Annotated in this window: 55 protein-coding genes, 2 tRNA genes and 2 pseudogenes (1 of these 59 cut by a window edge); 35 read left to right on the forward strand and 24 right to left on the reverse strand. The window is 57.3% G+C overall.

From position 1 onward, the window contains the following. A protein-coding gene (locus HDF12_RS02925; protein ID WP_179581116.1) for a Tat pathway signal sequence domain protein crosses the window boundary here: on the forward strand, positions 1-1295 show its 3' portion. Its footprint begins 127 nt before the window's first position; 1295 of the gene's 1422 nt are visible here — the last part of the coding sequence; its start codon lies off the left edge, out of view; its stop codon occupies positions 1293-1295. 440 nt (positions 1296-1735) lie between these two features. Continuing rightward, positions 1736-2059 carry a hypothetical protein gene (locus HDF12_RS02930; RefSeq protein WP_179581118.1) on the forward strand — a complete coding sequence of 108 codons (324 nt, stop codon included), beginning with the start codon at positions 1736-1738 and terminating at the stop codon, positions 2057-2059. A gap of 111 nt (positions 2060-2170) precedes the next feature. On the opposite strand, the gene HDF12_RS02935 is transcribed toward HDF12_RS02930, so the two are convergent. After that, complete coding sequence (locus HDF12_RS02935; RefSeq protein WP_179581120.1) at positions 2171-2908, reverse strand: hypothetical protein; 738 nt, start codon at positions 2906-2908, stop codon at positions 2171-2173. Between the two features lie 102 nt (positions 2909-3010). Next, on the reverse strand, positions 3011-3496 hold the full coding sequence (locus HDF12_RS02940) for a DUF1810 domain-containing protein (protein ID WP_179581122.1): 486 nt from the start codon (positions 3494-3496) through the stop codon (positions 3011-3013). A 77-nt stretch (positions 3497-3573) separates the two neighbouring features. Here HDF12_RS02940 and HDF12_RS02945 point away from each other — a divergent pair, with 77 nt between their 5' ends. Beyond that, entirely contained in the window at positions 3574-3939 is a 366-nt protein-coding gene (locus HDF12_RS02945; protein WP_179581124.1) for a VOC family protein, read from the forward strand. 10 nt (positions 3940-3949) lie between these two features. Here the strand turns inward: HDF12_RS02945 and HDF12_RS02950 are convergent, their stop codons facing one another. From HDF12_RS02950 to HDF12_RS02965, 4 genes are all read right to left on the reverse strand, one after another. Beyond that, positions 3950-4489 (reverse strand): DinB family protein, encoded by a 540-nt coding sequence (locus HDF12_RS02950; protein ID WP_179581126.1) that lies wholly within the window; start codon positions 4487-4489, stop codon positions 3950-3952. Between the two features lie 372 nt (positions 4490-4861). Further along, entirely contained in the window at positions 4862-5347 is a 486-nt protein-coding gene (locus tag HDF12_RS02955; protein ID WP_179581128.1) for a hypothetical protein, read from the reverse strand. Next, positions 5347-6342: a heme-binding domain-containing protein gene (locus HDF12_RS02960; protein WP_179581130.1), complete on the reverse strand. Its 996-nt coding sequence runs from the start codon at positions 6340-6342 to the stop codon at positions 5347-5349. The genes HDF12_RS02955 and HDF12_RS02960 overlap by 1 nt, the downstream gene beginning before the upstream one ends. 139 nt (positions 6343-6481) lie before the next feature. After that, positions 6482-7024, reverse strand: a complete 543-nt coding sequence (locus HDF12_RS02965; RefSeq protein WP_257025321.1) for a DinB family protein — start codon at positions 7022-7024, stop codon at positions 6482-6484. 255 nt (positions 7025-7279) lie between these two features. Between HDF12_RS02965 and ychF the strand changes: the two genes are divergently transcribed. From ychF to HDF12_RS02995, 6 genes are all read left to right on the forward strand, one after another. After that, positions 7280-8377 carry a redox-regulated ATPase YchF gene (gene ychF, locus HDF12_RS02970; protein ID WP_179581132.1) on the forward strand — a complete coding sequence of 366 codons (1098 nt, stop codon included), beginning with the start codon at positions 7280-7282 and terminating at the stop codon, positions 8375-8377. A gap of 233 nt (positions 8378-8610) precedes the next feature. Further along, on the forward strand, positions 8611-9867 hold the full coding sequence (gene tyrS, locus HDF12_RS02975; protein ID WP_179581134.1) for a tyrosine--tRNA ligase: 1257 nt from the start codon (positions 8611-8613) through the stop codon (positions 9865-9867). Between the two features lie 129 nt (positions 9868-9996). Continuing rightward, positions 9997-10821: a hypothetical protein gene (locus tag HDF12_RS02980; protein WP_179581136.1), complete on the forward strand. Its 825-nt coding sequence runs from the start codon at positions 9997-9999 to the stop codon at positions 10819-10821. 38 nt (positions 10822-10859) lie between these two features. Then, positions 10860-13553, forward strand: a complete 2694-nt coding sequence (locus HDF12_RS02985; protein ID WP_179581138.1) for a ribonuclease R family protein — start codon at positions 10860-10862, stop codon at positions 13551-13553. A gap of 538 nt (positions 13554-14091) precedes the next feature. Beyond that, positions 14092-14364: an oxidative damage protection protein gene (locus HDF12_RS02990; RefSeq protein WP_179581140.1), complete on the forward strand. Its 273-nt coding sequence runs from the start codon at positions 14092-14094 to the stop codon at positions 14362-14364. A gap of 100 nt (positions 14365-14464) precedes the next feature. Further along, positions 14465-14541, forward strand: a tRNA-Pro gene (locus HDF12_RS02995). A 318-nt stretch (positions 14542-14859) separates the two neighbouring features. Here the strand turns inward: HDF12_RS02995 and HDF12_RS03000 are convergent. Continuing rightward, positions 14860-15843: an oxidoreductase gene (locus HDF12_RS03000; protein ID WP_179583295.1), complete on the reverse strand. Its 984-nt coding sequence runs from the start codon at positions 15841-15843 to the stop codon at positions 14860-14862. Positions 15844-16004: 161 nt separating this feature from the next. Between HDF12_RS03000 and HDF12_RS03005 the strand changes: the two genes are divergently transcribed. From HDF12_RS03005 to HDF12_RS03030, 6 genes are all read left to right on the forward strand, one after another. Continuing rightward, a complete protein-coding gene (locus HDF12_RS03005; RefSeq protein WP_179581142.1) occupies positions 16005-16946 on the forward strand; it encodes a catalase family peroxidase in 942 nt (313 codons plus the stop codon). A gap of 194 nt (positions 16947-17140) precedes the next feature. Then, entirely contained in the window at positions 17141-17641 is a 501-nt protein-coding gene (locus tag HDF12_RS03010) for a YceD family protein (protein ID WP_353073087.1), read from the forward strand. 69 nt (positions 17642-17710) lie between these two features. Further along, on the forward strand, positions 17711-17896 hold the full coding sequence (rpmF, locus tag HDF12_RS03015; protein ID WP_179581146.1) for a 50S ribosomal protein L32: 186 nt from the start codon (positions 17711-17713) through the stop codon (positions 17894-17896). A 33-nt stretch (positions 17897-17929) separates the two neighbouring features. Beyond that, positions 17930-18934, forward strand: coding sequence for a phosphate acyltransferase PlsX (gene plsX, locus HDF12_RS03020; RefSeq protein ID WP_179581148.1), 1005 nt, complete (start codon positions 17930-17932; stop codon positions 18932-18934). A gap of 908 nt (positions 18935-19842) precedes the next feature. After that, positions 19843-21258 (forward strand): MBOAT family O-acyltransferase, encoded by a 1416-nt coding sequence (locus HDF12_RS03025; protein WP_179581150.1) that lies wholly within the window; start codon positions 19843-19845, stop codon positions 21256-21258. Next, entirely contained in the window at positions 21233-22435 is a 1203-nt protein-coding gene (locus HDF12_RS03030; RefSeq protein WP_179581152.1) for a hypothetical protein, read from the forward strand. Before HDF12_RS03025 ends, HDF12_RS03030 begins: the two co-directional genes overlap by 26 nt. On the opposite strand, the gene HDF12_RS03035 is transcribed toward HDF12_RS03030, so the two are convergent. After that, complete coding sequence (locus tag HDF12_RS03035) at positions 22432-23067, reverse strand: thiamine phosphate synthase (protein ID WP_179581153.1); 636 nt, start codon at positions 23065-23067, stop codon at positions 22432-22434. The two genes, HDF12_RS03030 and HDF12_RS03035, sit on opposite strands and share 4 nt — an antisense overlap. Before the next feature lie 165 nt (positions 23068-23232). Between HDF12_RS03035 and sthA the strand changes: the two genes are divergently transcribed. Then, entirely contained in the window at positions 23233-24633 is a 1401-nt protein-coding gene (sthA, locus tag HDF12_RS03040; protein ID WP_179581154.1) for a Si-specific NAD(P)(+) transhydrogenase, read from the forward strand. A gap of 34 nt (positions 24634-24667) precedes the next feature. Further along, positions 24668-25564: an ROK family protein gene (locus HDF12_RS03045; protein WP_179581155.1), complete on the forward strand. Its 897-nt coding sequence runs from the start codon at positions 24668-24670 to the stop codon at positions 25562-25564. Positions 25565-26219: 655 nt separating this feature from the next. On the opposite strand, the gene mutM is transcribed toward HDF12_RS03045, so the two are convergent. Then, a complete protein-coding gene (mutM, locus tag HDF12_RS03050) occupies positions 26220-27053 on the reverse strand; it encodes a bifunctional DNA-formamidopyrimidine glycosylase/DNA-(apurinic or apyrimidinic site) lyase (RefSeq protein WP_179581156.1) in 834 nt (277 codons plus the stop codon). A 192-nt stretch (positions 27054-27245) separates the two neighbouring features. Here mutM and HDF12_RS03055 point away from each other — a divergent pair, with 192 nt between their 5' ends. Further along, on the forward strand, positions 27246-28058 hold the full coding sequence (locus HDF12_RS03055) for a methyltransferase, TIGR04325 family (RefSeq protein WP_179581157.1): 813 nt from the start codon (positions 27246-27248) through the stop codon (positions 28056-28058). Positions 28059-28145: 87 nt separating this feature from the next. Continuing rightward, entirely contained in the window at positions 28146-29168 is a 1023-nt protein-coding gene (locus HDF12_RS03060; protein ID WP_179581158.1) for a cytochrome D1 domain-containing protein, read from the forward strand. Here the strand turns inward: HDF12_RS03060 and HDF12_RS03065 are convergent, their stop codons facing one another. Next, a complete protein-coding gene (locus HDF12_RS03065; protein ID WP_257025323.1) occupies positions 29169-31310 on the reverse strand; it encodes a fused MFS/spermidine synthase in 2142 nt (713 codons plus the stop codon). Positions 31311-31495: 185 nt separating this feature from the next. On the opposite strand from HDF12_RS03065, the gene HDF12_RS03070 reads away from it, so the two are divergent. The 4 genes from HDF12_RS03070 to HDF12_RS03085 all read left to right on the forward strand — a co-directional run bounded on the left by HDF12_RS03070 (position 31496) and on the right by HDF12_RS03085 (position 35090). After that, positions 31496-32590 carry a VWA domain-containing protein gene (locus HDF12_RS03070; protein ID WP_179581159.1) on the forward strand — a complete coding sequence of 365 codons (1095 nt, stop codon included), beginning with the start codon at positions 31496-31498 and terminating at the stop codon, positions 32588-32590. A gap of 197 nt (positions 32591-32787) precedes the next feature. Further along, positions 32788-34098 (forward strand): adenylosuccinate synthase, encoded by a 1311-nt coding sequence (locus HDF12_RS03075; protein ID WP_179581160.1) that lies wholly within the window; start codon positions 32788-32790, stop codon positions 34096-34098. Between the two features lie 15 nt (positions 34099-34113). Then, the gene (locus HDF12_RS03080; protein ID WP_179581161.1) at positions 34114-34401 is read left to right on the forward strand and encodes a putative quinol monooxygenase; all 288 of its coding nucleotides are present in this window, start codon (positions 34114-34116) and stop codon (positions 34399-34401) included. Positions 34402-34514: 113 nt separating this feature from the next. Beyond that, entirely contained in the window at positions 34515-35090 is a 576-nt protein-coding gene (locus tag HDF12_RS03085) for a nuclear transport factor 2 family protein (protein WP_179581162.1), read from the forward strand. A 108-nt stretch (positions 35091-35198) separates the two neighbouring features. On the opposite strand, the gene HDF12_RS03090 is transcribed toward HDF12_RS03085, so the two are convergent. Both HDF12_RS03090 and HDF12_RS03095 read right to left on the reverse strand, forming a co-directional pair. Continuing rightward, on the reverse strand, positions 35199-35522 hold the full coding sequence (locus HDF12_RS03090) for a hypothetical protein (RefSeq protein WP_179581163.1): 324 nt from the start codon (positions 35520-35522) through the stop codon (positions 35199-35201). A 74-nt stretch (positions 35523-35596) separates the two neighbouring features. Further along, positions 35597-36172 (reverse strand): HIT family protein, encoded by a 576-nt coding sequence (locus tag HDF12_RS03095; protein ID WP_179581164.1) that lies wholly within the window; start codon positions 36170-36172, stop codon positions 35597-35599. A gap of 434 nt (positions 36173-36606) precedes the next feature. On the opposite strand from HDF12_RS03095, the gene HDF12_RS03100 reads away from it, so the two are divergent. Further along, positions 36607-38616: a 30S ribosomal protein S1 gene (locus HDF12_RS03100; RefSeq protein ID WP_179581165.1), complete on the forward strand. Its 2010-nt coding sequence runs from the start codon at positions 36607-36609 to the stop codon at positions 38614-38616. Positions 38617-38707: 91 nt separating this feature from the next. Here HDF12_RS03100 and HDF12_RS03105 read toward each other — a convergent pair whose 3' ends face one another. The 5 genes from HDF12_RS03105 to infC all read right to left on the reverse strand — a co-directional run bounded on the left by HDF12_RS03105 (position 38708) and on the right by infC (position 41486). Continuing rightward, positions 38708-39619: a hypothetical protein gene (locus HDF12_RS03105; protein WP_179581166.1), complete on the reverse strand. Its 912-nt coding sequence runs from the start codon at positions 39617-39619 to the stop codon at positions 38708-38710. A 101-nt stretch (positions 39620-39720) separates the two neighbouring features. After that, the gene (locus HDF12_RS03110; RefSeq protein ID WP_179581167.1) at positions 39721-39897 is read right to left on the reverse strand and encodes a hypothetical protein; all 177 of its coding nucleotides are present in this window, start codon (positions 39895-39897) and stop codon (positions 39721-39723) included. 64 nt (positions 39898-39961) lie between these two features. Beyond that, a complete protein-coding gene (locus HDF12_RS03115; protein ID WP_179581168.1) occupies positions 39962-40138 on the reverse strand; it encodes a hypothetical protein in 177 nt (58 codons plus the stop codon). A 64-nt stretch (positions 40139-40202) separates the two neighbouring features. Beyond that, positions 40203-40379, reverse strand: a complete 177-nt coding sequence (locus tag HDF12_RS03120; RefSeq protein WP_179581169.1) for a hypothetical protein — start codon at positions 40377-40379, stop codon at positions 40203-40205. A 459-nt stretch (positions 40380-40838) separates the two neighbouring features. After that, positions 40839-41486: a translation initiation factor IF-3 gene (gene infC / locus HDF12_RS03125; RefSeq protein ID WP_306458011.1), complete on the reverse strand. Its 648-nt coding sequence runs from the start codon at positions 41484-41486 to the stop codon at positions 40839-40841. A gap of 241 nt (positions 41487-41727) precedes the next feature. Here infC and HDF12_RS03130 point away from each other — a divergent pair, with 241 nt between their 5' ends. Continuing rightward, positions 41728-42321 (forward strand): response regulator, encoded by a 594-nt coding sequence (locus tag HDF12_RS03130; protein ID WP_179581170.1) that lies wholly within the window; start codon positions 41728-41730, stop codon positions 42319-42321. 20 nt (positions 42322-42341) lie between these two features. Here the strand turns inward: HDF12_RS03130 and HDF12_RS03135 are convergent, their stop codons facing one another. Continuing rightward, entirely contained in the window at positions 42342-42599 is a 258-nt protein-coding gene (locus HDF12_RS03135; RefSeq protein ID WP_179581171.1) for a hypothetical protein, read from the reverse strand. Between the two features lie 233 nt (positions 42600-42832). On the opposite strand from HDF12_RS03135, the gene HDF12_RS03140 reads away from it, so the two are divergent. The 4 genes from HDF12_RS03140 (at position 42833) to HDF12_RS03155 (ending at position 45001) form a co-directional block, all read left to right on the forward strand. Then, a tRNA-Leu gene (locus HDF12_RS03140) sits at positions 42833-42919 on the forward strand. A gap of 122 nt (positions 42920-43041) precedes the next feature. Beyond that, complete coding sequence (trpC, locus tag HDF12_RS03145; RefSeq protein ID WP_179581172.1) at positions 43042-43845, forward strand: indole-3-glycerol phosphate synthase TrpC; 804 nt, start codon at positions 43042-43044, stop codon at positions 43843-43845. A 33-nt stretch (positions 43846-43878) separates the two neighbouring features. Beyond that, positions 43879-44562 (forward strand): phosphoribosylanthranilate isomerase, encoded by a 684-nt coding sequence (locus HDF12_RS03150; RefSeq protein ID WP_179581173.1) that lies wholly within the window; start codon positions 43879-43881, stop codon positions 44560-44562. 31 nt (positions 44563-44593) lie between these two features. Next, positions 44594-45001 carry a nuclear transport factor 2 family protein gene (locus tag HDF12_RS03155; RefSeq protein ID WP_179581174.1) on the forward strand — a complete coding sequence of 136 codons (408 nt, stop codon included), beginning with the start codon at positions 44594-44596 and terminating at the stop codon, positions 44999-45001. Between the two features lie 49 nt (positions 45002-45050). Here HDF12_RS03155 and HDF12_RS03160 read toward each other — a convergent pair whose 3' ends face one another. The 3 genes and pseudogenes from HDF12_RS03160 to HDF12_RS22755 form a co-directional block, all read right to left on the reverse strand. Continuing rightward, positions 45051-45206, reverse strand: a complete 156-nt coding sequence (locus HDF12_RS03160) for a hypothetical protein (protein WP_179581175.1) — start codon at positions 45204-45206, stop codon at positions 45051-45053. 192 nt (positions 45207-45398) lie between these two features. Further along, a complete protein-coding gene (locus HDF12_RS22750) occupies positions 45399-46268 on the reverse strand; it encodes a prolyl oligopeptidase family serine peptidase (RefSeq protein ID WP_373563906.1) in 870 nt (289 codons plus the stop codon). A gap of 27 nt (positions 46269-46295) precedes the next feature. Further along, positions 46296-47505: pseudogene (locus HDF12_RS22755) on the reverse strand (prolyl oligopeptidase family protein); the annotation flags it as partial. Positions 47506-47870: 365 nt separating this feature from the next. On the opposite strand from HDF12_RS22755, the gene HDF12_RS03170 reads away from it, so the two are divergent. From HDF12_RS03170 to HDF12_RS22760, 3 genes and pseudogenes are all read left to right on the forward strand, one after another. Next, the gene (locus HDF12_RS03170; RefSeq protein ID WP_179581176.1) at positions 47871-48881 is read left to right on the forward strand and encodes a VWA domain-containing protein; all 1011 of its coding nucleotides are present in this window, start codon (positions 47871-47873) and stop codon (positions 48879-48881) included. Positions 48882-49012: 131 nt separating this feature from the next. After that, complete coding sequence (locus tag HDF12_RS03175; protein WP_179581177.1) at positions 49013-50857, forward strand: bifunctional diguanylate cyclase/phosphodiesterase; 1845 nt, start codon at positions 49013-49015, stop codon at positions 50855-50857. A gap of 744 nt (positions 50858-51601) precedes the next feature. Beyond that, positions 51602-51868: pseudogene (locus tag HDF12_RS22760) on the forward strand (CPBP family intramembrane glutamic endopeptidase); the annotation flags it as partial. A gap of 330 nt (positions 51869-52198) precedes the next feature. Here the strand turns inward: HDF12_RS22760 and HDF12_RS03185 are convergent. Together HDF12_RS03185 and HDF12_RS03190 are read right to left on the reverse strand one after the other, a co-directional pair. Beyond that, the gene (locus tag HDF12_RS03185; RefSeq protein WP_179581178.1) at positions 52199-52591 is read right to left on the reverse strand and encodes a LysM peptidoglycan-binding domain-containing protein; all 393 of its coding nucleotides are present in this window, start codon (positions 52589-52591) and stop codon (positions 52199-52201) included. A gap of 123 nt (positions 52592-52714) precedes the next feature. Further along, on the reverse strand, positions 52715-53122 hold the full coding sequence (locus HDF12_RS03190) for a YidB family protein (RefSeq protein ID WP_179581179.1): 408 nt from the start codon (positions 53120-53122) through the stop codon (positions 52715-52717). Positions 53123-53435: 313 nt separating this feature from the next. Between HDF12_RS03190 and HDF12_RS03195 the strand changes: the two genes are divergently transcribed. The 3 genes from HDF12_RS03195 to msrB all read left to right on the forward strand — a co-directional run bounded on the left by HDF12_RS03195 (position 53436) and on the right by msrB (position 54975). Next, entirely contained in the window at positions 53436-54017 is a 582-nt protein-coding gene (locus tag HDF12_RS03195) for a hypothetical protein (RefSeq protein ID WP_179581180.1), read from the forward strand. A 90-nt stretch (positions 54018-54107) separates the two neighbouring features. Further along, complete coding sequence (locus tag HDF12_RS03200; RefSeq protein WP_179581181.1) at positions 54108-54512, forward strand: RidA family protein; 405 nt, start codon at positions 54108-54110, stop codon at positions 54510-54512. A 52-nt stretch (positions 54513-54564) separates the two neighbouring features. Further along, the gene (msrB, locus tag HDF12_RS03205) at positions 54565-54975 is read left to right on the forward strand and encodes a peptide-methionine (R)-S-oxide reductase MsrB (protein ID WP_179581182.1); all 411 of its coding nucleotides are present in this window, start codon (positions 54565-54567) and stop codon (positions 54973-54975) included. A 91-nt stretch (positions 54976-55066) separates the two neighbouring features. Here the strand turns inward: msrB and rpmB are convergent, their stop codons facing one another. After that, positions 55067-55255 carry a 50S ribosomal protein L28 gene (gene rpmB, locus HDF12_RS03210; protein WP_179581183.1) on the reverse strand — a complete coding sequence of 63 codons (189 nt, stop codon included), beginning with the start codon at positions 55253-55255 and terminating at the stop codon, positions 55067-55069. Positions 55256-55294 lie beyond the last annotated feature (39 nt).

Raw genomic sequence — 55294 nt, forward strand, 5'->3', positions numbered from 1 at the left:
TCACCGCTGCGAAAGATTTCGCCGACTCCATCGAACGCGCCTTCACCTTCCAGAACCTCATGATGGACGCCTACGCCTCCGGCTCGACCATTCGTCTGTCCCAGAGCTACAGCGACGCCGCCCTCCAGGCCACCGGCTTTACCTACGACAACGCCGTCGCCATCCACGCCTATCTCTCCCGCGGCCTACCCGACGACCTCTCCCGCGCAAAGATCCTCGGTCTCGGCCTCCTCCACGCCCAGGCCACCAACTTTCCCGTCGCCGACGGACGTTTCGCGCAGGCTTACTTCGTCAACGCACCCGACTCGAGCGGCGCCTTCATCACCCCCGCCGCCTTCCCATTCTTCTTTTACGGCAGCTCCGTGGGCGATCAGGCCTGGGCCGGAATGGCTCTCGCCCAACTCTATCGCCGCACAGGCGAGAAGCAATACCTCACTGGTGCTCTCCTGGTTGCAAATTGGATTGTCACGAACACCTTCAACACTCAGGGGCCAGGCGGCTACTCCTACGGCGCCATCATCAACCAATTCAATCAATCTCAACCCTCACCTAACGGAAAGTCGACCGAGGGCAATCTCGACACCTACGCCTTCTTCACCATGCTCAGCACACTCACCGCTGGCGGACACGCGAACAATGGCATGTCGTGGGCAGCGCTCGCTCAACACGCCTTCCAGTTCGTCTTCGCCATGTTCAACCCACAAGGCCCGTTCTTCTATACCGGGACTCTGCCCGACCAGATCACCATCAACCCTTCACCTATCCCCGAAGACTGCCAGACCTGGTCTTACTTGGCCTTTCTCGACGCCCGCTCTCGCGGCACCATCGACTGGGCACTCGCCAATCTTCAAACCACCGACACCGCCTCCTCACCCAACTCCAGCCTCACCGGAACTCAAACCGTTCACGGCATGACCTTCTCCTCCGCGAGTCTCGTCACCACCGCCAACGATCCGAATGCAGTCTGGCTCGAAGGCACCGCGCACACCTCCGCCGCACTCACCGCAAGGGCGCTCCGCGGAGGCGAACCAATCTTCTCTCTCCTCTCCGACATCTCCCGTGCCATTCAACTCCTTAAGGACATCGAGCACGCCCAGCAGATCCTCGGCGTCGGCCAGACCGCAGGCGGAAAAGTCATTCCCAGCGGACTCGGCGTCGTCGCCTCATCCAGCGTCCTCGACACCGGCTTCGGCTTCACCTACGGACCATCGCTGCACATCGGCGCCACTGGTTGGTATCTCATCGCCAGTCTCGCCGCCAACCCCTTCCAACTCGGCTATCGCGTCATCGGATAACCTCACAACTCAACAAAGTGCCCCACTCACGCGACCTGATCGTGAGAGTGGGGCCTTACCTCGTCAGGTTCGTAAAAGTCGAGATCGTCCAAACCTTTATGTTCTACACCAGATAATATTTCTTGCATTTTGAATTCGTAACTGGCAAAGTAACAAAGCGTAGGAGCAGCCCGATGAACACCAAATCGCACAACACGATGCGTAGGTCGCCAGAGACGAACTATCTCCGTGGTGATCGCCGGGCCATGCTCCTCACCTGTCAGTAGCCGCTGCTGGACGATCCTACGCAACCCGCACGCACCAATAGATGATGATGCGCCAGGAGGAGAGCTTTGTCTCCACGCACGTCTACGAATTTCTCTGCCGCGAAGCGACCACGCACCCGCGAAGCTGCGCCCAAAACAATCCAGCCGAGCGCTGGTTAGAAAGAAAGGCCCACCATGGGCAAGCCGTACATCAAGGGCGGAACTCCGATTGGCTCGGACTCGCTCTGCAGGACCTGCTCCTACGCGCACATTATGACCGGTTACCGAGAATCGGAGATGATCACGATGTGCAATGAAGTCCACCCCAACATCGTCGTCCCGTTCCTTATCTATGAGTGTTCGAGCTACTACGATAAGAACCGGCCAAACTGGGAGCAGATGGAAAAGCTCGCCATCGACGTCACACCAGGCCCGTTCAAGCCCGTCGGCTTCAAGGTCGGTATCGGCTTTCGAGAGGCTGCTGTCGCACATATTTGTGATGACGAAGACGATGAATAACCCTCCGCACTGACAACCCGGCAACGTCCATCTTCGCGCGTCCTGTAACGCGAAGATGGACGTCATCAGCTGTTAAAGACAGAGCGGCCATACATAAACTCTGTGCACCATTCACCGCGAAGCCACTTTCCGACCACCTGCCACCCTGCAAGCTGCAGGAACATTCGTCATCTGCTTCGCAAACACCCGATAGCTCACCGTTCCCGGCCGCAACGTCGACCAGTATCCCGAGGATGACAGCAGAGGCTTATGTTTCTCGATCAGTTGATGGTCGAGAATCTTCACGCCGCACTCCAGATTGTTCTTCGGTTGCAGGATCGTTCTGTCCGGATCATCGATCTTCAGCTTCTTATCGTGGTCCCAGTCAAAGTCGCAACCATACCGCTTTTCGTCGCCATACGTAAGCTGCAGCAGCCCCGATGTGCGGCTCTGATGCCTGGTGACTTCATCTTTCACTGCCATCTCCGGCTGTGCGTGTTTGGCTTGAACCGTCGGCTCCAGTCCCGCCTCCGCACCGGCCAGCGCCTGAAAGAAGTAAGCCCAGAACGCCCGCTTATCGTCCTCCGCCATCCCGTAGAACGCCGGACAGAATCGCCGCACATCATGCGGAACCTGCCCGGACAGCATCGCCGGCGGCAGCGCCAGCTCCACAATCTTGTCCCACTCCGGATCCCACGTCGGCCCACCCACCTCTGCCTTTTTCGTGTCGATCGGAGTAGGCGGCGCGGGCTTCATCGCCGGAGCTGGAACAGCCGTAGCCTGCGCCTCATGCTTCCCGCATCCTGCCGCCACGATCGGCGCAGCCATACCCACAACCAAAGCTACCGCAACCCTCAGACCTCGGTTCATTCGTGCACCTTTTACGTTCGTTTGAAGTCGGGCCCTGTACAGGAAGATGCCATCCACGAGCGCGCAGTTGCTGAGACGCTCGCAATACCCCCAAAATCTCAATCAGATCCGCTTGATCGTCCCCTGGTCCATCGCCCCGCCGAAGTACTTCTTCAAAGCCTCTTCAAACACATCGCCCGAATCTTCCGCTGTTTTGGCAGACGGCGCAGTGGCCTTCGCAAATGGCGCCGCGGCGTTCGCAAATAAGGTCATGCTCGAATGAAACTTCAAATCATCCGGAGACCCAAAGATCTCCCCCACCGTCCGTCCCTGCACTTCCACCACAATCCTCGTAGACTCCCGCAGCCTCGGCCCCAGCACAGCATGCTCCAGATAAGCCCGAGCCTCCTCGAGCGACGAGATCGCATACCGCATCGCCATCGGGCTACTCCCCAGCCCCCGAATCTGCGGAAACACGAACCACATCCAGTGACTGCGCTTCCTCCCCGCCCGCAACTCCGCGAGGGCCTGCTCGTACACTCCAGCCTGTGCCTCCACAAACCTCTCCAGCTCGTACTTATCGCTCGTTGCTCCGACTTTTATCCTCATATGTTCGCTCCTGCACCCCGTACAACTCTTCACGCCAGCCGCCGACTTGCAGTAGACTCACCCCGAAGGAGCCAAACATGCCTCCCACTGTCGGCAACGGCAAGATCTGCTACCTCGAAATCCCCGCAACGGACGTAGCCGTCTCCTCCGCCTTCTACGCCACTTGCTTTGGCTGGTCTCTGCGTCAGCACAGCGACGGCACCACCGCCTTCGACGACGGCGTCGGCCAGGTCAGCGGCATGTGGGTCCTCAACCGTCCGCCCTCCACCCAGCCCGGCATCGTCATCTCCATCATGGTCGACAGCGCCGTCGCCACCGTCGATCTCATCACCGCCCACGGCGGCGAGATCGTTCAACCCATCGACCCCAACGCGTCAGAGATCACCGCCCACTTCCGCGACCCCGGCGGCAACGTCCTCGGCATCTACCAGGAGCCCGGCTGATCGCGTTGCCCTACTTCACCCCCTTATTCGGATCCCATACCCCCTCGAGCTTCCGCACATACACCATCTGCCCAATGTGATAGGCGTTGTGGGCTCCAACGTGTGCGATCCTCGAAGCCCACAGCGAAATCTTTGCGTCGTCAGCCGCCTCCACCGCGTTCTCCCAGTCCGTCATCACCTGGTCCAGCTGCTTGACCGTCGTGTCCCAGCTCTTGGCGTCGAAGTTGTTGAACGTCTCGTCGTTGTTGCCATCGAACTTCGCCGGAGTCTCACCCTTGAACTTCGCCAACATCTCGCGATCCCAGAACACAAGATGATTTGCCAGCTGCCCCACCGAGTGGTTCCCACTCTTATCCGTCCAGCTCGCCTGCGCCGGCGTCAGCCCAGCCACCGCCGTATTCGCCGGAACGAACCACTCCGCCTTGTCATGGGTCGACCGCAGCTGCTCCAGAAGAACCGCCTTCAACGTCATCGGCTTCTCCTGCTGCGCCACCGCAAAACCACACGAAGCCACCACAAAAACCACCACAACAACCAGAACTCGCTTCATAGCGATCTCCTAAAACTCGATTTAGCGCATAGGTCTACCGTTGGCCCACGGACCGGATCATTTTACGGTGCAAACGAGCTACGGCGGCCCGCAAGCCGAGTTCTGCCGTACTCGAAATTCTGTCAAGCCCCAATCATGCGAAAACCCGCGCCAAATAAGGCGATTCGCGTGGCGTATGAGTTATATCGACTCTCTACTTGATGTAGAAGGCAGAAACAGAAGCCCGGACTCAAGACCGGCGCTTTCTCCTTTGTTTTGAATAATTTAGCCGTAACCCCAATGGAATGAAGATTTTGCGAAAACGAGAAATTGTCAAATCATTGCATTGAAATGACTTACGGCTGAGAACCCCCGGCGGGTGCCCTTAACGGGTCAGGGCATCACTGCAGCTCGTTGTGCAAGCAAATAAGAAGCACGATCGTTGGGATCAACTCCCTCCACACTCGCCACCTTCTTCAATGGCGATCCCTCGTACCTCTGGTACGCCGCAACGCCCGGCCCAGTCACCGTCACAAACTCCACAGCCTTCGGCCTCTGCGGAATGCTCCCTCCAAACCACCGCGGATCCTCCTGCTGGCCCCACGTCACCACCGACAGCACCGCCCCCGCCGGATATTTTGAATCAGAATTCGATCGCGCATACTTCCAAGCCACATCGTTGCCGAACATCGTCGACATCGTCGCATCTTTTCGATCAATCCACGATGTAATCACCTTGCCCTGCAGTGGATTCGATGGCAACTCTCCAACCAAAGCTGCGTCCGTATTCAAGCGAGTCACAACCCGCGGATTCGTCTCCTCGGAACATCCGGCCAAAGCCACAACCGCACCGAGCAAGCACACGCCAAGCGATCTCATCACTGACCTCCCGCAGTCTGGCCGCTGAACGGCATCGTGTATACATGATCATTCTTGGCCACAGGTTCATGGCAGCTCATACACTCATTCTGGAACTGAGCGTCTTTCCCATAAGGCTTCAGATCGGTTCCGCGCCAGCGTCCCCAACCCCAACCCTCGCTCGACGCATACTTCGCACTATCTTTGACCATCAACTCCACCTGGATAAACGCGCCGGTCTTCACCACGCCCTTCTCGTCCGGCGCAGCCTGCTGCCAAGCTACCTTAGCGAACGCCGCTCCATCCGGCCAAGGATTGATGTGTCCATCCGCAATCGCCTTCACAGCAACGTCGTTCCCCAAGATCTCCCGCATCGTGTGATTGTCGAAGCGGTCGGTGCTGCTGATCGCCTTCCAGTTCTTGTAGTCAGGGTCGAACGGAACGCCATTCCACTCCGGCTTCACCTCCAGCGCAGTCTGGCTTGCCTGCACCCACTTGCCATACTGAACATCCGTCGCCGCAGCATCTGTCACCGCCTTTGCTCCAACCTCAGCAGCATTGGATGGATCAGGAGGTGTAGTCAGATAGTTCCTTAGGACTGTCAGTTGATCGGGTGTCACTACCGCATCCGGATGCACTCTCCGATAAGCAGGAAGAGGCATTGCACCCATCTGGATCATGTTCACCGCTTCAAACAGGAACCCCTTCTGCTGTGCAGCCGGGAGCTTTCCGATCTCGGAAAAGTTCAGATGCTTCCGAGCCTCTTTCACATCGGCGGTCACTAACCAATACGCAGGCACCACCTGATCAAACCATGGCAACTTCGTCTCGTTCGAGTGGCAGTTATAGCAAGAGTTCCTCAAAATTTGCTTTACCTCTGCGGGGGTCTGCAGGTCCGCCGTCACCGGCGGATTCGTCAACTTCGGACGTACAAATTGCAATCCGACGAAAACAAGAAATAAAACCCCCACAATCCAGAGAAGAGGTCGAAGACGACTCTGCAATACCGATCCCATGCCGTTCCTTTCAACTGGCGAGCCGTGACCAGATACTTCAATAGCGGTCACTCTCAAACCCTTAGACGCAGCAGGGTATTCCGTGAACGCATTCGCTTGCTGTCTGTTCATCTAAAAACTGCACGGCAACAAGCGCGAATTATTTCTCGCTACTCGGTGGCACCAGTCCCTTCAACCGCAAATAGAGCGCCAGCGTCGCATACTGTTCGTTGTCATGTGACACAGTACCCCACATGATTCCGATGCGCGACCGCTTCGCGTTGAACACTTCAAACATATCTCCCAGATTCGCATCCGTTACTGCAGCGAACGCCTTATCGCACTCGGCAAACGAGGCCTTCAGTGCTTCGACGATGGCTGCTTTGTCTGCAGTCTCCGCAGGAACCTTTGCAAGATCGCTCGCAGCCGTCCGATTTACAGCGCCGCATGTACGCAACTGTGCCTCGGTGACATGGTTCACGACGCGTGCATAGGTTCGTACCTCTGGCGTCGGCTTGAACTGGTAATCTCCCTCCGGCATCTTATCGGCGGCTTTTAGAATGTTCCCTTTCTGAGCCGCATACCCGCGCTGTACCTCAGCCGCGGGCCCAATCGGCCCAACTGGAGCTGCCGGCGTCTGACCCATTGCCATGCCAGAACCCAATAACGCCGCGACCACGCACATCGAACGCATCTGCTGCATCTTTGTCACCTCGCACTTCAAGGCTAACCTGTCCAATGGTTGAGTCCACATTTTTTTGTCAATGCTCTGTCATTTCTGAGAAAGCAAATAAGAAGCTTACCGACCAGAATCATTACAGAGTCCAACAGACACTTGCTTGTCATTTCGAGCGGACCGAGATAATTACGTCTTTCCTGGGCCGCAGCCAAGAATGAACTATTCTGTTAAAGACAACCCACGACGCCGGAACAAGCTTCGTAACAAGGAAACAGCACAATGCCATTGAACTGCGGAATCGTTGGTCTCCCCAACGTAGGAAAATCAACGATCTTCAACGCCCTTACCTCAGCTAAGGCGCAAGCCGCCAACTATCCTTTCTGCACGATCGACCCCAACACGGGCGTTGTGACTGTACCCGATGAGCGGCTCGCCAAAATTTCCGAGCTTATCAAGCCCAAGTCGCTTGTTCCTACGACTATGGAGTTCATCGATATCGCGGGCCTCGTCGAGGGTGCATCCAAGGGCGAAGGCCTCGGCAACCAGTTCCTAGGCCACATCCGCGCGACCGATGCCGTAGCGCATGTCGTTCGTTGCTTCGACGATGCCGAGGTCATCCATGTGGCTGGCGGTGTCAATCCGCTGCACGACATTGACATCATCAACACCGAACTGCTGCTCGCCGACCTCGACACTGTCGAAAAGCGCAACACCAAAGTTGAGCGCGCTGCTAAAGCATCGAGCGATGGCAAAATCAAGGCTGAGCACGCCATGCTGCAGAAGCTTCTGGCAGCCCTCAATGCTGGCAAGCCCGCTCGTACAGCCGAGCTTACTGAAGAAGAAAAGATCCTATCTCGCGAGCTTTTCCTGATCACTGCGAAGCCTCAGCTCTACGTGGCGAATGTTGACGAATCAGGCCTCATTGCGGGTAACTCTTACACTGCTGCCGTTGAGAAACGCGCCGAAGAAGAAGGCAGTCAGATTGTGCGCATCTCCGGTGCCCTCGAATCTGAGATTGCACAGTTAGAACCTGCTGAGCGCGAAGAGTTCCTCAAGGATATGGGGCTGTCCGAGCCCGGTCTCAACCGCCTTATTCACTCCGCCTATCGCCTGCTTGACCTCATTACCTACTTCACAGCCGGTGTGCAGGAGGTTCGCGCCTGGACTATCCGCCGTGGCACCAAAGCCCCTGGCGCAGCGGGCGTCATCCACTCCGATTTTGAAAAAGGCTTCATCAAGGCAGACTGCTACGCCTCCGACGACCTCTTCAAATATGGCAGCGAACAAGCCGTCAAGGAAAAGGGTTTACTGCGATCCGAAGGCAAAGAGTACATCGTGAAAGATGGTGACATTCTTTTTTTCAAGTTCAACGTATAGATAGAGGTAATCATTGATTAACTCAGTGTTTGTCCGCAGGTACGTTTCTAACGCGACTTGAACTCGCTACACGCATGGCGCCGATAGAACGTACGAGTGGCAAATTATTTATTCTTTTTGTGTCTTTTTTCTGCATCGGTTTAGCGAAATAAACCAGGTTCGTAACTACTTAGTTCGAGAACGAATGGCTCGATCTCCTTCAGACTGACGCTGGGATCTTTATACTTAAAAATATGTCTACATTCGCTTCGCTTGAAGACCAGCTTGATCTGATCACCAAAGGTGCCGCGGAGATTGTTCCGCTGGAGGCGCTGAAAGAGCGCATTACTAAGTCGATTGCAACTGGGGTACCAATGCGGATCAAGGCAGGATTCGACCCGACTGCTCCAGATCTGCACCTGGGGCACACCGTCCTGCTGAGAAAGTTAAAGCACTTTCAGACGCTGGGACACACAGTGATCTTTCTAATCGGCGATTCAACTGCATTGATCGGCGATCCAACCGGGCGCAACGCAACGCGCAAGCCGCTGACGCCGGAGCAGATCGCGGTTAATGCGGAGACCTATAAAGAGCAAGTGTTCAAGATTCTCGATCCGGAGAAGACCGAGGTTCGGTACAACTCTGAATGGCTGGACAAGCTCAGCTACTACGACATGGTTAAGCTGATGGCGCAGTTCACGGTGTCGCAGATGCTGGAGCGCGAAGACTTTCATAAGCGATTTAATGAGGAACAGCCCATTGCGTTGCATGAGCTTATCTATCCGATTGCGCAGGGTTACGACTCTGTGGCGCTGAAGTGCGATGTAGAGTTGGGCGGTACAGATCAGAAGTTCAACCTCATGCGTGGTAGGGATCTGCAGAAGCACTTCGGACAGCCGCAGCAGGTTGTATTGATGACCTCGATCATGGAGGGTCTTGATGGGGTGCAGAAGATGTCGAAGTCGCTCGGAAATGCGATCGGCATTCATGAACCCGCGTGGGAGATGTATGGGAAGTTAATGTCGATTTCGGATGAACTGATGTGGAAGTACTGGACGCTGCTGACGGATCTGCGGGGCTCGGAGATTGCACAGATGCAGACGGATGTTGCGGGCGGAGTGGTGCACCCGATGCAGGCGAAAAAGAACTTGGCGTGGACGATCACTCGCGACCTTCATTCGAAGGAAGAAGCTGATACTGCCGCGGATAGCTGGGCGAAGATGTTTCAGCAGCGCGGTGTGAGCGAGGATGTGCCGGTGGTGAAGGTGTCGCTGGCTGAAGAAGGTTTGATGAGCACGATGGACGGTGTGGTGGAGGTTCGCGTGCCGAAGTTGCTCGTGCTGGTTGGGCTGGCGAGTTCGGCTGGCGAGGCGACACGGAAGCTGGCTGAGAACGCGGTGAGCTTGAATGGAGAGAAGATCTCGGGCAGGACGGTTGGAAGGGATGCTATGGGGGAGTCACCTGCGCTGCGATTGGGCAAGAAGAGTGTGCGGGTGGAGTGGGTGAGTTAGCAGATGAGTGGGGAGCAAATTTAGGGGTGTTTGTTTTTGCCATGAACAACGCCTACTGATCACCCTTTTGATAGAGTCGAGAAGCGCTAACGTTATTGAAGAATCTGCATCTTAGAGGGTGTAGGTCTTATGAAGATTTTGAAAGTCTATGTACGGCTGGTCGTGTTGGCGGGGTTTTTGGCTGCGGGCTGGTTGCCGATGCATGCGCAGGAACCGAGAGAGATCGTTCGGGTTGCGATGCAGGCAGAGTTGAATGCCGACCTGAACGACCACTCGCATTGGCGTTATCGCGATGCAGAGAGCGATGGGACCGATAAGGTTTCGATTGTTGTCGAGACTGGCCACGGTTCGGTGAAACGATTGATCGGCAGGAATGGACGGCCGTTGAGTGAAGCGGAGGCCAGAGTTGAAGATGAACGAGTAAAGACTTTCATTCACGATCCGGCTCAACTGGCCAAGCAAAAAAAAGATGGGCAACAGGATGGAAAAAATGCCGAAGAGCTGCTTCGGATGCTGCCGGATGCTTTCACCTGGAAGATGCAGAGCGATGATGGAGAGAACATCACGTTGAACTTTGAGCCGAATCCAAAGTTTAGTCCGCCGGATATGCAGGGGCGTGTGCTGGGACAGATGGCGGGGAAGCTTGTGGTGAATAAGGGTCAGAACCGGATCGTTACGATCAGTGGAAAGCTGACGCAGGACGTTACGATTGGTTGGGGACTGCTGGGGCGGCTCCGCGGAGGTGGGACGTTCCGTGTGGAACGAAGAGAGGTGACGCCGGGGATGTGGCAGATTACTGAGACGCACGTGCACATCGAGGGCAAAGTGTTGTTTTTTAAGAGCATCGGTCAACAGCAGGATGAGATGCAGACGGATTTTATGCAGATGCCGGATGGGATCACGCTGGAGCAGGCCGCGGAGATGTCCAAATCACTGACGGCGACATTGAAGTAAGCGAAAGATGACTGTGGCTCGCTGTATGCTCGGAGACGATGGCACACACTCCTTATCCACAGACTGATCGCGAGTTGATGCGGCTAATTGAGCGCTCACCCGGGCATCGCGCTGGGTATAAGCAGTTGATTCGTGAACTTGGATTGGGTGGCGGACGCGAGCGGCGGTTGTTGTTAGAGCAGCTCGCGCGGATCACGGCGCGAGGCGAGTTGGTGAAGGTTGATAGTGAGCAGTGGAGCTTGCCAGCAGCAACGCCGGAGAAGACGAAGCGTGTGAAACGCGGCGCCCTCGAGATGCCGGTGGAGCATCGTGCGACGCGGGACAGGCTACTGGCGGGAAGACTGGATCTCCACCGCGATGGTTATGGATTTGTGCGGCCGAATGGGAGTGTGGATCGTAGCGATGATCTCTTTATTCCGCCGAATGAGTTAAACGGTGCGATGCAGGGCGATGAAGTCCTGGTGGATGAAGCGCCGCCGGGACGAGATGGCCGGCGATCGGGTCGGATTGCCCGGGTGCTGAATCGAAGAAATCCTACGGTGGTAGGAATCTTTCACTATGTGAGAACGCACCGCGGAGGAGGTCCCTGGGAGAGCGCTCCCATGATCAACGGAAACTACATTACTCCTTTAGATGAACGGATGACGCAGGCGATTTTGATCCCCGCGGGAGCGGAGATTCGATCGACGCCGGAGGGGACACCGCACCGTGTTCTAGGCGAAGAAGCCGAGGCGCAACAATCTCACTGGTCGCAAGAGTTGGACCCGCACAGGCCACTCGAAGGGCTAGCGGTCGACGTCGAGATCACCGACTTTCCGACCGCCGGAAGGCCGGCGCGTGGGCGGATCATTGAGGTTTTAGGGCCGCCGGATGCTTTCGGAGTTGATGTAGAAATCATCATTCGCAAACATCATTTACCGCATGTATTTCCTGCAAACGTGCTCGCCGAAGCTACAGTGTCTGCAGAACAGATTGTCGTCACGTTGGGCACGGATGAGATCGGGCGGCGCAGGGATTTTCGTGGACTGAACATTGTAACGATCGATGGGGAGACTGCACGGGACTTCGACGACGCGGTGCTGGTGAACCCGTTACCGAATGGAAACTGGGAGCTACAGGTTCACATCGCAGATGTCAGTCATTACGTGAGACCGGGAACGTCGCTTGACCTCGAGGCTCGACTGCGGGGGACTTCTGTCTATTTTCCAGATCGTGCTATTCCAATGCTCCCGCCCCAGCTTTCAAGCGGGATGTGCAGTCTTCGACCGGATGAGGATCGCCTGGTCCTGAGTTGCGTAATGGAGATCGACGGGCGCGGCGAGGTGTTGAGGTACGAGGTGTGCGAGGGAATCATTCGGAGCGCCAAACGGATGACCTACACACAGATTCAGGGCGTGATCGATGGCAATGTCGAGACGCGGGCGGAGTTTGCCGAGCTGGTCCCGGAGTTCGAACGGATGTATGAGTTGGCACTAAAGCTGAATGCGAAACGGCATCGCCGGGGATCGATCGACTTCGATCTTCCCGAACCTGTGATTCAATTTGATCCAGATGGAAACATGGAAGCGATCGTTCGGTCGCAGCGTGGTTGGGCGCACCGATTGATTGAAGAGTTTATGCTGTCGGCAAACGAATGCGTTGCGACTTGGATCGAATCGCAAGGTGTGGCGAGCCTGTATCGCATTCACGAGATTCCAGACCCGAAGCGGATTGTCGATTTTGAAGAGACGGCGAGCCAGTTCGGCTATTCTCTGGGCTTCAGCAGTCTGCCCGTGAAACGGATTCAAACGAAGGGTGATCGCCGTGATGCGCGCGGAACTAATAAACAGGTCAAGACGCACGAGGTGGCAGAGTCGATTCCGGTAACGCCGCAGATGTATCAGAAATTGACTGCGAAGATTGGGGGAAAGGCAGAGGAGCGGATCCTCTCCTATCTCATGCTTCGGTCGTTGAAGCAAGCGCGCTACAGTGAAAAAAATGTTGGGCACTTTGCGCTCGCAAGTCCAAGCTATACGCATTTCACTTCGCCGATCCGGCGTTATCCGGATTTGATCGTGCATCGGTTGCTTCGGGAGCTCATTCAAAGCGGTGCAAATACCGAGGGATCGGCGATTTTATCCGACTCTCCTCAGCCATGGGGAGAAAAACGGGCCGGCAAAGGACACGCGGAGAAACCTGAACGGTCGGTTTTAGAAGGACCGATACCGGAGGTTGAGCTCGGTGCGATTGCTGCAGAGTCCAGCCAGTCAGAGCGGCGGGCCGATGATGCAGAGCGTGAGCTGATCGAGTGGAAGAAGATCAAGTTCATGCAGGACCGCGTGGGTGAAGACTTCAACGCAATCATTCTTTCGTGCACGAAGTACGGCTTCTTTGTGGAATTGGACAGCCTTTTCATCGAAGGGCTAGTGCCTCTGACCTCGCTGCAGGACGATCGCTACATGTTTCGCGACACAGATCGGCAGATTGTAGGGACGCGAAATGGCCGCGTGTTCAAGATGGGGCAGCGGGTACACGTGCTCCTCGATCGCATTGATCGTCAACAGCGACGACTTCAGTTCGCTTTGCTGCCGGGAGAAGAGGAGGCTGCTCCGCGATCGCCTCGTAAATCAAAGACCGCTGCCAATACGAGCTCAGATCGGCCCCACTCCAGCCCTAACCGTTCGGGTAAGAAGGGCAAGACGAAGTCGGAGGCTCGGGAGCGAAATAAGAAATCGAAGGGCAAACGGCGTTAAATAGCTCTGGTATTTCGCAAATCAGGGGCAATTGGTTTGAGCCGGCCTTAACGCGCTTTCTGGAATAGACCTGTGAGGAGCATGAGAACGGAGATAACTAACCCTGCGACCCGTATGCTGTGAATCAGATCCCAACGTGCGGTCTTAGAGCCAACCGTCGTAGGGAAGCATCGTTACGGTGAAGACGATGGTCGCAGCCCAGGGAAATGCGGCTCATGCGATGAGCATTCCGGGACCGTGTGAAATTGGACGATGCTCGGATGCTGCACCGATAAGGAGTACGAGCACCAGGCCGTACAAGAATGGCATCACTTTCTCGAGGGCTGCAGCTATGAAAGCTGCAGCTTCCGCCTGCGCTTTGCGACTCAGTCTTGCCAGTTAGGGATGGACAAACGCTGCGACGGCGACCTCGTTACCTGACATCATGGCTGTTGCGGTCACAGTCAAAATGTCGTAAGCGATAGTCATAGATTTATTGGAGGCTGCGCAATAATTCGGACGGCATCGTAAAATAAAAATTCCAAAAGGAGTTTAGAGAATGGCACACATGGTGTTCGACACGAGATTCAAGGCCGAGATGGAAGGGCTAGATGAGCCGCCGTTCGATTCGGACTTTGGCCAGAAGATCTTCAAGAATGTCTCGAAAAAGTCGTGGGGCGAGTGGGTAGAGCGGCAGAAGATGCTTTTGAACGAGTACCGCCTGCAGCCGTGGACGCGCGAGGCGCAGGAATTTCTTGTCGAACAGATGAACGAGTTTTTCTTTGGCGAGGGTGGTTCATTGCCGAAGGAGTTTGTGGCGCCGACGACGTAGCTGATTGCCGGAGAACGGCAAAAGGTGGACCAGTCGTGTACACTTAGGACTGCAGCATACCCCGCCGTCTCCCCGCTTGGGCTGACGCGCAAACCATAGTCGGGACGTGGCTCAGCCTGGTAGAGCGCACCCTTGGGGTGGGTGAGGTCGCTAGTTCGAATCTAGTCGTCCCGACCATTAATTCTTCATTTCATCTCAGCAAGTTACTAGTGAACCCCACTCTCTGACGTATAGACGACCCTCGCCGACGGCTCCGGGTAGAAGCGCGCAGGTTGCGGCTACTCCGGCGACAAACTTGACGAAGTGAAAGGCGCAGACATTACGGTTACGAGCTTCTCGCCATTATCGTGATGGAGTCGGCAAACGTAGCGCACTGAGGACGAACATCGAACGTGACAACTACACCAGCCTGTACATCAAATTTCCCTGATGTAGCGTGTCTGATTTCAGACTAAAGCAGACCGTTATTTTTCTCTAATGAGATCCCTATAAGTCTCACGAGGCGACAGCAGCTACATCTCTGAAGAACTTCACTCCTGTCAGTTTTTCGCAGATCTGCCACAGGCGAGTTGCAGCGACAGTGTCGTTTGCGTGAGCAGCGATCTTTGCCGGCCCAACTTCTTCACCACGCATCTCCTGGAAACCCTGCGGGCCATAGTATCCACCGTCTTTTATCTCAAGAGCTGTTGACGCATAAAGCGTCGGGAGAGCGCCTTCGGAGTCTGTATTGAGAGCAATGCCAATGGCATGTCCCAGAAAGGCACGAAGGCTCTTTTCAGCTGCGGAATATTCGCCTGACTGGAAAAGATTAGTATTTGCAACTCCCGGGTGCGCAGCCACGCTCATGATGCGCGAATTTTCGGCACGCAGGCGTCGGTCAAGTTCGAAGGCGACCAGGAGATTGGCGAGCTTCGATTGCTGATAAGCGCCCATAGGAGAGTAGTTTCGCGTAGATTGCAAATCGCCGAAGTCTATGCGTCCTCGTTTATGCGCAATCGAGGCGATAGTCACAACGCGAGGTCTTCCGGCTGCGTCAGCAGAAGATGCGGCGGCAGCCTGCTGAAGCGCGGGTATCAGAAGTCCGGTAAGCGCGAAATGGCCAAGAACGTTGGTACCGAATTGAAGCTCGAAGCCATCGGTTGTCTCCATGCGCCGGGGCGGAGCCATAACGCCGGCGTTGTTGATAAGCAGGTGCAGCGGGCGATGTTGCGCGACCTCCGCTGCGGCAAAATGATGGATGGAAGTAAGGGAAGCGAGGTCAAGGATTGCGAGCTCGGTGCGCAAGCCCGGCGAATCCGCTTCCATGCGGGCAAGGGCTGCTTCGCCTCGTCTCTGATCACGGCACCCAAAGATGATGTGAGCACCCTTGCGAGCGAGCTTTAGAGCCGTATGATAGCCGATACCGCTGTTTGCCCCGGTGATCAGAACCCGTTTTTCTGAGAGCGACGGAATGTCTGCTGCTTGCCACTTCTTGCTCATCTGTATTGGACGTAGTAGGGGGGCGGTGAAGATGCGAACTTTTTCTTTGTTCCGCAGCGGCAGACCTGTTGCCTCTTGCGCGAACAAATTGGCAGAGGGAAGAGTCGGTTGTAACTTAAGTTGAATCAGAGTTCGGTAGATTGTGATGAGGAGAAATAACAATGCCACTTCCTACTGACGAAAAGATCATCGCATTGAGCCAGCAACTGCTGCAGCAGTTCGACGCGATCTTCGGATTGAACCCGGGCTTTCGACCCGCCCATGCCAAGGGCATTATGCTGACCGGGACATTTACGCCTTCTGCCGAAGCGGCCACACTTACCAAAGCTCCGCACATCACGCGGGAGTCCACCCCTGTGACGGTGCGATTCTCAGACTCCACAGGGATTCCGCTGGTGCCGGACAACGATCCTAATGCGAATCCCCGCGGATTTGCGATCCGATTCAACCTCGCCGAGCACATTCATACCGATATCGTCTCTCATTCGACGGATGGCTTTCCAACGAGGACGGGGCAGGAATTTCTGGAGTTGCTGACGGCGTTGGCTACGAGCGACCCCAAGAATCTGGCAGGTTCTCCGCTGGAGGCGTTTCTCGGTTCGCATCCGAAGGCGTTGGCGTTTGTGCAAGCTCCGAAGCCTGCGCCCTCGAGCTTCGCGCGCGAGAGCTACTTTGGTGCGACCGCGATGAAGTTCACGAATAAGGACGGCGTTGGCCGGTTTGGGCGCTATCGGATTGTTCCAGAGGCTGGGAACGATCATCTGGATGATGCTGCAACTGCTGCAAAGAGCGCTAACTATTTGGTGGACGAGATCGTGGAGCGAGTTGGAAAAGGGCCGATCAAGTTCAAGATTCTGGTACAGCTTGCGAACGACGGCGATGTGGTAGACGATGCGACGATTCATTGGCCGGAAGATCGAAAGGTACTTGAACTCGGCAGCTTCGCTTTGACCGCGCTGGTGGAGGATAACGCTCACGAGCAGAAGCAGATCATCTTCGATCCGATACCTCGGGTGGAGGGAATCGAACCGTCAGACGATCCTCTGCTGGAGTTGCGGGCGGCGATCTATCTATTAAGCGGGCGACGGCGAAGAGCTGCCTAGAATCGATGTCCTGCCGGACGGGTCCACTGCGCGTGGGCCTGTCCGGTAGGACATAAGCTTCTGATAGCCTTTGAGGCGCGACGGGCAGGCTATTTGATCTGTGGCGGGAACCTGCTACCCTTAACAATGTGCTGATTACTCCGCTCCAACTCGTAGATGAACCCCTTGAATTCAATGAAGTCATAGCTCCAGGGGTGTTGGACTATGCCTCCGACATCCGGCAGGTGGGCCCGCTGCCGGTCCACGGCGTCGCGGACCTGTTGATCGAGCATCGCAGCTCCAGTTCGCATGTGAACGACATCCGGCTGCGGGCCAACTACAGTGCGGACTTCGAAATCCTTTGTGCCCGGTGCGTCGACCCGGTCAAAGTGCCGCTTTCGGGCGCTTTTGACCTGATCTTTCGTCCCGAATCCGCCGATGCGGATGCCGGGGAGCGTTCTATTACTGCGGATGAGACCGAAATCGGGTATTATCAAGAGAGCGGTCTTTTGCTGGAGGATGTGGTGCGCGAGCAGGTGTTACTTTCCCTGCCAAGTCGTACCCTCTGCACGGCAGACTGCAAAGGGCTTTGCCCGCGCTGTGGTCAGAATCTGAATCAAGCGAAATGCTCCTGCGATGAGGCTCCGGCTGATCCGCGTTGGAATGCGCTTGCGGGTTTGGGGAATCTGGCCGACAAGCTCGAGTTGAAGCACTAATCAAGTTTTTGCCTCGTCGACTGCGTGTTTTTTACGTGATTGCCGCGGCCGATTGAAAGGGATACTGCAATGCCTAATCCAAAACGGCGCCACTCCAAGCAACGGACTGCCAAGCGCCGCAGCCACGACTTTTTGACCCCCACCGGCCTCTCGGAGTGCCCCAACTGCCACGAGCGCAAGCTTCCCCATCGTGCCTGCCGCAAGTGCGGCACGTACAAGGGCCGCGACGTTCTCGTGACCAAAGAAGCCAACTAATATCTTCACCTCACACCCTGCTCTTCCCTGCTGATGCCGACTGACATCGTTGTAGACGCAATGGGTTCCGACAAGGCCCCCGAGCCAGAGGTTCGCGGGGCCGTACTTGCTGCGCGTCAGTTCGACGTGCGCGTTCATCTGGTTGGGCCGGAGGACAGGCTGCGGCCGATTCTGCGGCAGGCGTTGCGTGGGCAGCGTCTGCCGGTGTTTATTGTGCCCGCCAGCGAGTGGATCACGATGGACGACAAGGCCGCTCAAGCGGTCCGGTCCAAGCGCGATTCCACCATGCGGGTGGGCCTGAAGATGGTCCGCGAGGGACGTGCCGCGGGGTTCTTTACTGCGGGCAACACTGGCGCGGCGATGGCTACGGCGAAGATGGTTCTGGGGATGCTTTCCGGCGTCGACCGTCCAGCGCTGGCCCAGATTTTGCCAACCGTACATCGCATCCCTTCGCTGCTTCTGGATGTGGGCGCGAACGTGGACTGCGATCCCGACAACCTGGTCCAGTTTGCGGTCATGGGCCACATGTACGCCAAGACGATCCTGAAGATCCATAACCCGCGCATCGGCCTTCTTTCGATCGGGGAAGAGGATCTGAAGGGCAACGCCCTGACTCGCGATACTCTGCCGCTGCTTCGTGCGCTGACCGGAATCAACTTCAAAGGTAATGTCGAAGGCCGTGATCTGTTCAACGGGCATAGCGATGTGGCGGTCTGCGACGGGTTTGTGGGTAACGTTGCGTTGAAGGCGATTGAAGGAACGGCGCAGCTGCTGAGCGCGTCGCTGCGCGAATCGTTGAAGTCTACCGTGACCTCGCAGGTGGGAGCACTCCTCTCGCGAAAGGCCTTCGCCGAGTTCAAGAAGAGGCTGGACTACTCGGAGTACGGCGGCGCGGTGCTGCTGGGAGTGCGCGGGGTATGCATCGTTGGGCACGGATCGTCGAACGAGAAGGCGATCATGAACGGCGTTCGCGTGGCGGCAGAGTTTGCTCAGGCCGATGTGAACTCCGGTATTGAAGCTGCGCTGCGGTCCTCCTAGTCTTGTACCCCCCGGGGGGTATTTGCGTGTAAGTTTATTATTTTCAGCGGTTTACATTTTTTGACAAATTGTAAATTCCTCATGCCAAAAGGGTTATTCGCAAATACTTCATACCAAAAGAGTTAGCGGTAAATTATTGATTGCAAATAGGAAGGCCCCGGCAGCTCCCGGGGCCTATTTATTTGCTCTGTAGTTATTATACCGGGCCGGCGATAACTGATACGCCACGCGATTGTTCAGTGTTGACGCGGGTTTTCGCGCGGAGGGGGCTTGACAAGAATTTTGGGGCGGGTTGTCAGGGGTCGCCCAGAGAGGTCCATCTCATAGGCGTTATTCAGGCGAAACGGTGTTTACCGTCTGTCTGAGGCCTTACGGTTCGCACTCAGAGCTTCCATAGTCAAACCTCACTCTTCAATCGCTTTAGCCATAAAAGGGTGTACACTCCAAAAAACCATTTGAGACCGAACCGTTCCTCGGTTCGGTGACGCGGGCCATGAAGCTGCCTTGGCTGTCTACCCAGATCCCCTTGCGGATCTTCAGGGGATCGAACTGGTTTGTTAGCACCACGGCCAGGCTGGGAACCTCCGGCGGGCAGGTAGTTCGAATCGCTCCTCGGGCCAATCTTTTATCGATTCAAGCAGCAGGCGGCTTCTGGTTTCTGGATGTCTTGCTTTGCTTTGGAGTCCAACGGCGGTTGTGAATCGATGGGTGAGGTGTGTCGACAGTATGGGATGTACGCAAGATGACGACTTATATCTGGCCGGTTATGCATCGGCCACGCTGAACGAACTAAGAGAGCTTCTAACGCGCGCCGGCGCTGCAGCCGAAACGAATCGAAGCCGGATTTCACAATTGAGAGTAGTTGCACTTCGGGGCCGCTATTCCTTTCATGATCCTAAGAGGTAGGCATGGTCTTTAATTCCCTGGTCTTTGTAGTTTTCTTTGCCATTGTTCTGCTCCTGCACGCGATGCCGTTTCCGTGGAGGGTGAAGAAGGTTAACCTACTGGTTGCCAGCTACATCTTCTATGCGGCCTGGAATCCGCCGTTCGTGATCCTGCTCTGGGTGTCGACGGTGGTGGACTGGTTTGCAGCGCGCGGACTTGCGCAGGCAGAGCAGCAATGGAAGCGTCGCGCGTGGATGCTGCTCTCGATCGTCGTAAGCCTGGGATTGCTCTGCTACTTCAAGTACGGCCACTTTCTCGTCGAGAACTTCGCCCATCTGGTGTCGCTGGCGGGGTTCAAATACAGCCCTCCGCAATCGAGTATTGTCCTTCCCATCGGCATCTCGTTCTACACCTTCGCCACCATGTCCTATACGTTGGACATCTATCTTCGGCGCGCGGTGCCTGCACGCAACTTCCTCGACTACGCTCTCTTCGTCACGTTCTTTCCTCACCTCGTCGCGGGTCCGATCATGCGGCCAACCGAGTTGGTCCCGCAGTTTGAAGTTCCGCACAAGGCGACGCCGGATCAGTTGCGTTTTGGTTTGGCGCTAATGACGCTGGGGCTTTTTGAGAAGGCAGTGCTGGCTGACGGCTTTCTCGGTCCGGTGGTAGACCAGGTTTATAACGGTAGGGTCGTTCCGGGCTTTGTGGATGCCTGGGTGGGGACGCTGGCATTCAGCGGACAGATCTTCTGCGACTTTGCCGGCTACTCGATTACCGCGATCGGGGCGGCCCTCTGCCTGGGGTTCGCTCTCTCGGACAACTTCCGCTTCCCTTATGCGGCGATTGGTTTCACCGACTTCTGGCGCAGGTGGCACATCACGCTTTCGGCGTGGCTGCGCGACTACCTTTATATTCCGCTCGGCGGCAATCGCCACGGAGACGCGCGGACGTACTTTTCGCTGTTGGCCACCATGCTCATTGGCGGACTTTGGCATGGTGCGAGCTGGACCTTTGTGGTGTGGGGAGGCTTGCACGGTCTCTATCTGTCGGTCGAAAGAGTGCTGCGCAAGCGGTTCTCCGGATATCGGCCGGGACCGGTCGCGTCTGCCGGGCTCGGGCTGCTGACCTTCGTTCTGGTAAACGTCGCATGGGTCTTCTTTCGGGCGAAGACTTTTCACCAGGCGATGGTGATCCTGCGCGGTATGTTCGGGAGAAATGCGCATGCCGAACCTGTACTGGCCGCGATTTACATCATCACCACGATGATGATTATCGGCGGCTTGTTGCTGGCTCACTCTTTTATGCGCAACCAGACGCTCGAGGCGGCGATCGGGCGCGCACACCCCACGGCGCTGACAGCTCTGTGGACCATCATGGCCTTCGCAGTGGTAATTCAACACGGAGAGAGCAATGGCTTCATCTATTTCCAGTTCTAGCGTCGTCCACGACATTGTTCGCGAGCCCCTTCCCTCCGGTCTGCGACTTACCGCAGCCGACCGTCCAGGTGTTGCGCAGCCGGTGCCGGAACGCGACATCCCTGACCAGCCGTGGCGCGCCATGTCGCTTGTCGTCCTGGTCCTCGTGATCCTGTTCACGTCCCTTTGGGAGTGGAAGATGCGCAGGCTTGAGCTCGTCCCGGGGGACTCGAGCGGCACTTATGATCGCTGGGCGGAACTGCGACGACAAGTGGATAAGCGCGACGTGCCTGTTGCCATCATCAGTGATTCGCGTCTGCTGTACGACACCGACCTGGATCGCACTGTGCAGCTTACCGGAGTTCGTCCGCTGCAGCTGGGCATTGCAGGCGGGAGTGCGCTACCCATTCTGGAAGACATTGCTGACGACCCGCACTTCAAGGGGCTGGCCATCGTGGGAATGGCCGAAAGCGTGTATTTTGATACCGTATATTCGGTTACGCGGCCGAAGAAGGCGCTTGCGTTGAGCCGTTGGGAGTCTCCGTCCAATCGCGCATCTTTCGTGATCCAGCGCGTGATCTCACCTCGCCTGGCGATGCTCGACGACAGCTATCAACTCAGCACGCTTATCTTTCAACTCGATCCTGATTGGAGGCGTGGAGTGAAGGGGCCTTACCACGATGTCTGGAAGGTAGGGGAGATGGGTGCGGGAGGGCAAGCCTGGATCTGGCGCCGACTCGAACACGATCGAAGACTCAGTGACCACGCGCGAACCGTCTGGCATGAGCACTTTCAGCCATTCCCGATTAAAGACGAGAACGTCCAGGTGATTCTGGAAAGAACAAAGATCGCTGTCGACAAGATTCGTGCTCGCGGTGGCGATGTCGTCTTCGTGCGGTCTCCTTCGGCGCCAGATCTGCGTGTGGTCGAAGACAAGCACATACCTCGAGCCAGGGGATGGGATCCGCTGCTCGCCTACACGCATACGAACGGCATCCACATTGACGACCTTCCCACGGTGCAGAACCTGACGCTGCCGGAGAGCTCTCATCTCAGTCATGCCTGCGCAACGGTCTTCACCGACGCTTACATACGTGTGCTGGCTCAGCAGACATCGTTGCTGCATTTGAAATCGGATCTGCCGCCAACGCTCTCTACCCGCGATTGCGTTCCATCGGCGGTGGCCAGCACAGATTAGGGATTGTGGAAGAGGCGGATTCCTGCGACTCCTGCGGCGCCCGCTTCGAGGCAGGAGGATGCGTTCTGGAGGGTGACTCCGCCGAGCGCGTAAACCGGGATAGGAGCGGCGGCGGTACAGGCGGCGCGGAGTTGGTCGAGACCCTGGCCGGGCAGTATTTGTCCGTCCGCGAGGGGTTTTTCGAAGACGGGGGCATAGAGGATTGCATCGACCTGGTCGTGGCGGGCGCGGTGGATGTCGGCGAGGGTGTGGCAGGAGACCGTTATCAGGGGTTTTGGGGCGTGGGCAGAGTGGAAGAGGTCGCGGATTTGAGCAGGGGAGAGTTCGTCGGGTGAGGCGGAGAGATGGACGCCGTGAGCGCCGGTAGCGAGGGCGACGTCGGGGCGGGAGTTTATGAGCAGACGCGTCGGGCTGGCGGCCAAGGCTATTTTTTCTAGCAGGTTACGGGTGAGGGTCGCGAGCGTGGCCGCGGGAAGGTCTTTTTCTCTTAGCTGGAGGAGGTCGATGCCGTCGGCGATCCATCTTGCGGCCTCGCGGAGGAGGGCGGCTTGTTTTTGCTGCTCGTCGCCAGGGTAGAGCGCGCGGCTGGTGATGGCGTAGCGAAGCATGGTGAAATCAGTGTATGGTGCCAAGGTCCCCTTAGTGGAGTCTGTGATGTTGGTGTGGTAGCTTCAAGGCAGTAAGGCGAACGCGCACACAGTCAAAGAAACTGGCCCCTCACGATCGCCACGCAGGGGCCGATAACGGGACAAGACCCGCCGAGACGTTGGAGTGGATGTCCATGAGTATCTGCCAATATGAGTAGTAGTGTTTACGATCTGATTGTCATCGGGTCCGGGCCGGCCGGGCAGCGCGCTGCAATTTACGCTTCCAAGCTGGGTAAGAAGGTTGCACTGGTGGAGATGCGCGAGGTTGTTGGCGGAGCCTGCATCAGCACCGGAACCATTCCTTCAAAGACTATGCGCGAGGCGGTTCTTCACCTCTCCGGATATAACTACAAGTCCATCTACGGGATGAACTACCGGGTGAAGGAACGGATCACGATGGCGGACCTGGCGTTTCGGGTGCAGCACGTGATCAAGACCGAGATCGACGTGACCGAGGCGCAGCTTTCGCGGAACAACATCGAGATGCTGGTTGGGGTGGCGAGCTTTGAAGACGCGACGCATGTGAAGGTGACAAACTCGCGTGGCTCGACCGTGTATGAGGCGAACAACATCCTGATCGGAACCGGGACCAAGCCGGCGTCTTCGCCGAAGGTGCCGATTAACGGGCGCAGCATCATCAACTCGGACCTGGTGCTGGAGCTGGTGAACCTGCCGAAGACGATGATTATCGTGGGCGGCGGCGTCATCGGAGTGGAGTACACCTGTATGTTCTCAGCCCTCGGAGTGCGGGTGACGCTGATTGAGCGGAGGCCGCGGCTGCTGGAGTTTGCCGACCAGGAGATTATCGAGGCGCTGAGCTACCATCTGCGGGACTCGCGGGTGACGATGCGGCTGAACGAAGAGGTCGAGTCGGTGGAGGAGATGCCGGACGGGACCGTCGTGGCGAATCTCGAGAGCAAGAAGAAGGTTCAGGGCGATGCGTTGCTGTATGCGGTAGGTCGTCAGGGCAATGTGGATGAGTTGAACCTGGCCGCTGTGGGGATCGAGTCCGATTCGCGCGGGCGCATCCCGGTGGATAAAGACTTCAGGACGAAGGTGCCGACGATCTTTGCGGTGGGCGATGTGATTGGATTTCCTTCTCTGGCTTCGGTTTCGATGGAGCAGGGTCGCGTGGCGGCAGCACGGGCGTTTGGAGACGAAAAGATCCTGTCGAATCCGGGACTTTATCCGTATGGGATTTATACGATTCCGGAGATCAGCTTTATCGGCAAGACGGAAGAGCAGCTGACGGAGGAGGATGTGCCGTATGAGGTTGGCGTGGCCTACTACCGCGAGATTGCGCGCGGTCAGATTCGCGGCGATACGACTGGCCGGCTCAAGATCATCTTTCACCGGATGACGCACGCGATCCTCGGAGTTCACATCATCGGCGAGGGTGCCAGTGAGCTGCTGCACATCGGGCAGGCCGTAATGGCACTGGGCGGAACGCTGGATTATTTCGTGGATACTGTCTTCAACTATCCAACTCTCGCAGAATGTTATAAAGTTGCGGCTTTCAACGGGTTGAACCGCGTCAGCAAATTTGAGTAGAAACGCGGCACCCGAGGACGAGGCGGACAGGGTAATGGCAAAGACAATTGGGGTAATTTTATCGGAGCGTATTTCGGCCGGTTTGGTCGTGGATCACAAGCTGGTGGGGCCGGTACGACGTTTTCCTGAAGATCACGACGACGAAGACGCGCTGGTGGAGCAGCACACCGAAGCGCTGGTGGAGACGATCGCAAGTCAGGTGCTCCTGGCAGCAGATGGCGCGAAGGACATCACGGCAGTCGGCGTGGCTTTGCCCGGGTTGGTGAAGGATGGCGTGGTCGCAGAGGCGCCGAACCTGCCGCAGTTGAAGGGCGCGAAGATCCAGGAGCTGCTGATTGGGCAGTTGCGCAGTCACGGGCTCGATGTCACGGTCACAGCGGTGAATGATGCCGATGGAATGGCTGCGGGCCTGGCTTCAATGCACGGCAAGCTGGACAGCATGATCCGCGTCTGGACCCTGGGCGTGGGAATCGGCTATGGGCGGTATCCCTTTGCGCCGGGTGCGTGGGAGGGCGGCCACACGGTGGTGACGCTCGACGAGAAAGAGCGCTTCTGCGGATGCGGCGGGCGCGGACATATGGAAGGGATCATGGGGCATCGTGCGATGCGTCTGCGATTCCTCGACATGGAACCGGAAGAGGTCTTCGAGGCAGCGAAACAGGGCGATGCGCGCTGCGTGGAGTTCAAACGGCTTTGGCATAAGGCTTTGGCAGCGGCGTCGGCGACCACGATTCATATGGCAGGGCCTGGGAAGATCTTCATCGCGGGATTCAACACGCGCTTTCTCGACATGTCCATGCTGAAGGATTATCTGCAGCAGATGGTGAAGATGAGTCCGCTGCAGGGGTACTCGCTGGAAATCGTCGACGATACGCCCGAGGTGCGGGTCATCGGCGCTGCTGTCTCGGCCGAGCTTGCCGCCACTCGGTGAGAGGTATTGAACTTTGGTTCGGATTTCTTACGTGAAATGCGGTCTATTCTCTGTAATGGTTGTGTGGCTGTCACTGTTGGTTTGCGGCACAACAGCCGCTCAGGAGACTGATCTCGATCCAAACCGAATTTTCACCACAGATTTGCATTGGGATAGAGTCGTTGGCGCACCTCGAAGTGAAACGCTTCGACAGGCAGATGGGACGCTGATGATTCTTTACCGTGAGGGACTGTACGCTGAGGTCACAGCGTCTTTTACCAAGAATGGAAATAAGGTTCCGATTGATCTGAACTTGAATCAGGCATTTGTTGTTCATCTCGGGACCTGGAGCCGGACAGAGGACGATACCCTAATCCACATCCAGAGCCGTGAGGTGATGCGCTACAAGATCACTCAAAACGAGGTTTGCCGAACAGCGGAAAACGGCACAGCCTGCTCCCCGACACCTGAGCTGACACTGCCAGGGCCAGTGCTGAGGAACACATGTCGGCTAGAACGCCCATCTTCGACTCATATTGCCGACGCAATCGTCTGCACGGGTCTCACCGTGTTTCATTCGCACAGGGCTATGGATCTGGCCGAGTTTCCTTCAATAGTGCGTGGACTTGTCCAAAAGCAGAAAAGCGAAACAAAACCAGCGATCAAGCAGTAGTCGCTACTTCTGGCAGGTGGGGCAGTAGTGTGTGCTCCGTCCACCGACCACGACGCGCTTGATTGGCGTGCCACAGATACGACAGGGTTGGCCGGTTCGCGAGTAGACGTGATGGTGAAGCTGGAAGAAACCGGCGACTCCGTCTGCGTCGACGTAGTCGGAGACCGATGAGCCGCCCAGCCTGATTGCTTCAGTGAGCACCTTGATCAACGCTGCGTGAAGACGGGTGAGTTCGGCTCGTGTGAGGCGTCCGGCGTGGCGCGTGGGGCGAATGCCGGCGTGGAAGAGGCTCTCGTCGGCATAGATATTGCCGACCCCATGGAGCAGGGACTGATTCAATAACGCGGCTTTGATTGGGGTCTTACGGCCGCGGAAGAGCGCAATGAAGTCCCCAAGCCCGATGGTGAGAGGTTCGGCCCCTGGCCCAGCGTATTTCTCCTCTGGAGTCGCAGCTTCTACAACGGACAACCGGCCGAAGCGGCGAGCATCGACGAAGCGAAGCTCTTTTCCGCCGCTGAGAGCCAGGATCGCGTGGGTGTGCGGAGGAATCGGAGTGTCGGGGGCGGAGACGAGCAGGCGGCCGGTCATGCCGAGGTGGACGAGAAACTGCGCGGGCCTCTCTTCGTTCTGTCTGGAGCGAATCAGATCGACGACGATCGTTTTGCCGACGCGGTGGACGCGGTCGATGCGACTGCCGGCAAGAGCTTCGATGATCTGATCCGGCGAAGATTTGAAGGTTTGAGGCTTGTTGCTGGTCCAGACGGAGAGGACGGTTTGGCCGTGGATCCGGGCGTGAACACCATTTGCAACGGTCTCGACTTCAGGGAGTTCAGGCATGCTTCTTGTAAGTATAGGAGGGTGAGAGGTTACCGTAATGGTTGCAACGAAATGCATAGCAATCTACGTGCCTTTTGCAGGTTCGATCTGTTCATCGTCGTTAAATTAACACAATGTTAATAATTGAACCTGAAATTTGTTACCTCATCGCATATAGTTGAACTCTCCCCAAATACAACCGGATGAAATGCCATGTCGATGACGGGTGTTCTGACACGTTTGAACCTCTCAACTTTTCCGGGATACAAGCAACTGCGGCAATCCGGCGTGCTGGATTTCGTAGTCGGCAAAGAGTTCGGCCATTATCGCGGGCGATTCAACACCAGCGAAGAGGCGACGAACTCTCTTCCGGCTCAGCGCCGTGCAACCTATGACAATGAGTCGCTTGTCTCGATCGGGATCGAATCGTACTCGACGATTCACCCCTTTGATTGGCCGATACTGACCTTTTGTCAGAAGCTTATGCGCGAGAACCATCTCCACGCCGTGACCGATTTTGGCGGTCATATCGGAGTGAAGTTCTACGCGTTTAAAGAGATGCTCGATCTTCCCGAAGACTTTCGTTGGCAGATCGTCGATGTGCCGGCGATGGTGAGGGAGGGACGGCGGCGCGTGCCTCCGGAGGTGCACTCGCTGTGCTTTTATGAGCACGTCGAAGAGACCGAGGCGTGCGATGCGCTGCTGTGCTCGGGGAGCCTGCAATATGTAGATTGGTCGATTGAAGAGCTCATCGATCGGTTGCCCCGGAAGCCGTACATGATCTTTTTGAATAAGGTTCCTGTCTCGGCCAGCGAGGGCTTCTTCACGCTGGAGACGTTTGTAAAGACTCTGCCGTGTCGCATCTTCGGTCCGGACGAGCTCAAGACGGCGCGTCAGCATCTCGGCTACAAGCTCGCTGCGAGCTGGCCCATACCTAACCGCGACTTTGTTGTGCTCTCTTCGAAGGGAATGGAGAAGGTGCAGATGGTTGGAGAAGCCTGGGTGCTACAAGCGATGAGCGTGTGAAGCAGCTTTATTCAATTGTGACCGCGACTGTGCGGCAGGCAAGCAACCTACGGCTATATGGTTCCACAAGGCTATACTGATCGCCTTATGAAGAAGATCTTTTTTTCGCGTCGCATGATGGGCTGCTTTTTCGTGAGCCTGGCCGGGGCCGTTGCGTTCTCACAGGGCAGCATGGAAAAAAACGATCGTCCGCTGTTGTTGGTGGCGAATCAAGGGGACCGCGATCTGAGCCTGATTGATCCCGCTGCGGGCAAACAGATGGCTGCGGTGCCGGTGGACGGTGTGACTGGCCACGAGGTGGCTGCTTCGCCCGATGGAGCTACGGCGTTCGTGCCGATCTATGGCAGTGCAGGCGTGGGCAAGCCGGGCACCGACGGCAGCAAGATCTCCGTGATCGATCTTGCGAGCCACAAGCTCGTTCATACGATCGACTTCGGACATGGAGTGCGGCCGCACTGCGTAATCTACGACAAAAACAGCGGGATGCTGTACGTGACGACGGAGCTGGACAAGACCATCAGCATCATTGACCCAAAGACTTTGAAGATTGTCGGCAGCGTTCCCACGGGACAGGAGCAGTCGCACATGCTGGCGCTATCGCGTGATGGCTCGCGAGGGTATACGGCGAACGTGGGGCCGGGCACGGTATCGGTTCTCGATATGAAGGCGCGCAAGACGCTTGCGATCATTCCGATCTCGACGGATACGCAGAGGATTGCGATCTCGCGCGACGACAGCATGGTGTTTACAGCCGACCAGACGAAACCGCAGCTCGCTGTCATCGATACCGCGACCAACAAGGTCAAGACGTGGATTCCGCTGCCGAGTGTGGGGTATGGAACGGCGACTACGTTGGATGGACGTTGGCTGCTGGTGGCTCTGCGAACGACGCATCAGGTCGCGGTCGTCGATCTGAAGTCGATGCAGGTGGCTCGCACGATCGACGTCGCGGATGGGCCGACGGAGATCCTGATGAAGCCCGACGGCAAGAGTGCGTTTGTCTCCTGCACCAGGAGCAAGCAGGTGGCGGAGATCGATCTTGAGCAGTGGAAGATGGCGCGATTGATCGACGCGGGAGATGCAGCGGACGGGCTGGCGTGGGCGAAGTAGCTAGTGATGCGATAGCTGCAGAATGGGCAAGATGCTGGAGTAGTCGTCGGTCCAGGTGCGGAGGCGTGCGTCAGTGGGGACGGCGCTGGCAGCGGTTGTTATTTCAGGTTGTTCGAAGAAGGTGTGGCTCGAGGTGAGCAGAATCCAGGTGGCGCGATAGGCTCCGAGGGAGTCGTCGGGCGGGCTTTCGATCAGCTTTGCCTGCAGGTTTGAGTCGCGTGCCAGTTGGCCGATCTCGGGGGCGAGATTGAGGTATTGGTTGGAGACGTGGAAGGCTAGGATGCCGTCCGGCGCAAGATGTTTCTTGTAGAGCGCGATCGCCTCGATGGTGAGCAGGTGGAGTGGTATGGCGTCGCCGGAGAAGGCGTCGATGGCGATGATGTCGAAGTTCTGCGGGGCCTCGCGGGTCAAGGAGGTGCGTGCGTCACCGTCGGCGAAGGTGATCTGCGCTGGGGAATCGCGGAGGTAGGTGAAGAGGTTCTGCGCGATGGGGCGCACCAGTGGGTTGATCTCGTAGAAGCGGATGCGGTCATTGGCAGCGCCGTAGGTTGCGATGGTGCCGGTGCCGAGGCCGATGACTGCGATGTTGCGGGGTCGCTCGCCACAGCAGTGGTGAAGGGCGAGACCGATGCCGGAGTTGTCGGCGTAGTAGGTGGTGGGAGTGCGGGTGAGGCCTGGAGCGAAGAGCTGCGTGCCGTGCTGGATGGTGCCGTTCAACAGCATGCGCTCGGTGCCGCCGTGTGGGCCGACCGTCTGCTTTACGCGGAGGGTTCCGTAGAAGTTGCGGACCTCGAGGATGGCCTCGCGGGCGTAGGCGGTGTGCAGCATGATGGCGAAGAAGAGCAGCAGTGCGCTGGCGGTGGACCAGAGAAGGCGTTGCGGCCAGCCGTCGCTCCACGTCACCGCGATGGCGAGTGCGGCGGTGACGAAGAACGAGATGGCGAGATCGTAGTTGGCGGAGAAGATCATCGGACTGGCTATGCCGATGCAGAAGGTTCCTGCTGCTCCTCCGGCGGCGATCCACAGGTAGAAGAGCGTTGTCTCAGCGGGGTTCTTCGGACGCAGAGCGTAGGCCTCGGCGTGGCAGAAGAGTCCGGCGAGAAAGCACTCTGCGAGGAAAAAGAGGATAGCGATGCCGATGGGCAGGCTCACATCCGTTTTGGAGATGGCGTAGCCGAGGCTGGCGAGCATCACGACCAGCAGGCGGACGACGATGCCGCGACGGTAGAGCGCAGGGAACTCGAAGGCGAGGATGAAGGTGAGCAGGTAGACGGCGAGCGGCAGCATCCAGAGGAGTGGAATTGCAGCGATGTTGACGGTGAGGTGACTGGTGACTGCGCTGAGCTGCATCGCGGCGGCTAAGGGAAGCAGGAACCAGAGCCACTTTGCTTTGGCTGGAGCAGGGGCTGGGGCTTGTGTTTCTTCTACAGCGTCGGCCGGCGCAGGTGCGGGGAGTTGGCGCGTTATGACCGCACAGAAGACGGCGTAGACGATGAAGCCGAAGGACCAGAGACTCCGCTGGAACTGTAGTGTGAGGTGCGGTTCGACGACGAAGGGATAGGCGATGAGAGCGAGAAGAGAGCCGAAGTTCGAGAGCGCGAAGAGGCGGTAGGGAATCGTGCCGCCTTTGGAGCGCTGGAACCAGACCTGCAGCAGCGGACTGGTTGCGCTGAGCAGTAAGAATGGCAGGCCGATGGTGAAGGCGAGCGTCGAGAAGATTGTGGTGACGGGTTGGTCGGAGCCTCGACCAGGTTCTGCGGGGAAGATCTTTTGCGCGATCAACAGCACGGTTGCCGCAGCCAGCGTCACCAGATAAACATGCCGACGCCAGGTGGTGGCCTGGCAGCGAGTGATCCAGTGGGCGTAGACATAGCCGAACAGCAAGGTGACTTGAAAGAAGACCAGGCAAGTTAGCCACACCGCGGAGGAGCCGCCAAGCACCGGCAGTAGTTGTTTCGCGGCCATCGGCTCAACCAGGAAGAGAAGGAACGCGCCGAGGAAGATCGTAGTGCTATAGAGCAGGCGTGATGCAGACATGTTCGGCCCTAAGAGTGTCGAGTTGAAGCAAAGCGCCAGCGCTATGACTCCGCGCCCGATCCCCGTCGACCGAAGCGCAGGAGGAGGATATCGAGAGATTCGCATCTTGCGCCACCAAAATGGCCTGACGCAGTTTTTTTCAGGATGCCAGTCGCATCCAATAGCCTGTCGAGCGAGTTGCTGAAACTACTGAGTTCGCTGCCGCGTCTTCATGCGAGGGTCGAAACTGGGCTGCTGTGAGACGTTTCATCCCGCAGATACGACCGCAGAGAAGTATTTGAGGTGGAAGTATGAGTACGTTGAATCGGGCCGCGCTGGTTCTCTTCTGTCTTTCGTTTGTCCCTCTTTCCGCACTCTCACAACAACAGACGCCGCCGCACTCGGACCAACTTCCAGTGACCGCAGCTCCACCGCTCACCGAAGCCAGAGATCCTCACCTTGTGCTGGATGTTGTGGTCACGGACAAGTCGGGAAAGCCCAGAGCCGGTCTCACCCAGAATGACTTTGTCGTGCGTGACAATAACCAGGTTCGAAAGATCCTTTCGTTTCGCGCGGTGGATGGTGCTGCGCCGGCCGAGCCGCCGGTGAAGATCATCCTCATTGTGGATGAGGTCAACACTTCATTCACCCGCGTGGCGTATGAGCGCGACCAGCTCAGAAAGTTTCTTCTGCAAAACGGCGGACAGCTTACCCACCCGGTCTCGCTGGCCTTCTTCAGCGACACCGGAACTGAGCTGCAGAATGGTTCCTCGCGTGATGGAAATGCGTTGCTGGCCTCGTTTGATCAGCATGTGACGAAGCTGCGAACGATACGGCGCTCGACGGGTTTCTATGGCGCGGAGGAGCGCTTTACTCTTTCTCTGAAGGGCTTGAATCTGCTTGCTGCCACTGAGGCGAAGGAACCGGGACGGAAGATGGTCATCTGGATCAGCCCGGGCTGGCCGATTCTGAGCGGACCGAATATAACCCTGAGCACGAGGGAGGAGCAGGGGCTATTTTCCTCCATTGTCTATCTCTCCACGGCGCTCCGCCAGGCTCGGATCACGCTCTACAGCATCGACCCGCTTGGGGTGGAAGATGCTGCTACGAATCGTCTCACTTACTACGAGGAGTTTCTGAAACCGGTATCGGCCTCGAAAGATGCGCAGGCGGGAAATCTTGCGTTGCAGGTCCTGGCCAGGCAGAGCGGCGGCCAGGCACTCAACTCCAGCAACGACATCACGGAACAGATTTCTCGTTGCGTTGCGGAGGCCGATGCCTTTTACACGCTGACAGTGGACCCAACGTCATCAGACCGGCCGAATCAATCCCACTCTGTCGCGGTCAGCGTTGAAACACCCGGAGTGACCGCAAGGACGCGAAACCTTTACTATGGTCAGCCTTGAAAACCCAGCGATTGGGTTTTATTTGGCCTCTGTTTGGGCCGATGGACGCAGGTTTTCTGGGGTGCAGATTACGCAACCAGTGACGCCAAACGCTGGAGCCAGCGACGCTATATGATAGATTGCAGCGCGTATTTGCCTGTTGCGGTGCGCGTCTTCGGTCTTCCGGCCAACAACCATCCTTGGAGAACACATCCGTCGTGAATCAACGCAAATCAGCGGTTATTTTGGGTGCCCAGTGGGGCGATGAGGGCAAAGGCAAGATCGTCGACGTACTTTCGGAGAAGTTCTCCGTGGTCGCGCGTTATGCAGGTGGCCACAATGCCGGCCATACCGTCATCATCAAAGGCAAAAAGTTCGTCCTGCAGCTGATTCCGTGCGGCGTGCTCCGTCCGGAGTGCAAAGGCGTCATCGGCAATGGTGTTGTGTTGGACCCCATGGCGTTTTTGAGCGAGGTCAAGAAGTTGAAGGATGCGGGTCTGCCCGTGGACGATCAACTCTTCGTGTCGAACCGCGCGCAAGTGATTCTCCCCTACCACCGGATGATCGAGCTGGCCGCGGAGAATGCGCCCGGACGGACGAAGATCGGGACGACCAGCCGCGGCATCGGCCCGGCCTATGAAGACAAGATGCATCGCAGCGGTTTGCGCGTTGTGGATCTGCTGAACTCGGCGCTGTTGCGGACGCACATCGAGAACGCCTGCCACGAAAAGAATACGATTGCTCACGCTCTCTTTGGCACCGAGCCGCTGGACCCCAAGACGATGTACGAGGAGTACTCCCGCGCAGCCGAGCAGATCGCACCGTTTGTGACCGATACGGCGGTCATGCTCAACCACGAGATCGACAACGGCGGAAAGGTCATGTTCGAAGGGGCGCAGGGTGCGTTGCTGGATATCGACCACGGAACCTATCCCTTCGTGACCTCTTCGTCTTCCACGGCAGGCGGTGCGGTGACGGGCACCGGAGTTGGGCCCACAAGGATCGGCACCGTCATCGGTGTCACCAAGGCTTACGTGACGCGAGTGGGCGAAGGGCCGTTCCCCACCGAGATTCACGACTCTACCAGTGATCTGCTCCGCGCGCGTGGTCAGGAGTATGGCGCGGTCACTGGCCGTCCGCGACGCTGCGGCTGGCTCGATATTCCGCTGCTGCGCTACAGCAACATGATCAACGGGACGGAGTGGCTGGTCGTCACCAAGATGGATGTCATGGACGAGTGCGCGGAGATCCCCGTATGTACCGGTTACAAGGTCAACGGAAAACTGACGGATCTGATCCCCGCGGACATGCCGGGTTACAACGCGATCGAGCCGGTTTACACCAAATTGAAGGGCTGGAACAGTTCGACCGAAGGAATCACGGAGTTCGACAAGCTGCCGCAGTTAGCACAGGATTATCTGAAATTTATCGAACAGGAGTCGGGGGCGAAGATTGGAATGGTCTCCACCGGCCCGGATCGCGACCAGACCATGACATTGCCTGCATTTGAAGACGCGTTGAAGGCGTAAGAGGAAAGGCGGACTATGCTTAGTTTTACCGTGCGAATGACCTTCGACCAGTCGGACCGTGACGAGATCTCCGAGATTCTCTGCCATCTTACGGCCTTTTCCCGGCAGGAGCCCGGATGCGCAAGTTATATTCCCCATCTGGTCGAAGGAGAGGCCTGCACGGTTCTTATCTACGAACAGTACGTCGATGACGCAGCGTTGGAGCATCATAGAGGGACGCCTCACTTTCATCAGTATGCGATTGGGGGTCTGTATCAGAAGATGAAAGAACGTCAGGTTGAGAATCTCACCGCTGTTTGTTGATGCTTTTCTGTCGGGGTTCTTTGCGTGCGGCTCCGTCTCATGTGTGGAGACTCGCGTACGACTAAAGTAGTTTTGACTCAACGCGGTAAATCGGTCTACCATCCGGTACGCTTATGGGCTTGTTCGGTCGTCCAATTCGTAGGTCGCTGACGGGCACCGTCGTGTTGCTGGCGGCCGTGGCAGTAGGATGGCCCCCGCAGGACGCATTTGCGGGTCACATGCAACCGCTGCACGAGAAAAAGCACGACGCTAAGCGGCAGGTCGAAGCGCTCGAGGAGCAATGGCGACAGGCTCAGCTCGCGGGCGACGTCGCCACGATGGACAAGCTCCTCTCCGACGATTACATCGGCATCTCGATGACCGGCCAGGTCAACACCAAGATTCAACAGCTGGACCGCATGCGAACCCGCAAGTTCGTCCTGACGAAGCTCGATCTGGGCGAGATGCAGGTAAAGCTGGTCGGCTCGATCGCCATTGTGACCTCGCGGGCTCAGGTAGAAGGAACCAATGAAGGCGTGGCGGTCCAGGGGACGTATCGCTATACGCGTGTCTATCAGAGGCTACCGTCGGGCGTGTGGAAGATCACCAGCTTTGAGGCTACAAGGGTGCCGGGATCGAGAGATTCGGGTAATCGCGATGCTGCGGCTCCCAAGGCCACTGCCAGCGTGCCACCGGATGGGCCGTCTTAGGGGTTATCCAGTGGACCTTGACGTTCTCGGTCCCACAAAAAACCCTGCTCGCAGCAGGGTTTTTCGTGTCGTGATTTGGACTCCTCGGAAATCTCCGTCGCTCAAGTTTCATGCAGTCTTCGGTGAGACGACCGATACCCGCATATCCCTTGTCTCCCGCGCAGGAGCAGGAGTCGGAAGCTCTGACGACTCCGCCGGGCGCGGAAGGTTCAATGCCAGTAGTCTGCGATACAGGGAGCGGGTGGCGCCGGTAAGGCGAGCATCCTCGGATTCGTGCGGAAAAAGAGACAGATATTTGCGAGTCGAAGCCGCGGGTTTGCGGACTGGAACGATATAAGGACGGCGATCCGGCTTTGGCGCGCTTCGATTCTCCGGCGCGACAGGCGGAACTGATCGCAGGGATGCGGGGAGTGTCTGGGAAAGATTTGGCATTGGGCCCTCGAGCGAGACCATCGGCCTCAGACTGCTATTGCGATAGGATGGAAGGCCGGAGACTTTGGTTGTATTTAATGTTTGAAGGCGAGTCGGAGCTTTTCCCAGGTCACATCGAGCGACTCGGGAAGGACGCGCGTCTCGGCTGTCACCGTCATAAAGTTTGTATCTCCGCTCCAGCGCGGCAGCGCATGAAGGTGCATGTGATCGGCGATGCCGGCTCCTGCAGCCTCCCCCAGGTTGAGACCCATGTTGATCCCGCCCGGGTGATAAACCTCTCGAAGCGCCAGCTCCGAACGCTGGGCGAGAGCCATTAGTTCCTGAGCAACTTCTACCGGAAGCGCAGCCAGAGTGTCCAGATGTTGATACGGCAGCAGCAGCAGGTGTCCGGTGGAGTAGGGGAAGGCGTTGAGACAGATAAAGCAGGTCTGCCCCCGCCAGACGATGTGCGCCGCTTTTTCTGCGACGATCCGTTCCATTCCGTGATCGACCGCATAGTCCACCGCAGCGATCATGTTGCAGAAGACGCAGCGTTTGTCTTCCGCTTCGGTTGGCGGCCAGGCGCTGAGAGCCGAAGGAACCCCGCTTCTGGCCTGCGGGTCCGAGCGGGTGATGTAGCTGTAGCGCCAGGGCGTCCAGAGGCGGTCCATTCGGCGAGTATAGCGGACCGAGTAGCCCCGAAGCGGACGAGGCCGCCCAGACCCGCTCACGGCTCTGATTCTGTCCCGACACTTGCGCAGTTTGGAGCACTCTCTGCATCAAATCGGGGCGCTCTGCATCAAATTATGTACGACCCAAGAGAATTTCATCCGGTTCCGAGCATGACATGGTGATGAAAATGCAGGCGAAGAGGCCGACTTTTGTTGACGTACCGTATGCAAAGTTCTATGCTTTATCAGTGAGCTATTGCGTGTGGGACCCAAGTGCAATAGCTCCTCTGCAAGACCTGATTCCTTCCATCCTGCCGAAGCTGTCGCGGGGATAGAGAAAGCAGCCAGCCTCCCCTCCCGGATTCGCTGATTGCTCCCGCCCACGCGCTGCTCTAGAGGAAGAAATCTCTTGGATCCCGGAGTCCGCATTCACCATGGTAGAAAACCATAATCCTGACCACAACGAGAGCAAACCCCTGACCACCGAAACGGAAGTCCTAGCGCCCGAAGCGACAGCGGCTCACACAGACCTGTCTTCTGAATCCACCTCAACCCAACAGCATGAGACCGCCCACGGCGCGTCAAGTGAAGCTGCACAGCATGTTGCACCAGCTGCCGCCGCTCACCAGTCTGCAGACCACGGAACCGTTGCCACGGTCACCGCTGCAGCCGACGAGTCTGACGATGATTTGAACTACGACGCTGCTGATTTTGCTGCCGCCCTCGCGAACTTTGATCGCGAGCAGGCCGCCGAGTCCGCCGCTGCCCAGAACCTGACTGCAGAAGAGGTCATCGTTACCGGCACCGTCGTCAAGATCACCGACAAGCATGTTGTTGTCGACATCGGGCTTAAGTCTGAAGGTCTCATCCCCCTGGAACAAGTTCTTGACATCCATGGTGTCTCGAAGTTCCAGGCAGGTGACACTGTTGAAGTTGTGGTCGAGCGCGAAGAGTCCGAAGGCGGTTACCTGGTCAGCTATGACAAGGCTCTCCGTCACAAGGTCTGGGACAAGCTGGAGCAGGCGGCGAACGACAAGACCCCTGTCAAAGGCATGGTTCTTAGCCGCGTCAAGGGTGGTCTCACCGTTGACATCGGCATCAAGGCGTTCCTGCCCGGCTCGCAGGTCGAGGTTCGCCCCGTCCGCAATCTGGACGGCTACATCGGCACCGAGATCGAAGTCCGCGTCATCAAGCTCAACAAGAAGCGCGGCAACGTCGTCATCAGCCGCAAAGAGCTTCTTGAAGAAGACCAGAACGCCAAGAAGTCCGTCACTCTCGCCACCCTGGAAGAGGGCAGCGTCCTGACTGGCACCGTGAAGAATCTCACCGACTACGGCGCATTCGTCGATATGGGCGGCCTCGATGGACTGCTCCACATCACTGACATGAGCTGGGGTCGTCTCACCCATCCCCGCGACCTCGTCAACGTTGGCGACGAGATCCAGGTGAAGGTGTTGAAGTTCGACAAGGATAAGCAGCGCGTCTCGCTGGGCTTCAAGCAGTTGACGCCTGACCCGTGGCTCGACGCGACCGAGCGCTACCCGATCGGTGCGCAGGTTCGCGGCCGCGTTCTGTCGGTCACCGACTACGGCGCGTTCGTTGAGCTCGAGCAGGGAATCGAAGGTCTCGTTCACGTCTCGGAGATGACCTGGTCGAAGCGGATGAAGCATCCGTCGAAGATGGTCAAGCCCGGCGACGAAGTCGACACCATCATCCTCAGCGTCAATCCGAACGACCGCCGCATCTCGCTCGGCATGAAGCAGCTGCAGGACAACCCCTGGGAGCAGCTCGAAGACAAGTACCCGACCGGCGCCATCATTGAAGGCCGCGTTCGCAACCTGACCGACTTCGGTGCCTTCATCGAGATCGAGGACGGGATCGACGGCCTGGTACACGTCTCGAACCTGAGCTGGACCAAGCGCATCAAGCATCCCTCGGAAGTCCTGAAGAAGGGCGAGAAGGTTCGCGCGATCGTTCTGGGCGTTGAGCCTGAGAACCGTCGTCTGTCGCTTGGCGTCAAGCAGCTTCAGCCGGATGTCTGGGATACGTTCTTCGCGCAGCACCGCGTTGGCGACGTCATCAAGGGCAAGATCCTGCGCACGGCTCAGTTCGGAGCCTTCGTTGAGATTGCTGAAGGAGTCGAGGGCCTCTGCCACGTCTCCGAGGCGATCAATGCCGAGGGTAAGCCAGTCTCGATGGATGTTGACTCAGAGCATGAGTTCAAGATCGTCAAGATGAACCAGGAAGAGAAGAAGGTTGGCTTGAGCATCCGTGCTGTTGGCGAAGAGGCCAGCCGCGCGGAGGTCGAGAGCTACAAGGAGCGCGAGAAGTCGCCCAAGGGCAACAACTCCGGTTCGTCTTCCTCCACCTCTTCGGGCAACAGCAGCAGCACCACGCTCGGCGACCTGATCAACTGGAAGCGCTCAGAGTCCGAGCGCGACTAAGTTCGAATAGAGCAACAAAGTGAAAAGGCCATCCCAAAACGGGACGGCCTTTTTACTGTCTCTTTCAGAGGTACTTGATTGATGGCGCCTTTTATGCGGAGAGAGAGTGCACGGAAGCCGGCGCATCGATCGATCCGGTCGCCATCTTGGCAGAGGCGCGACGCATGACCTCGAGCTCAGCTGGTGCAAACAGTTCCGGAGGGATTCCACCGACTGCGACATGTCCAGGATCGTCGCCCAGAGCCATCGAAATCTGATTCCAACGCAGAAAGGGCGATGTGGTTGGGAGAGTGATGATGCGTCGCTTCGGCTCAGGAAAGGCGAAGTAAGCCGACCAGATCAGGAGAGTTAGACCAACCGCAACGCCGTTGATCACGCTGAACATAGAGTACATGTTGGCGTTGTGAGCGATCCACGCGGAGTTGACGAGACTGGTGGTCGCAAGAAAGCCCAGTCCGAGACTGACTCCGAAGATCCGGCTCCGGTAAGAAAGGCCCATCGGGCGGATCGCAAAGCAAACAAATAACAGCAGGCACAGCGTGAGAATGCTGGAAGTCTGCTGTAGCTGCGTAATCATCGCAACCATGAAATTGATACCGGACAGGTGGGGAGTAACGGCTACACCGATCGCAACTGCGACTGAGATGGCAGCGACCCAGCGAAAGACCAGCATCCCAAGAGTCTGCAGGCCCTTCAGGGGAGCCATCGCGAGCTTGAAGATGCTATATACCAGGAGGAGCGATAGGATCGCTTCCAACGCATAGCTTATCCAGTAAACATAAAAGTAAACCTGATAAGCGGCATGTCTTTCAACGGTATGTCGGCTCAAAGATAACAACGGTAGACAGATAGCCGAACATGTAAGTCGCACACATAACAATGCGACGAGGTATCCGAACTGGCGGGCCGCCTTGCTGCGGACGAGGAAGAACACCAGCATGCCGCAAAAGACCGGCTCTAGATAATCCATTTGCACCGTCAAACTGGATAGGAAATCGCTCATCTGTATCGTACCTATTTGATAAAGCAAGCACAGGCTAGCTTATTACCAGGTCCGACACAAGGGATTAATCCTGACTTTGCGCAAATAATTACCCAATAGTGTTAGCGCGTTCCCATGCCGCAAGCATTGGGATCGTTCGGAGCGCAGGTCGGAACTGGTAGCATGCTGGTACGCGAGGCGACGACCTTGTTCTTCGTCGACGCGCTGGAGGTCTGAGTGGTGGCGGCTGCGCCGGTGACAACGAGAACGAGGATGAAAGCGCGAACGATGTGTTTCATATATTGGGCCCCTTGATCTTGTAAGCTGTTGATTAATCGTGGTTTTCTTGACTACTAACCCCGATTAGCGCGTTCCCATGCCGCAGGCGTTAGGGTCGTTTGGAGCGCAAGTCGGAACAGGTAGCATGCTGGTGCGGGCGACCACGACCTTGTTCTTCGCGGTGGCGTTGGAAGTCTGGGTGGTGGCGGCGACACCGGTGAGGACGAGGGCGACGACGAAAGCGCGAACGATGAGTTTCATAACTGGAATCTCCTGGTCTAGCAATCTGCTGATTCTTCTTGTAATTCTTCACTGCTGGCGTGAATTAGCGCGTTCCCATGCCGCAGGCGTTAGGGTCGTTTGGAGCGCAGGTCGGAACAGGTAGCATGCTGGTGCGCGAGGCGACGATCTTGTTTTTGGCGGAAGCGTTGGAGGTTTGGGTGGTGGCGACTGCACCGGTGAGGACGAGGACAACAACGAAAGCGCGAACGATATGTTTCATAACGAGATACCCCCAAAGTTGTATTTATGTAAAAAGATTTCTCTGGACAAACCAGATGATGTAACAATAGGATACAAACTGGAGTAAGTCTAATAGAATCAGGTATATACAGAAGTATCAAACAATTTTGATTACTAAAGTAACGGATCCGGCAGCGCTGATGGGTGATGCCTACTAGCGAGACTGACGATCTCCCTCCGGCCCCCAAATAGGTCCAAGATTGATAGGGACGTGATCTCTCTCGCCGCCTTACGACAATAACCCTTTTGTTTTTATTGATTAGTGCCGCTGGCCGAAGTCGCCGGTTCATAAATCCCCCGCGTAAGGCGACCAAGGAAGAAAAATACAAGCACAGGCTTCAGCGGACGAGGATTCGTCGCGGCTTGTTTTACTTTTGATGGCAGAAAAGTTTTGCGCACCCACTTCAGCCCTGAAAATGAGGCGAAGTGGGTGGTTTTATCAGGCCTGAGCAGGCGCAGGAGTGACAGGTTCAGTCGCCTTCGCATTGGCGGAGGGAACTGCGGGTGTGGCCGCTTTCTTGGGAACGGCCTCGGCCTTTTTGGAGGGAGCCAGGATGGCGTGCAGCGTCGTGCCCTCCATGCGGGGCATAAACTCCACCAGGCCGGCGTCGCCGATATCCAGAATGAGGCGGTTGATGATCTTGTAGCCGAGATCGCGATGCGCCATCTGACGGCCCTTGAACCGCAGAGAGGCTTTGACCTTGTCGCCCTCGCCCAGAAAGCGAACAGCCTGGTTTTTCTTGGTCTGATAGTCGTGCTCGTCCACGGTCACTGAGAACTTGACCTCTTTGATGACGATGACCTTCTGTTTTTTGCGGGCAGCGCGATCGCTCTTATCTTTTTCGTAGAGGAACTTGCCGTAGTCCTGAATCTTGCAGACAGGGGGCACGGCGTTAGGGGAGATCTCTACCAGGTCGAGCGAGCGCTCGCGGGCCATTTTGAGGGCGTCGAAGGGAGCCATGACGCCGAGCTGTTCGCCATTTTCGTCGATGACGCGAATCTCGCGGGCGCGGATGCGTTCGTTAGTGCGGATAAAAGACTTGGCGGAACGTTTATCAATTGGTGGAATAAGTCGCCTCCACAGCAGGTTTCGTCACCCGCTATGCGTTGTTTAGGGTTTAGATGCAAATCTCACGAAAGGTTGCACCGCAACGAAAAGTATAACACTTCAGAAACGAAGCCCTCTGGAATCAGCGAAGAAGAGAGGGCATCCAGCGCTCGCTGCGCGATCTTCACCAGGCTATCCGTTGTCGCCATCAAGCCGCCAACTTTGGCATCGGAGCCCTGATCATGTATGTTTGCACGGAAGCCCTCAGAGAGGAAACCGAATGAGACGCCGTATCCTGTTGGTCGATGATGAGGTCGCTGTCCTGCTGACCCTGAAGGCTGTGCTGGAGATCAGCGGCTTTGATGTGGATACCGCCGCCTCCGCACGCGAGGGCGTCTCCAAGCTGCACACTCGCGAGTACCAGATGCTGATCACCGACATGCGCATGGAGCACGATGTCGCCGGCATCGAGGTCATCAAGGCGGCGCGCTCGGCCAACTATCATCCCGCGGTCGCGTTGTTGACGGCCTTCCCCGTCGCCGAAGAGGACTGGCAGGAGATGGGTGCGGATCAGCTGCTGGTCAAGCCCATGCACACACGCATCCTCCTGCAGCAGATCGAAGACCTGATCGCCTCCCACGAGCGAAAACTTGCCGGCCTCAATTTGACGTCACCCGCGACAACGCCAGCTAGGCCACCTGTCAAAAAGAAAGCAGTTGCTAAGAAGGTGGTCGTCAAGAGGACGCCGCCCAAGAAAGCTGCGACCGCGAAAACAGCTGCCCAAAAGAAGCCTGTCGCGAAGAAAGCCATCGCCAAAAAAGCAGCGAAGACCTCCGTCAAGACGAAGCCAGCACGCCGTCGCGCGAAGTCCTGATCAACAGGTTTGAAGCGGCACTAATTGGACGTGTGTTCTTTGATGTATTTCCTCAACGACTGGTTGAGATTCATTGCCTTTTCCACGCCGCCATCCAGCATGCGCAGCCACTCCGAAGCGGGCTCCTTCAGCTCGGCGGTGCTGAGCAGATAGCTCGTCTGCACAATGATCTCGAGTGCGTTGCTCAGGTCGTGTGCGATTCTGCGCATCTCGACGGAGATCTCTTCCGGAATCTTTTCGACGTTCGTGCCCTGAGAGGAAACCTTTGCTTCGTTCATGTAAGAGTGTCAGCCTTCCTTTGGGTCTAGACGCGTTTCCGGGGGAGAAGACTCGCAATCCTCGATCCGATGCTCAGAACTTAGATGCGCAAGCATCCTTCTCCGGACGCCCATCCCTCGCAACATACTACCTGCGCGGTCTCGCCGCACATTGACAGCAGCACCCGCGTTTGTAAAACTAGAGACTCGCGGTTAGCGTGCTCCGGCCACCTGTGCGGAGCGAATGACACCGTGCCGTAGTGGCGGAATTGGCAGACGCGCATGGTTCAGGTCCATGTACTCGCAAGGGTGTGGGGGTTCGAGTCCCCCCTTCGGCACCAAAGTTTCAACCTCGGTTGCAGCCAGGCAGCTTTCAACAGCCGCCAACGGCAGCCGAGTGTGGATTCGCACCAACCCATCGCTCTGCTGGCCGCACCTCACACTCAGCCATCGCAAAGGGACTATGCCCACTCACCTTGATCAGATCCTTGCGCACACGCTCCTTCAGGTAAAAGCTCGCAAGGCGGTCGCGGACTTCGGCATGCTCGAGAGCATGGCGGCTGCCCACATCCCGCGTGGCTTTCGTGCTGGACTACAAGCCGCAGCGAAGAGCGGCCCTGCCATCATCGCCGAGATCAAAAAAGCCTCTCCCTCCAAGGGCCTCATCCGCAGCGATTTTTATCCCGCCACCCTCGCAAAAACGTTCGAGTCCTCAGGCGCCGCGGCTCTCTCCATCCTCACCGACGAGGAGTTCTTCCAAGGCTCGCTCTCCTATCTGCAACAGGCGTCCAGCGTCGTCCACATTCCCTGTCTTCGCAAAGACTTCATCCTCGATCCCTTCCAGATCCTCGAAGCGCGCGCCTACGGAGCCGATGCAATTCTGCTCATCGTCTCCGCGCACACCGATGCTGCACTCCGCGACCTGCGCGATGAAGCCAGCTCTCGCGGCCTCGACGTCCTCTGCGAGACGCACGACCGTGAAGAGATGGAGCGCGCCGTCGCTCTGGGCTTCGACCTCATCGGCGTCAACAGCCGCGATCTGCGCACCTTCTCCGTACGCACCGAAGTTCTCTACGAACTCGCCGCATCGATGCCGAAGAGCGCCATCACCGTAGCCGAGAGCGGCATACGCACCGCCGAAGACATCGCCAGTCTGCGAGCCGCGGGATACGATGCCTTCCTCATCGGAGAAACCCTCATGCGGCAACCCGACCCCGCCGCCGCGCTCGCCACCCTACTGGATCGCGAGTACTCCTCCGACATCTAATTCGCAGGCCTGTGAGCGGAGAAGGCTAACATCATGTGGATTAAGATCTGCGCCAACACCAACCTCGACGATGCACAACTTGCCGCCGAGCTGGGAGCCGACGCGGTCGGCTTTGTCTTCGCGCCCAGTGCCCGTCGTATCACCTCTGCTGAGGTCGCAAAGATCACACCGCATCTCCCAACCTCCATCGAGCGCGTAGGTGTCTTCCACGCACTTGACGCCTATGAGATCGCTCGCGCCGCGCACGAGGCCGGTCTCACCGCCGTTCAACTCCACAGCGGCGTCGACTTCGCGCTTCTGCATCGCCTCCACAAGCTCTTCGCCGGACAAGTCTCCCTGATCCAGACGGTTCACTGGGAGGTGGGTACCGAAGGTGGCGGCGCGGCGATCGTAGCCGCAGAGCTACGCAGGATTGCGGCGGACGGTCTGGTAGATCATGTTCTGATTGATTCGAAGGTAGGCGCAGCCATCGGAGGCACGGGCGTCTCCTTCGATTGGGACGAAGCACGCGCCATCTTTCAAGAGGCCGCGCCTGAACTCAAACTGATCGTCGCAGGCGGTCTGCGCGCGGAGAACGTATCAGAGGCCATCCAGAATCTCAACCCCTGGGGCATAGATGTCGCGAGTGGTGTGGAGTCGGTGCCGGGCCGGAAGAGCCCAGAGAAGCTTGCTGCATTTATAAAGAAGGCGCGCGAGTCGAAGGTCGATCCCGCATAGGAACAATCTAAGATTCAGGAGATGGTGAACAATGACGAATCTGGAAGGCAAAAATGTCTCTGTCGTCCATGCTTACCTAAATGCCCTTCAAAGCGGCGAGGCGGGAGATGATCTCCGACGATTTTTTACGGACGATGTTCGACAGGTTGAGTTGCCAAATCAGCTCAACCGCCGCGGGCAGGTAAGCGATCTGGAGGACATCCTAAAACGCAGTCAACAAGGCCTGAAGATCCTCCAACAGCAACAATACGAGGTCATCTCGGAGATGGCTCTAGGCGACCGAGTTGCTGTTGAAGCTCGTTGGACTGGAGTTCTGGCAGTTGCGCTTGGAACTATGGCCGCCGGCACAGAAATGAAGGCTTCATTCGCGATGTTTTTTCGCTTCCGCGATGAACGAATTGCCATGCAGCGCAACTATGACTGCTTCGACCCGTGGTAGCCGGTTCGAGCAACCACAGTAGCTGCCGAATAATGCAGAATGCGTTGGTTTAAGCGTGGTGTGGAAGCGACTGGTGAATGCGAGCCTTGGGGGAACGGTCGTGATACAACTGCGGCCGTAGATGGGCTGTAGGCGGCTTTGGTGTCGCCGAAGCGAACGCAGGAGCCAGCGCCAGCAGCAAACCGATGAAAATTTTCAGCTTCATACAGGCAACCTTTCTACGTGTATATAAGACGCGTAGACTTTGTTCCCGGATTCATATTTCTCCGCGAATCACCACAAACTCGGGGCAGTTGGACATACCCCGAAAGCGGGACAAACTTAGTATCGCCGCAAAATCGCAATAATAATTTGAATCTCCGGGCGAGTGCCTGAAGCTGTATTGCGTAAATGGTTATTACTCGCCGAGTGCCCCCACCTTGAGCTCCATCACCAGAAACGCACACTGGTCAACCGTCGCCTCAATCCTTTTGCTGAGCGGCATTCCGGCGCCGTGCCCCGCCCGGGTCTCTACACGAATCAGGATCGGATTCGGGCCTGTCTGAGCAGCCTGCAGAGCCGCAGTGTATTTGAAGCTGTGCGCCGGGTACACGCGGTCGTCATGATCACCCGTTGTAATCAACGTCGCCGGATAAGCCGTGCCCTGCAGAATATTGTGCAGTGGAGAGTACTTGTAGATTGCGGCAAACTCCTCTGCGTTCTCTGAAGGAGATCCGTACTCCTCCTTCCACGCCCAGCCGATCGTGAACTTGTCGAAGCGCAGCATATCCATCACGCCAACCTGTGCGATCACGGCACCGAAGAGATCGGGACGCTGCAGCTCACAGGCCGCCACCAGCAAGCCGCCGTTGCTCCCTCCAGAGGTAGCAAGCTTCGCCGCCGAAGTGTACTTGTTCGCGATGAGCCACTCTGCTGCGGCGATGAAGTCATCGAAGACGTTCTGCTTCTTCAGTCGTGTTCCCGCCTCGTGCCACGCCTCGCCATACTCGCCGCCGCCGCGCAGGCTGGGCTGTGCGTAGACTCCGCCCATCTCCATCCACATTACATGCGCAGAAGAGAACTCCGGCATCAGCGGCACATTGAAGCCGCCATACGCATACAACAGCGTCGGCGCACTCCCGTCCAGAACCAGGCTCTTCTTGTGGCTCACGAACATCGGAACACGCGTGCCGTCCTTGCTCGTGTAAAAGATCTGTGTCGTCTCATAGAGCGCCGGATCGAATAATAGCTTCGGCTGCCGGAAGAGTGTCGACTGGCGCGTCTTCATGTTCAGCCTGTAGATCGTACCTGGCGTCGTAAAGTTGGTGAACTGGTAGAAGGTCTCGCTATCCTCACGCAGTCCGCCGAAGCCGTACGCCGTGCCGATCGCCGGAAGCTTCAGCCGTTCAATCAACTGCCCATCAAGTCTGCGAAGTTCGATCAGGCTCTGCGCGTCAGCAAGATAGTTCGCGATGAATGTGTTGTCGATGATCGAGATATCGCTCAGCTTGTTCTTGCTCTCGGGAATAACCGTCTTCCAGTGTTCGCGCTCAGGGTGATTCAGGTCGATCGAGATGACCTTGCCGTTAGGAGCATCGAGCGTAGTGAGCAGCCAGAAGAGAGTGCCGTCGTTATTGATCGGCGCGTACGTCGCGTCAGCGGTTTTAATCAGCCGCAGAATCGCGGAGTCAGGCTGCTGAAGATCCTTGATCGCAATCTCGTTATTCGGACTCGTGCCTTTCGACTGGTAGAGCACCAGGTATCGCCCGTCATCGGTCACGTGCGCGCCGAGGTTCAACTCCTTGTCATCGGGGCGGTCGAAGACTAGCTTGTCCTCGCTCTGAGGAGTGCCGAGCTTGTGAAAGAACACCTTGTGAAAGTAGTTGGCGGCCTTCAACGCCTCAGCCTCAGGCGCGTCGTAGCCCTCGTAGAAGAAGCCGCTGCCGTCCTTAAGCCACGCGGCTCCGCTGAACTTCGACCATTCGATGATGTCGGGCAGATCCTCTCCCGTCGTGACATCGCGGACATGCCACTTCACCCAATCGCTGCCTGCATCTGCAATCGAGTAAGCCGCCAGTGATCCATCGTCGGTGATGCTCAACCCGCTGACAGCAACCGTCCCATCCGCCGAGAAGGTATTCGGATCAAGCAGTACCTTCGGCTCACCCTCCAGACCTTCCTGCCAGTAAATGACATTCTGATTCTGCAACCCGCTGTTGTGCGAGTAGAAATAGCGAGTCCCACGACGCGGGGGCAGTGTACCGCTCGAAGTTGATCAACTCCATCAGCCGCCTCTGCATCGTCTCGCGAGACGGAACCTGCGAGAGGTAGGCCTGCGTCACTTCGTTCTCGGCGTCCACCCACGTCTTCAACTCGGACGAATCAACATCCTCCATCCACCGATAGGGATCGCTGACCGTCGCGCCGAAGTAGTCGTCCGTCTGCTCCACCCTGCGAGCGGTCGGGTACGTGAGAGCTGAGGTCGTTTCAGGGGAGGGCGAAGCAACAGCAGAGTTCGTCGTCATCAGGTCAACTTTCGGTCATGTGGCGCTCAGAGGTGCCGCCCCGGACTATAGATTAGATGACGAAATCCGAAGTAGGTAACGCACAAGGTGACTTCACCTTTTATTGAGAGGGCAAAAATGGGAAGATCTTCGCGCCGCACATCCAGCGGTGAAAATAAAGTCAAAAAAATGTGGCGCATTTTTCGGAGCTTGAAAGCCGACGGTTAAAACACCACGTCAGCCACGCAATTCACCACACTCTCACCACGTTTTCACCATCGCAAAACACTCTTAAAACGAAAAAGACTCCAATAAAAGCCACCACCTCACCACAAACCATTTTTTTCAGCCGAAAATACAAAATCTCCTCCGGTTAGACTTAAACCATGCGGCCTCTCCTCCCCGTCCTCCTGCTCTCGGCCACACTGCCCGCCCTGGCTCAGACCCCCGCGCCGACGGACGACCAAAGCTACACCCTTAAAACTCAATCCAACGTCGTCCTGGTCCCTACCACCGTCCAGACCAAGCACGGCGAGATGATCTACGAGCTCAAGCCAGAGCAGTTCGTCGTTGAAGACAATGGAGTTTCGCAGACTGTCCGCGTCGACGAAGATACCGACTCTCTCGGTCTCTCTCTTGTAGTCGTCGTCCAGTGCAGCCGCGCCGCCGGCTACGAGTATCCCAAGCTAAGCGGCCTCGGCTCCATGATCGACGGCATCGCCGGCGACGCCCCACGTGAGGTCGCCATCGTCACCTATGGCTCCGCGCCGCTGCTGCTCGGCAAGTTCTCCAACAGCGTAGACGCGATGGCCCATGCACTCGCGCAGCTCGAGCCCTGTGATGATCCTGAAGCCTCAACGCTCGACGCTGTTGCGTACGCGACGAGGCTCCTGGAAGCCCGCCAGAATCACTATCGCCACGCGATTCTGCTGATCAGCGAGACACGCGACCACGGCAGCACAGCCAAGCCAGCCGAAGTAGTTGCGGCGCTTGGGCGAACCAATACCGTCGTCGACTCGGTAGCGTTCGGCCCAGGAAAGACAGAGGTTATGAGCGATCTCAAGTACGGCGGCGGAAGCGGGCCGATCGGTCTTCTCGTGATGGCAGTCAACGCGTTGAAGAAGAACGCTGCGCACGAGTTGGCTGCGCTGTCGGGCGGCGAGTATATCAACTTCACCACGCAGCGAGGCTTCGACGAAGGGCTCCATCAACTCTCAAATCACGTGCATAACTACTATCTGCTGAGCTTTCAGCCTCACGCCGAGGCCAACGGAGAGCCTGCGTCAGGGATGCACAGAATACGCGTCAGGATTCCGGATTATCCTGAGGCGCGAATTCGCTTTCGTGAAAGCTATTTTGCCGGCGAGCTGGATTCCGCCGCGGCAAGCACGAACTGAAACCCGACTCAGTTGAACAACGTGGTTCGACATCTTCATTAGAAATTTCAAGGAAGGAGCATACTAGGAGTCCGATGCTAGGCAATGAAGCGGAACGGTGCGTTTGCCGATAGAGTGACTCCGGGCTGGTTATGGGTATTGGTTCTCTCGATGAGACCGTAGAGGATCGCGCGTCTTCTCTCTGGCGACTGACTTCGGTCGCGATGGTACTGGTGTGCCTAGGCTATGCCGCGCTGCTGCTGAATATTCGAAGCTGGGACAACGGCGGTGTCACGATCCTTTGGCCTTCGAACGGCCTTCTGCTGGGCGTCCTTTTATGTTCAAGGCGACCGCAGTGGACGGCGTACCTGGCTGTTGGCTTTGCTGTCGATCTTGGGCTCAACCTGGCGCTGTCGTTTGCGCCCTGGACCTCGGTATACCTGGCCGGCTGCAACATGCTGGAGGTCGGCATAGCGGCGGCGCTGATGTATCGGACGATCTCGCCTAACCCCGATCTGACTCAGCGCAAACAGTTGCTGAGCCTGCTGCTGTATGGAGTCGTGCTCGCGCCGGCGATCGCTTCGGCACTGGCTCAGATGAGCATCACGAATCTGCACGCACTGCCGAGATTTACCGCAGCCAGACACTGGTTTGTGGCGGATGCTCTGGGGATTGCGGTGATGACGCCGCTGTATCTGTCGTTCCGAGAGAGAGAGCAGTTTCCGGGTCGATCCAGGCTGGAAGTTGCAGGGCTGCTTACGCTGCTGGTCGTTGTCGCAGTCGGTGTCTTCTGGCAGACGCGTTTCCCTCTTCTGTTCCTCCTTCTGCCGGTGCTCCTGCTGCTTGGCGCTCGTCTGCGATTGGCAGGATCCGCGGTTGGGTTGTTGATTGTGTCGATCATCGGTGGGTACCTGACCATTCGCGGGCACGGTCCGATCGCGCTGGTGCGTTCGGGGTCGACGATGACCGGCGATCTGCTGCTGCAGTTCTTCGTTGCTGTTTCGATGCTGGTGCTTTATGTGGTTGAGGTTGTGATTGCAGAACGCGAGCGGCTGCAGGTGAACCTGAAGGCTAGTGAGACGCTGTTTCGTCTTTTGGCTGAAGCTTCGAATGATGTGATCGTTCTCTCGGATCTCTCCGGCACGCGACGGTATGTTTCGCCGGCCGTGACCACCGTGCTGGGGTGGGGGCCAGAGGAGCTGATCGGCAATACTCACCTCCAGATCGTTCATCCTGACGATGTCGACGCGGTGGAAGCTTTGATGAGCGTATGTCGCGAGGGTGAGCCGGTTGAGACTTTGACCTATCGTTGCGCCAGAAAGGATGGAAGTTACGTCTGGATGGAGGCGAGCATGCGGCTCTATCACGACGAGACGACGTGGGAGCCTATCGGTTTCGTCAATGTGGTGCGGGACGTGTCCGGTCGAAAGGCCGCGGAAGAGGAGCTGAACCGCACCTTCCGGTTGGTGGAGAATCTTGCGATGGCGGATGGGCTCACTGGCGTAGCGAACCGGCGCCGGTTCGAGGAAAAGATGGACGAAGAGTGGCGCAGGGCGATGCGTGACCGATCGCTGCTCTCCGTGTTGATGATCGACGTCGATCACTTCAAACCGTACAACGATCTCTACGGCCATGTGCTGGGCGATAACTGCCTGCGCCAGATTGCAGTGGCCGCGCAGGAGGTGATTCACCGCTCCTCGGATCTGTTTGCCCGGTATGGGGGCGAGGAGTTCGTGGTCGTGCTGCCGAACACCGACAGCGGGGGCGCTCAGCTGGTCGCTGAACAGATTCGACGGACGGTCGAAATGCTTGGCCTGCCACACTCGGGCAATCCTTGCGGAGTGGTGACGGTGAGTATCGGCTGTGCGACTCAAACGCTGGGGCACGACTCCGTCTCGACTGTGCTGGTAGATGCCGCGGACCAGGCGCTCTATCAGGCCAAGTCTGCGGGCAGAAATCGGGTTGAGGTGGCTGCCGGTTCGACGATTCCAGGCTAATTGGTACCCCCCCCCATATTATCGGCGCGTAAGTTATTTGTAATCATTGGTTTGGCGGCATACGGTGTCTGTAAAATATTGATTTCATGGTACTTGCCTGCAAAATATTACAAATAAAGGAGTTATTGGTTTAAATAAGAGAGCCCCGGAGTGGTCTCCGAGGCTCTCTTTGTTCTTCTATTCCAGTATAACGGATGGAGACTAACTAATACGCCACGTGAATCTGCAGGATTGGCGCCGGTTTTCGTGGTGAGGGGGCTTGACAGGATCTTTGATTTTGTTCGTGCGAAGGAGATCGTCACAGCGCAAAGTGATTAAATTGCAGCCGTAGTTTTGCGCAGCAAGCGGAGGCGGAGGATGGGAAAGAGGGTACTTTTGCTACTCGCACTTTAAGCATCATCGGCTTCGGTCTGTTGGCATTTGCTATCACCATTCTCGCCGGCGGTATCTGGAGTGCCCTGCTCGTCACCAATCTTCGGAGCAGCCCTGCGGTACGCTGGTCCGTTCCCGTGATGACTCTTCTGCTGTGGCTGATGTGGAGCTATCTGGGTGGAAAGGGATGGCCACGGAGTACATCCGATGTGCGATGCCACTACTTGCGGGCCAACAGAAGATCTGCTCGGACCTACCTGTGGTCATTCGCTGCAGGTGTTCTATCCGTGGTTGGCTGGATACTGGATCGTGCTGTTCCGATTGGTCAAGATGCCACCCAACGCACTCCCAGATATGTCGAGCTATCCCCGCATGACTGTAGCCCTCATTATTCTGATGGGGTCCCTGGTTGCGCCATTCATGGAGGAGGTTGGGTTTCGCGGATATTTTCAGGTCGCCCTCGAACGGGAGGTTCGCGGTTGGGTCGCGGTCACCGTCTCCTCCCTCGTGTTTGCCTTCGCACACTTCGCTCATGGCATCTTGTGGCCGAAGCTTCTGGTGTACTTTCTTGTGGGCGTTGCGTTTGGCACGACGGCGTATCTCGCCAACTCTACGCTTCCGGCCATTCTGCCCCACATGATCGGCGACCTGACATTTTTCACCTTGGTGTGGCCGCATGACGCAGCGCGACGGCTGGTCCTGGACAGTGGAACCGACAATTGGTTTTGGATACACGTGACGCAGGCGATCGTATTTTACGGTGCTGGCAATTTGGGCTTTTCAGCGGCTGGCCAGGGAGTGCGCCCTGCGCGGGTGGCGGCCACTTCGTGGCGTGTATACCGCTTCGCTTGGCGCTCCCGTTGGTCGCGAACGAAGATGATTCCGACCAACGGGAGGACCACGCGAAGCTCTAAAAAGGCGTGCGAACGCCGGCCCTCCGCGCAGGAGGCCTGTCCGGCAGGACAGTCTCTAGGTGATGACGGGGAGTTGAAGGGTGGTACCGACCGAGACTTTGTTGGGGTCGGCGATGTTGTTGGCCTTGGCGATTTCGGGATATTTGTTGGCGTTGGCGTAGAAGAGCAGGCTGATGGCAGAGAGGGTGTCGCCGGATTTGACGGTGTAGGCCTGCGTGTCGCCGCCAGTGTTGGCGATCTCGTGGTGCAGGTCGGAGTAGGTGGGGTCCGCTTTTTTGATGCTGTCCCAGACGCGCTCGAGGATGACTCGGGAGGGAACGGTGCCCTTGATGTGGAGTTGCTCGCCGTCAAGGTCGACCGCGTCTAAGGTGGCTCCGTAGGGGGCGAACTTTTGCAGGGATTCAATGACACCGGCGTACTTCTGTTTTAGAGCGTCGAGATCTGCCATGGCGTGGCTCTCCTTGGTCAGCTTGGCTGACTGTTGTGGGATGCTGTTGGGGGAGAGCGCTGTGGCCCCGGCGCTCCGTAAAAATAGCTGCGAGCCTCGAAGTGTAGTCGCGAGCCTGGCGGGTTAGACGAATTTGCTGAGGAGAGTCTGCGCCATGCTGCCCATGGAGCTGGTCGGGGTGGCTTGCCCGTTGGGGGCGAAGTGCTGGATGACCATGGGAAGTACGGTGGCGAGGGCTACCTGAACGACTTGAGGCGAGACGCCTGCCTTTTCTGCGGTTTTTTCGATGAGGCCGGTTCCGCCGAGTCCCTGCTGAACCTGCTCGGGTGTGGCTGTGGCGGCTTGACCGGCTCCCCAGTTGTTGACGTGCTCGGCCATTCCGTTATTTTTGAAGGCGTCGAGAACGCCCTGAATACCTTCGGGATGCTGGGTGAGAGCTTCGATGAAGCCCCCGGCAACTTTGGCCTGATCGGTGCCAGCTGCGGCTCCGGTCTGACCGGCGAGCGATTGAATCATGTCCATAATTCCCATGTTGTTCACCTCGCACCCAATATATGACCGATCTTTCCCCAGCGCCGTCGGGCGGCACAAATATTTACGTATTTCTCATGGGACAAAATCCTCGCAACTGGATCGAAATCCTCACCAGACGGATATGGAGACGTCGATGTTGAGACGGGCTCGGGACGGGTTTGAGTCAGATTGCAGTCCTGAGAAGAGTGTCACTTTCGTTTCCACTGCAATCGTCGTGTGCCTGAAGAGGCTGATTTTGCTGGTGCTTCGGGTTTCTGACGTGTGATAGCATCAGCCGCAAATCCGATCACGAACTGGTAAGGAGAGCAGAATGAAGCCGAAAGAGATCAGCCGGCGACAGTTCGCCACCGCAGTGTCCTCTGTTGGTGTTGGAACCATGATGCCCGCGGCATTGGCGCAGGAGCGGTTGCAAGAGCCGAAACCTGCCTATCCTCCGAGAGATGCCGGAGGGATTCACGGAGATATGCTGGGGAGGATCTCGGAGGGGCTGGCGGGCAATGATATTCACACGAAGGAAGGGCTTCTGAAGCTGGTCGCTCTGCTTCAGCAGTTTGATGTGATCTCAGAGCAGGATGCAGCGATGCTGAGGGAGACGATCGACGCGATCTTCTCAGCTCCGGAGACGACGGCCGCTAAGATCGACAAGATCTATGCGGAGGCGAAGGAGAAGGCTGGAGAAGTTACCGTTGCGATCATAAGCATTGCGAAGAACAGCGTCGAATTTGGGAGACGCCATGAGAGGGCGATCTATATCGTTGCCTCGGATGTTTCCGGTGCGCTTACCGGCGCGGCAACAGGAGCGAAGTTGGGTGGACGATCCTTAGCTGTGCTTGGCGCTCTCGCCGGCGCGGTTGGCGGTTCTGCGCAAGCTGCCTTTTCGCACAAGGGCTGACACGAGGTTGCATCTCCTGACGGGTGGCAAGTCTGTTCGTTTCCGGTGTCTGATTAACAACAGCGCTGATAGGAGATACACTTAGGCTCTATGAGCGATCAGGCGAAGACTGCAGTTTCTACGAAAGAGGCACCGGCGGCGATTGGGCCATACTCCCAGGCGGTGCGGGTGGGCGATATGTTGTTTGCGTCGGGACAGGTTGGACTGGATCCGGCTACCGGGCAGATGGTTGCCGGGGGGATTACGGAGCAGACGGTTCGGGTGCTGGAGAACGTGAAGGCCGTGTTGGCGCAGGCCGGGCTGGATCTGAGTCATGTGGTGAAGACGACCGTTTTCCTGAAGACGATGAGCGACTTTGCTGCGATGAATGAGGTCTACGCGAAGTACCTGGCGCCTGAGGGCGTGGTTCCGCCGGCGCGGTCGACGGTGGCGGTGGCTGGGCTGCCGAAGGATGCGCTGGTGGAGATTGAAGTGATCGTGAAGGGTGCCGCCTGAAACATAAAGGGCGGCCCGGCATCTAATGACTAGACGACAGGAGGTCTGAACGATGGCCGAGACGACGAAGGTTGAGAAGGTGCACAAGACGGAGGCGGAGTGGCGCGAGCTGCTGACTCCGGAGCAGTTTCATGTGATGCGCGAGGGCGGCACGGAGCGTCCTTTTACTGGCGCGCTGGTGAATAACCATGACGACGGGGTGTATCACTGCGGGGCTTGCAATGCTCCGCTGTTTACCTCCGATAAGAAGTTTGAGTCGGGGAGCGGATGGCCTAGCTTCTGGAACCCGGTTTCTCCGGATGCGATTGTTTCGATCGAAGACAATTCGCTTGGGATGAGGCGGGTTGAGGTGCAGTGCGCGACTTGCGGAGCTCACCTGGGACATGTGTTTCCGGATGGACCGAAGCCTACGGGGCTGCGGTATTGCATCAACAGCGCTTCGCTGGGGTTTGAGAAGCAATGATTTGAGAAGCAGTAAACGGGTTGAAAGACAGGAAAAGCCCCAGCCGGCTGGTTCGCGGCTGGGGCGTTGTATTTCAGGGGTTTTGAGGCGGTTAGCCTTTTACGACTTTGCCGGTCTTGATGCAGCTGGTGCAGACGCGCATGCGCTTGCTTCCGCCATTGACCTGGGCTTTGACGGGCTGGAGGTTCACGTTCCAACGACGACGGGTGGTGTTGTGGGCGTGAGAGATGTTGTTGCCGAACTGCGGGCCTTTGCCGCAAAGATCACATTTTTGTGCCATGACGAAGTGCTCCAATCCTGAGTCGCAGAAGATTCCCGG

The sequence above is a fragment of the Tunturiibacter gelidiferens genome (genome assembly GCF_013410115.1).
In the GTDB taxonomy this organism is placed as follows: domain Bacteria; phylum Acidobacteriota; class Terriglobia; order Terriglobales; family Acidobacteriaceae; genus Edaphobacter; species Edaphobacter gelidiferens.

Bases quoted from the DNA above. Each gene is read 5' to 3' on its own strand.
- HDF12_RS02930 (WP_179581118.1), top strand. From the start codon at position 1,736: ATGGGCAAGCCGTACATCAAGGGCGGAACTCCGATTGGCTCGGACTCG.
- HDF12_RS02935 (WP_179581120.1), bottom strand. From the start codon at position 2,908: ATGAACCGAGGTCTGAGGGTTGCGGTAGCTTTGGTTGTGGGTATGGCT.
- HDF12_RS02940 (WP_179581122.1), bottom strand. From the start codon at position 3,496: ATGAGGATAAAAGTCGGAGCAACGAGCGATAAGTACGAGCTGGAGAGG.
- HDF12_RS02945 (WP_179581124.1), top strand. From the start codon at position 3,574: ATGCCTCCCACTGTCGGCAACGGCAAGATCTGCTACCTCGAAATCCCC.
- HDF12_RS02950 (WP_179581126.1), bottom strand. From the start codon at position 4,489: ATGAAGCGAGTTCTGGTTGTTGTGGTGGTTTTTGTGGTGGCTTCGTGT.
- HDF12_RS02955 (WP_179581128.1), bottom strand. From the start codon at position 5,347: ATGAGATCGCTTGGCGTGTGCTTGCTCGGTGCGGTTGTGGCTTTGGCC.
- HDF12_RS02960 (WP_179581130.1), bottom strand. From the start codon at position 6,342: ATGGGATCGGTATTGCAGAGTCGTCTTCGACCTCTTCTCTGGATTGTG.
- HDF12_RS02965 (WP_257025321.1), bottom strand. From the start codon at position 7,024: ATGCAGCAGATGCGTTCGATGTGCGTGGTCGCGGCGTTATTGGGTTCT.
- ychF (WP_179581132.1), top strand. From the start codon at position 7,280: ATGCCATTGAACTGCGGAATCGTTGGTCTCCCCAACGTAGGAAAATCA.
- tyrS (WP_179581134.1), top strand. From the start codon at position 8,611: ATGTCTACATTCGCTTCGCTTGAAGACCAGCTTGATCTGATCACCAAA.
- HDF12_RS02980 (WP_179581136.1), top strand. From the start codon at position 9,997: ATGAAGATTTTGAAAGTCTATGTACGGCTGGTCGTGTTGGCGGGGTTT.
- HDF12_RS02985 (WP_179581138.1), top strand. From the start codon at position 10,860: ATGGCACACACTCCTTATCCACAGACTGATCGCGAGTTGATGCGGCTA.
- HDF12_RS02990 (WP_179581140.1), top strand. From the start codon at position 14,092: ATGGCACACATGGTGTTCGACACGAGATTCAAGGCCGAGATGGAAGGG.
- HDF12_RS03000 (WP_179583295.1), bottom strand. From the start codon at position 15,843: ATGAGCAAGAAGTGGCAAGCAGCAGACATTCCGTCGCTCTCAGAAAAA.
- HDF12_RS03005 (WP_179581142.1), top strand. From the start codon at position 16,005: ATGCCACTTCCTACTGACGAAAAGATCATCGCATTGAGCCAGCAACTG.
- rpmF (WP_179581146.1), top strand. From the start codon at position 17,711: ATGCCTAATCCAAAACGGCGCCACTCCAAGCAACGGACTGCCAAGCGC.
- plsX (WP_179581148.1), top strand. From the start codon at position 17,930: ATGCCGACTGACATCGTTGTAGACGCAATGGGTTCCGACAAGGCCCCC.
- HDF12_RS03025 (WP_179581150.1), top strand. From the start codon at position 19,843: ATGGTCTTTAATTCCCTGGTCTTTGTAGTTTTCTTTGCCATTGTTCTG.
- HDF12_RS03030 (WP_179581152.1), top strand. From the start codon at position 21,233: ATGGCTTCATCTATTTCCAGTTCTAGCGTCGTCCACGACATTGTTCGC.
- sthA (WP_179581154.1), top strand. From the start codon at position 23,233: ATGAGTAGTAGTGTTTACGATCTGATTGTCATCGGGTCCGGGCCGGCC.
- HDF12_RS03045 (WP_179581155.1), top strand. From the start codon at position 24,668: ATGGCAAAGACAATTGGGGTAATTTTATCGGAGCGTATTTCGGCCGGT.
- mutM (WP_179581156.1), bottom strand. From the start codon at position 27,053: ATGCCTGAACTCCCTGAAGTCGAGACCGTTGCAAATGGTGTTCACGCC.
- HDF12_RS03055 (WP_179581157.1), top strand. From the start codon at position 27,246: ATGTCGATGACGGGTGTTCTGACACGTTTGAACCTCTCAACTTTTCCG.
- HDF12_RS03060 (WP_179581158.1), top strand. From the start codon at position 28,146: ATGAAGAAGATCTTTTTTTCGCGTCGCATGATGGGCTGCTTTTTCGTG.
- HDF12_RS03065 (WP_257025323.1), bottom strand. From the start codon at position 31,310: ATGCGAATCTCTCGATATCCTCCTCCTGCGCTTCGGTCGACGGGGATC.
- HDF12_RS03070 (WP_179581159.1), top strand. From the start codon at position 31,496: ATGAGTACGTTGAATCGGGCCGCGCTGGTTCTCTTCTGTCTTTCGTTT.
- HDF12_RS03080 (WP_179581161.1), top strand. From the start codon at position 34,114: ATGCTTAGTTTTACCGTGCGAATGACCTTCGACCAGTCGGACCGTGAC.
- HDF12_RS03085 (WP_179581162.1), top strand. From the start codon at position 34,515: ATGGGCTTGTTCGGTCGTCCAATTCGTAGGTCGCTGACGGGCACCGTC.
- HDF12_RS03090 (WP_179581163.1), bottom strand. From the start codon at position 35,522: ATGCCAAATCTTTCCCAGACACTCCCCGCATCCCTGCGATCAGTTCCG.
- HDF12_RS03095 (WP_179581164.1), bottom strand. From the start codon at position 36,172: ATGGACCGCCTCTGGACGCCCTGGCGCTACAGCTACATCACCCGCTCG.
- HDF12_RS03100 (WP_179581165.1), top strand. From the start codon at position 36,607: ATGGTAGAAAACCATAATCCTGACCACAACGAGAGCAAACCCCTGACC.
- HDF12_RS03105 (WP_179581166.1), bottom strand. From the start codon at position 39,619: ATGAGCGATTTCCTATCCAGTTTGACGGTGCAAATGGATTATCTAGAG.
- HDF12_RS03110 (WP_179581167.1), bottom strand. From the start codon at position 39,897: ATGAAACACATCGTTCGCGCTTTCATCCTCGTTCTCGTTGTCACCGGC.
- HDF12_RS03115 (WP_179581168.1), bottom strand. From the start codon at position 40,138: ATGAAACTCATCGTTCGCGCTTTCGTCGTCGCCCTCGTCCTCACCGGT.
- HDF12_RS03120 (WP_179581169.1), bottom strand. From the start codon at position 40,379: ATGAAACATATCGTTCGCGCTTTCGTTGTTGTCCTCGTCCTCACCGGT.
- HDF12_RS03130 (WP_179581170.1), top strand. From the start codon at position 41,728: ATGAGACGCCGTATCCTGTTGGTCGATGATGAGGTCGCTGTCCTGCTG.
- HDF12_RS03135 (WP_179581171.1), bottom strand. From the start codon at position 42,599: ATGAACGAAGCAAAGGTTTCCTCTCAGGGCACGAACGTCGAAAAGATT.
- trpC (WP_179581172.1), top strand. From the start codon at position 43,042: ATGCCCACTCACCTTGATCAGATCCTTGCGCACACGCTCCTTCAGGTA.
- HDF12_RS03150 (WP_179581173.1), top strand. From the start codon at position 43,879: ATGTGGATTAAGATCTGCGCCAACACCAACCTCGACGATGCACAACTT.
- HDF12_RS03155 (WP_179581174.1), top strand. From the start codon at position 44,594: ATGACGAATCTGGAAGGCAAAAATGTCTCTGTCGTCCATGCTTACCTA.
- HDF12_RS03160 (WP_179581175.1), bottom strand. From the start codon at position 45,206: ATGAAGCTGAAAATTTTCATCGGTTTGCTGCTGGCGCTGGCTCCTGCG.
- HDF12_RS22750 (WP_373563906.1), bottom strand. From the start codon at position 46,268: ATGAAGACGCGCCAGTCGACACTCTTCCGGCAGCCGAAGCTATTATTC.
- HDF12_RS03170 (WP_179581176.1), top strand. From the start codon at position 47,871: ATGCGGCCTCTCCTCCCCGTCCTCCTGCTCTCGGCCACACTGCCCGCC.
- HDF12_RS03175 (WP_179581177.1), top strand. From the start codon at position 49,013: ATGGGTATTGGTTCTCTCGATGAGACCGTAGAGGATCGCGCGTCTTCT.
- HDF12_RS03185 (WP_179581178.1), bottom strand. From the start codon at position 52,591: ATGGCAGATCTCGACGCTCTAAAACAGAAGTACGCCGGTGTCATTGAA.
- HDF12_RS03190 (WP_179581179.1), bottom strand. From the start codon at position 53,122: ATGGGAATTATGGACATGATTCAATCGCTCGCCGGTCAGACCGGAGCC.
- HDF12_RS03195 (WP_179581180.1), top strand. From the start codon at position 53,436: ATGAAGCCGAAAGAGATCAGCCGGCGACAGTTCGCCACCGCAGTGTCC.
- HDF12_RS03200 (WP_179581181.1), top strand. From the start codon at position 54,108: ATGAGCGATCAGGCGAAGACTGCAGTTTCTACGAAAGAGGCACCGGCG.
- msrB (WP_179581182.1), top strand. From the start codon at position 54,565: ATGGCCGAGACGACGAAGGTTGAGAAGGTGCACAAGACGGAGGCGGAG.
- rpmB (WP_179581183.1), bottom strand. From the start codon at position 55,255: ATGGCACAAAAATGTGATCTTTGCGGCAAAGGCCCGCAGTTCGGCAAC.